Origin of the sequence: Krasilnikovia cinnamomea (assembly GCF_004217545.1) — a bacterium.
GTDB lineage: Bacteria > Actinomycetota > Actinomycetes > Mycobacteriales > Micromonosporaceae > Actinoplanes > Actinoplanes cinnamomeus.
The window spans coordinates 6,032,323-6,089,993 of sequence record NZ_SHKY01000001.1 but is presented as its reverse complement, the minus strand read 5'-3'; the positions used below and the strand labels follow the sequence as shown (position 1 = coordinate 6,089,993).

Here is a 57,671-nt window from a genome sequence, read left to right as displayed (position 1 = left end):
GATGTCGGCGCGCAGCTCGACCAGCCGCTGCGGGGTCACCGGGGTGAACCGCAGCACGTCGAACTGCCGCAGCAGCCACGGCGGATCGGTGCTGTCCGGGTCGTAGCGCCATACCGGTACGGTGCGGCCGACCAGCTGGTACCCGCCAGGTCCTTCCATGCCGTACACGCACAGGTACACGCCGCCGATGCCGACCGCGTTGGCCGGGGTCCAGGTACGCGGCGGGTTGTACTTGGTGGTGACCAGCCGGTGCCGCGGGTCCAGGGGCACCGCCACGGGGGCGCCGAGATAGACGTCGCCGAGCCCCACCACCAGGTACGCCGCCGAGCGCACGATGTCGAACACGTCCCCGCGCCGGTCCAGCCCGTTGATGCGCCGGATGAACTCGACGTTGTCGGGACACCACGGCGCGTCGGGCCGTACCCCGGACTGGTAGCGGGCCATCGCCTCGTGCACCGACGGGTCGTCGAACGCGATCGGCATGGTGACCTCGCGGGCGGTCAGCTCCACCGTACGTGGATCGGGCAGTCCGGCCCACGCGGCCGCGACCAGTTCAGCCAGTGCGGGCAACGGCAGCCGCCGCTCGTCGACCGCGAGCAGCAACGAACGGACCCCCTCCACGGCTTCGACGATGCGGTCGTCGCCGGCCAGCGCACCGGCCAGCAGGTGGATGCGCAGGCGCACGGCGAGGTCCAGGGCGGCCGGGCCGGCCTCCACCAGCGCGTGGTGGTCACCGGCTCGCCGTACGGTCAGCGTCGGTCGGTCCCCGTCGGCGGGTAGCTCGGCCAGCGGCGCGGGCCGTCGCCCGTCGCGGACGGTGACCGGGCGCGGCCGGGGCTGCTGTCCCGCGAGCCGGGCCCGGTGGTCCTCGTTGGCCGCGTCGGCGTCCTCGGGTGCCACCGGGACCAGCCGGATCCGGTCGCCGGGGCGGGCCTGGGCGAGTTTCCACCGGTCCGCCCGGATCACCACGGCGGCCACCACGAAACCGCCGAGGCTGGGCCCGTCCGGCCCGACGATCACCGGGGTGTCCCCCGAGATCATGATCCCGCCGACCGGGTACGCACTGTCGTGGATGTTGCTGGGGTGCAGCCCCGCGTCGCCGCCGTCGCTGCGGGCCCAGCGCGGGCTCGGCCCGGCCAGGCGCACCCCGGTACGGTCGGCGCGGTGGTCGACCCGCCACTGCGCGGCGAACAGCTCGGCGATCCCTTCCTCGGACAGGTGCTCGGGTGCGCCGTGCGGGCCTGGCACCACCCGCAGCTGCCAGTCGCCGGTCAGCTCGGGCAGCAGCACCTCGGACGGCTCCGCCGCGACCAAGGTTCCCGCATGCAGGATGTCGCCCTTGGCCAGCGCCCGCCCTTCGTGCCCGCCGAACCCGCCCAGCAGGAACGTGGCGGCACTTCCGAGGGCCGCGGGCACCGAGAGTCCGCCCCGGACGGCCAGGTAGCTGCGCAACCCCGGCCCCCTGGCGGGACCGAGATCCAGGACCTGCCCGGCCGCGACCGGTGTCGGGTGACCGGGCGTCACCGCGACGCCGTCCAGTGTGGCCGCGGTGGCGGCACCGGTCACACAGATCACCGCGTCGGTGAGGACGCGCAGCTTCGGCCCGCGCAGCACCGCCTCCAGGCCGGCAGCCCCGGCCGGGTTGCCGACCGCCCGGTTGGCGAGGCCGAAGGACAGGTCGTCCCAGGCACCCGACGGCGGCACCCCGACCCCCCACAGCCCGGTCCGGCCGGGCAGGTCCTGCACGGTGGTCTGGATGCCCGGCACGAGGATTTCGAACGCGCCCGTCATCGCGCCCACCCCAGCAGCCGTACCGGGGTCGGGTCGTAGCCGTTGCATGGATTGTTCAGCTGAGGGCAGTTGCTGATCAGCACGAGGATGTCCCGTTCCGCACGCAGTTCGACGTGCTTGCCAGGCGCGGAGACACCGTCCGCGAAGGTGAGTCCGCCGTCGGGGGTGACCGGCACGTTCATGAAGAAGTTGATGTTGTGGGTGAGGTCGCGCTTGTCCAGCCCGTAGGTGACCGCGTAGCGCAGGAAGGTCGCGCGGCAGGCGTGCTGGTGGCGGGTGTGTTCGCCGTAGCGGACCACGTTGCTCTCCTTGGCGCAGGCCCCGCCGAGGGTGTCGTGCCGCCCGCAGGTGTCGTCCACGATGGTCGCCAGCGGGTCGTGCCGGACGCTGCGCAGCACCGACCCGGTGGTCAGGTAGACCGCCCCCTGCGCACGGACCGTGTCCACCGCGCTGTACCGGTTGGCCGTGTCCCGGGCGTCGTAGATGAGCGTGTCGACGGCCTGGTTGCCGTGCAGGTCGACGATGCGCAGCCGGCCACCGGCCGGGATCTCCCCGATCCAGCCGTCCCCGGCGGCCACGGTCACGTCGAGCAGCCGCAACGTTTCGCGGGTACCGGTCAAAGCAGGCTCCTTTCGGCGGCGGCCAGCGCGCGGGCGGACTCGGCGCGAAACGTCATGCTGGGGTCGTCGGCCGGGATCGGGCCCGGTTCACCCGCGGCGACGTCGGCGCGGACCGGGGCCGGGTCCCAGTGCGGTGCCGGATCCAGGGGATGCGGCGCGGTGGCCAGCACCACCAGCAGGTCCAGCTCGGCGCGCAGGCGCACCCAGTCGCCGGTGCCCGCGTGCCCGGGCGCGTACGCCAGCGCCGCCCGTTCACCGGATGCGGGCGCCACCTTGGCGAAGAAGTTCACGCACGCATGCAGGTCCCGCTCGCCCAGGCCGTGCACGTACAGCTCGTCGAGCAGCAGGCTGCGGGCGCTGCGCCGCCAGCCGTTGCGGTCGCGGCCGTAGTCGGAAGGGCCGAAACGGTCCAGATCGGCGTCGATGCTGTGCCCCGTGATCGCGTCGTGCCAGTCCAGCGAGGAACCGGTGACGGACGCCAGGGCCCGGCCCAGGTCGGACATGAGCACCATGGGCGGGGTGATCCGGGCGGACATCTGCGCCTTCAGCGTGTCCGGGACGTTCAGCCGCTCCCCCGGGTTCGCGGCGGCGAACAGCAGCATGCTGGCAACCGCATCGGTGCCGAGGGCCTCGAGCCGCAGGGTCGAACCACGCCGGAGCGTCAGCGACCAGGCGGCCCCGCCGGGCACGTCGTGCCGATATCCCTCGGTCATGAGGCCGCACCACCCGGCATCGCCGCCGCGGCGTTCGGGCGCCGCTGACGGTGGCGCCCGACGTAGGCGACGAGGCCCAGCCCGACGATCACGGCCAGCGCGATCCCCGCGAAGTACCGCAGGTACGCGGGTCCGCCGGTCGGGTTGTACACCTCTTCCCGCGGCCACGCCATGTTGACGACCATGAACGCGCCGAACAGCACCGCCGCCAGATTCACCGGCAGACCCCAGCGCCCCAGTCCGAAATAGCCGTCCGGGGCGGACGACGCCCAGCCGCCACGCATCCGGCGCACCAGCACCGGAAGGGTGACCAGCAGGTACGCCAGATACACCACGACGACCGCGACGCTGGTCAGGGCCGTGAACAGGGCGCCCTGACCGACATTGACCAGCAGGATCGCGACGGCCAGCACCCCGATCACCACGGCTGGCAGCAGCGGGGTGCCGGTCCGGTCGTTCACCCTGGCCAGCCGCGCGGAGAACGGCAGCACCCCGTCGCGGGACATCGAGAACATCAGCCGGGTGGCGGCGGTCTGGATGGCCAGCGTGCACACGAACACCGCGATCGCCACGTCCACCAGCAGGGCCCGGCCCAGGCCGGTGCCGAGCTGGCTGGTTACCACGTACGGCAGGCCACCGGCCGCCAGCTCGCCGTCGGTGAGACTCGGCGCGGCCATCAGGCCGGCGATGAGCAGCAGGCCACCACCGATACCGGACACCACCAGCGCCCGGATGATGGCCCGCGGCGCGGTACGGCGCGGGGCACGGGTCTCCTCGGCGAGCTCACCGGCGCTGTCGAAGCCGTACATGACGTACGCGGCCATCAGCGCCGAAGCCAGAAACGCCATGGCGTACCCGCTGCCGCCCGCGTGCCCGGTGTCCATGACCACGGACGGGCCGCGCTCGGCGTGCTGGAACAGCAGTGCGACCAGCAGGATCACACCGGCGATCTCGCAGACCACGCCGACGTTGTTCACCAGCGACATCACCCGCACCCCGACCGCGTTGATGACCGTGGTCAGCGTGATCAGCACGGCGCCGAGCAGCACCGCGTTGGTGGCGCCGCTGGTCGAGGAGAGCGCCGGGTCCCCGGACACCACCTGGAAGCCCGGCCAGATCGACGGCAGCACCACCTGCAGTGCGATGGCGGCCGCGGCCACGCTGACGATCTGACCGATCAGCATGAACCACCCCGCGAACCAGCCGGTGATCCCGTTGGAGAGCCGCCGTGACCACTGGTAGATGCAGCCCGAGATCGGGTACCGCACGGCGAGCTCGGCGAAGACCAGGGCGACCATCAGCTGACCGAAGAAGACCAGCGGCCAGGTCCAGAAGAAGGCGGGACCGGCGAAGCCGAACCCGAAGGCGAACAGCTGGAAGACCGTGGTGAGGATGGAGACGAAGGAGAACCCGGACGCGAACGCCGCGAAGGGACCGAGCTTGCGGTGCAGTTGCTGCTGGTACCCGAACTCGGCGAGCACCGAGCTGTCAGTGTCCGTACGGTCCGCAGCGACCGTGGGGGTGACGGCGACCATCTGACGGCCTTTCTGTTGCGGGAAGGCGGTGCGCCCCGCCGCACGGCGGGGATTCAAGGCCGCCGTGAGGGGCGGCGGCCGCCCTTCACGGCGGCCCAGGGGTACGCGCCATCGCCGCGTGGGGCCCACGCGGTGACGGGTGTTCCGAGGGATCAGCGGTAAGGCATCGGCGGCACTCCACGGGACCGGGACCCGCGAGCTGCGGGTCGACCTGGCCTCCCGGGTTTTTGTCCCGCCGTGGAACGGGCCTTCGTCGGCCCGCCTGCCCCTCTCGGTCGCGGACCCGTCGCCGACGGCGGAACCCTAGGGGCGCCCCGCCGTGCGGCGGGTCGTGGTCCACTCCACCGGCCGCCGGTCACCTCGGCGGGTCACGGTTGTTACAGCCAGGTAAGAAAGGTCTCACCGCGCGGCCCCCAGAGCCGTCGATCCCGCCGACGCGCACGACTGGCACACTCGAGAGGTGGGCGACGGGAAGCTGCAGAGCCAGAGCCTCGTCGATCTCGCCCTCGACCGGCTCAGCCGCGAGATCCTCAGCGGTCGCGTCTATCCAGGCGAGCGCCTGGTCGAGGAGCAGCTGACGCGGCGGCTGGGCATCAGCCGCGGACCGCTGCGCGAGGCCCTGCGGCTGCTGGCCCAGCGAGGGCTCGTGGAACACGTCCCGCGGCGCGGCGCACGCGTGGCCACCCTGTCCGGCGACGACGTCCGCGAGCTCTACGAGATCCGTACCGTTCTCGAACGGCACGCGGCCGCGAGCATCCCGCCGGACGCCGACCTGTCCGCACTACAGGACGCGCTGGACGCGATGCGCAAGTCCACCGAGTCGGGCGACCGCCCGGCGGTCGCGGACGCGCACCGCAGATTCCACGTCGAGGTGGTCGCGCTCGGCGGCAATCGTCAGCTCTGCCGGCTGTACGAGTCGGTCCTGGTGCGGCTGCAGCTCTACATGGCGGCCAATCTGCACCGGGAGGCGGAGGTCGCCGCACCAGCGGACGGGGTGCAGCGGCACGAGCGCCTCCTGGCCGCCATCGCCAGCAAGGATGTGAACGCCATCATCTCGGCACTGACCGGGCACGGCTCCCGCACCTATCTGCCGTAGATCACGTCAGGACATCTCCGCGACACAGACTGTGAAGTCCGTCGAAACAGAACGGTCGACAATCGACAGAATGACGGACGTTACCATCGGCCCGGTCAAGGCCACCCCCTACCTCTGGCCGTACGACGGCACCGTGCCCGTCGAGCGCACCGCCCTGATCTGCATCGACTGGCAGACCGACTTCTGCGGCCCCGGCGGCTACGTCGACGCGATGGGCTACGACATCGCGCTCACCCGGGCGGGCCTGCCCGCCACCGCCAGGCTCCTCGCGCACGCCCGCCGCCTCGGCATGCTCGTCGTGCACACCCGCGAGGGCCACAGCCCCGACCTGTCCGATCTGCCGGCGAACAAGCGGTGGCGCTCGGCCCAGATCGGCGCCGAGATCGGCGGCCCCGGCCCGTGCGGTCGGATCCTCGTGCGCGGGGAACCCGGCTGGGAGATCGTCCCTGAGGTCGCCCCCGCGCCGGGTGAGGTGATCGTGGACAAGCCCGGCAAGGGCGCCTTCTACGCCACGAACCTGGACCTCGTGCTGCGTACCCGGGGCATCACCCACCTGCTGCTGACCGGAATCACCACCGACGTGTGCGTCCACACGACGATGCGCGAGGCCAACGACCGCGGCTACGAATGCCTGATCCTGTCGGACTGCACCGGTGCCACGGATCCCGCGAACCACGCCGCGGCCCTGCACATGGTGACCATGCAGGGTGGCGTCTTCGGGGCCGTCGCCACCAGCGACGACGTCATCGCCGGCACGGAGGCCTGAGATGCCCACCGTCGAGGCGCAGCCGTCGGCCTTCACCTTCGCGCCGGACAGTGCGGCGCTGCTCGTCATCGACATGCAGCGGGACTTCCTCGAACCGGGCGGCTTCGGCGAGAGCCTCGGCAACGACGTCACGCAACTGCGCCGGACGATCGCTCCGCTGGCAGCCTTCATGACCCGATGGCGCGCCGCCGGCCTGCCGGTCATCCACACCCGGGAAGGGCACCTGCCGGACCTGTCCGACTGCCCGCCCGCCAAACTCGCACGCGGCGCGCCCAGCAAACGCATCGGCGACCCCGGCGCGTTCGGCCGCATCCTCATCCGCGGCGAACACGGCCACGACATCATCGACGAACTGCGCCCCGCACCGGGCGAGGCCGTCGTCGACAAGCCCGGCAAGGGCGCGTTCTACGCCACCGGACTTCAGCAACTCCTCGATGAGCTCGGCATCCGCAGCCTGCTCGTAGCGGGCGTGACCACCGAGGTGTGCGTGCACACCACGGTCCGCGAGGCCAACGACCGCGGCTACGAATGCCTCGTGCTCGCCGACTGCGTCGGCTCCTACTTCCCCGAGTTCCAGCGCGTCGGCCTGGACATGATCGCCGCCCAGGGCGGCATCTTCGGCTGGGTCGCGGACTCCACGTCGGTCCATCTCTAGAAGCACCATCTCTAGGAGCACATGGTGAAACTTCCTTATTGGGTACGCGGCGACACCAACGCGTTCTTCGGCTTCGGCATCAACGTCCTGGTCAACGTGCTGACCCTGACCGCTCTGTGCATCGGCGTCGTGCAGATGCCGGCGGGTGACGTCTTCGGGGTGATCCTGCCGGCCCTCGGCATCGCGCTGGTGCTGGGCAACATGTACTACACCTACCTGGCGCGGCGGCTGGCCCGCCGGGAGAACCGCACCGACGTCACGGCCATGCCGTACGGGCCGAGCGTCCCGCACATGTTCATCGTCATCTTCGTCATCATGCTGCCCATCTACCTGCGCACGAAGGATCCGATCCAGGCGTGGACGGCCGGCATCGCCTGGGCGTTCATCATCGGCGTGATCGTGCTGATCGGTGCGTTCGTCGGCCCGTACATCCGCAAGTACGCGCCCCGGGCGGCGCTGCTGGGCACGCTGGCCGGCATCTCGATCACCTTCATCTCGATGAACCCCGCCGGCCGGATGTGGCAGGCCGCCTGGATCGCCCTGCCCGTGTTCGGCCTGCTGCTGATCGGCCTGCTCACCGACGTGCGGCTGCCGTTCAACCTGCCCATCGGCCTCGTGGCGCTGCTGGTCGGCACCGCGATCGGCTGGCTCGGCGGCGCCATGTCGGTGCCGGACGTCCAGGCCGCCGCCAAGGACATCGCATTCGCCTTCCCGCACCTGAAGGTCGACCTGCTCGTCGACGGCCTGCGCGACATGGCCCCGTTGCTGGCCACGGCGATTCCGCTGGGCGTCTACAACTTCACCGAGGCGATGACCAACGTGGAGAGCGCGGCGAGCGCGGGCGACCGGTACAACCTGCGCAGCGTGCTCCTCGCCGACGGCGGGGGCGCGGTCATCGGCTCGATGCTCGGCTCCCCGTTCCCGCCGGCCGTGTACGTCGGGCACCCGGGCTGGAAGGCGGCGGGTGGCCGTACCGGATACTCCATGGCGACCGGCGTCGTCATCGCGCTGCTGTGCTTCTTCGGGATGTTCGGCCTGCTCGGCACGATCTTCCCCACCGCGGCCATCGTGCCGATCCTGCTCTACATCGGCCTGCTCATCGGCGCACAGGCGTTCCAGGCCACACCCCGGGCACACGCGGCAGCGGTGGTCGCCGCGCTCATCCCCAACATCGCGGCCTGGGCCACCGGCCTGCTCGACAACGCCCTGGCGGCGGCCGGCACCAGCGCGGCCCAGGTCGGCATCAGCGCCCTCGCCGGCGCGGGCGTCGTCTACGACGGCCTCAGGACCCTGGGCGAAGGAGCGATCCTGGCCGGCCTGGTGCTCGGCGCGATCGTCGCCTTCATCATCGACAAACGGTTCTGGCAGGCGGCGATCTTCTCCGGCGCGGGCGCGGTGCTGACCTTCGTCGGGCTCATCCACGCCGAGAAGGTGCAATGGAACGCCGACGGCCCGGTGACGCTCGGCTATCTGTTCCTGGCGGTGGTGTGCGTGCTGTTCGCCCTGGGCAAGCCCGCTCCCCGGCAGCCGGACGCCGAGGAACTCGCGCTCGAACGCCTGCACACCGGCGGCAACCAGTTCACCGAAGCACCCGAGGGCGGCATACCGGAACCCCGCGAGAAGGCCGCCAGCACTCCCGTCTGAACACCACCCCAGACCGGTGGTCCGGGTCACCCGGACCACCGGCCCGCACATCGGAGGCGCCATGCAGGTCAACCAGCCCGCCATCGTGGCCGAGGTCGGCGCGGTCTTCGAGGCCTACGAGGAGGCCCTCGTCGCGGGCGAGGTCGACCGCATCGTCGGCTTCTTCGCCCCGGACGCCGTACGCATCGGCATCGCGGACCGGCAGGTCGGCCTCGCCGAACAGGCGGCCTGGCGGCGCGCGCAACCGCCGCTGCCACCCGGCCGCCGCCTCAAGGACACGATCATCACCACGTACGGCGCGGACGTCGCCGTGGTTACCACACTGTTCGGCTACCCGGACACCGACATCCTCGGCCGCCAGTCGCAAACCTGGGTACGCCTGCCGCACGGCTGGCGCATCATCACCGCCCACGTCAGCAACCCCGCGCACGCCTGAGACGACGGCCGGTCGCTGGCAAACTCGGAAGGCGTCACCGGCACAAGGGCAGGGGTCCGGGGCGGGCCATGAAGTAGCCCTGTCCGAGACGTACCCCGAGCTCGATGAGTGTGTCGTATTCCGCGGGGGTTTCGACGCCCTCGGCGATGAGCATGGCGCCGGCCTCGTCGGCGAACGCGACCAGCGCCCGGATGAGGGCCGCCCGGACCGGGTCGGCGTCGATACCGCGGGTGAACATGATGTCGAGTTTGATGATGTCGGGGTGTAGATGCAGGATGTGGCTGAGGCTCGCGAAGCCAGCGCCGGCGTCATCGACCGCGATCAGGATCCCGGCGGCGCGGAGTTCGCTGGTGGCCTCGCGCAGGACGGAGTAGTCCCGGACCTCGCTGTGTTCGGTGATCTCGACGATGACGTTGCGGTCGGCGTGCGCGATCAATGTCGTGCGCACCACGCGGTTCAGCAGCGCCTCGACGGACAGGTTCGTGGTCAGCCAGGCCCCGGGCGGGATGTCATCGATGCTGTTGAGCGCCTGCTGCAAGGCGAGCAATTCCAGCTCCACGCCGATGCCCGCCTCGGCGGCGGCCGCGAACGCCTGCACTGGGCTGTCGAAGTGCTCCCGGTCGAAGCGAGCCAGCGCCTCGTAGGCCAGCACCGACCCGTCCTGAAGCTGGACCACCGGTTGGAAGGCCATTCGGACCGCCCGGGCGTCCAGCACGTGCCGCACCGTGCAGCGAGCTGCGGGGTCGGCGGACAACGTCGGCGTCATGCCCCCACGTTCGACCGCGCAGGTCATCAGCGGGTCAAGGAGAGATCAGGATCCCGGCGGCTTCCAACCCGGGCGGCCGGACCACGTCCGCATCCACTAGAGGTGTAATGCCGCCGATCACTGCGCCGACGTCGTCAGGTCGTGCACCGCGGCGCACAACTGGGCGCGGGTGAACGGCTTGGGCAGATGCCGCCCGGCTGCGACACCGCTGCGCTCGAGGACCCCGGAGTCCCACACCGCCGTCGCGAACAGCGCGGGCAGCTCGGGGTCGCGGTCCCGGAGAAGCTGCAACAGCTCGATACCGTCGACGTCGGGCATGTTGACGTCGAGCACCGCAGCCTGGGGCATGCCGTACTCGTCAACCGCGGCCAACGCGGAGGCGGCGCTGTCGGCGACGATCACGTGGTGGCCGTCGGCGCGCAGCCAGCGGGCAATCAGATCCCGGATGTCGACCTCATCGTCGACGACCAACAGGTGCATTGGGCCTCCCGACAGTTGTCTTCCCCAACCCCATCGTCAGCCGAACTCGGCCTCTGAGATTCGTCCGATCTTTCGGCGACCGTAGGGCGGATAGGCGCGCCTTGGGACCGCTGGGCGCCGGTCGGGTTCAGGCCGCGCCCTCAGGCGTCCAGCCGGACCTATGAATGCGCGCGTGTCTGGTGGTGCTCGAGTTCCGGATGTTCCGGCGAGGCGGATCCTGTTCGTGGTTTTGATGTGGTTGATGTGGGTATGGCGGAGCGATGGAGCCTGTGCGGCGAACGCCCGGGCCGCGAGGTGGCGCGGGGGTGCAGGACGCGCTGGAGATGTGGTCCGGTGCGCTGTCGCACGCTGCCGCGGACCAACTGGCGGCGTTGATCGCGCGCGCTGCCCGCGTGCCGACTGCCATGATCCATCTGGCGGAGGGCCGGCAGTTGCGGGTGATCGGCGGCTCCGGGCTGCCGGCCGGATTCCAGCAGATGAGGCCGGCGCCGCTGGGCTCGACCCTGGCGGGCATGGTGCTCCGTTATGACTGCCCACTGATCATCGCCGACCTGAAGCACGACGACCGGGTGCCGGCGGACGCGCCGGCGCACGCGGTCGGCATCCGCGCCTACGCCGGCTTCCCGGTACGCGCTCCCGACGGCGAGCTGGTCGGTGTGTGCGCGGTGGCCGACTACGAGCCGCGCGAGTGGGACCCGGCGGATCTTGCCGGGGTCGACATCGGCGCACAGGCGTGTACGACCCTAGTGAACGAGCAACGCGGCCGGCAGATCACCGAACAGCAACGCGTCTTCCTCGACACGCTGCTGAACAGCCTGGACACCGGGGTGGCCGCCTGCGACGCACGGGGCCGGCTGGTAGTGGTCAACCGGTCCCTGCGCGCCGCTCTCGGCGTGCAGGCGGGCGAGGAGCCGCCCGAGCAGTGGGTGCCGCGGCTGCCGGTGACCGGCCTGGACAGGCGGCCGCTGTCCGTCGAGGAAGTGCCGCTGATCCGCGCCATGGCCGGCGTGCACGTGCGCGGCGTGGAGCAGTTCGTTGACGTGCCCGGCGACGGCCGACGGTTGTACCGGGTCAACGCCCACCCCATCCTGGCCGATGATGGTCACCTGCTGGGCGCGGTGTCGGCGTTTCACGACATCACCGTGCAGCGGCGCGCCGAACGCCTGCACGCCGCAGAACTGACCGTGGCCCGGGTGCTGGCCGACGCCACCAGCCTCGAACAGGCCGGACCGCCCGTGCTGGACGCGATCGCCAGCGCGCTCGGATGGCCGTACGCGGAATTGTGGCAGGTCGATGCGCGCAAGCAGGAGCTTCGCCCGGTGGCCATCCACCGCGCCCCCGGCTTCACCGAGGCGCTGCCGGTGCCGGACCGGCTGCACCGCAATCAGGGACTGGCCGGCGCCGCCTGGCAACGCGGCGAAACTGTCGTGATCCCCGACGTGCACGCCCCCGACAGCCCGGTCGCCACGCGCACGGCCGCAGCCGGCCGACTATGCAGCGCCCTCGCCGTGCCGGTCCCCAGCGGCGGCGAAGTCCTGGCGGTGATCAGCCTGTTCACCGACGTCGCCGAGGACCCCCAGCAGGACCTGCTGGCCCTGCTGACCGGCGTCGCCGCCCAGATAGGCCAGTTCCTGGAACGCCGCCGGGCCGAGCGACTCCAACAGGCACTGGCCACCAGCAAGGACGAGTACCTCAACCTCGTCGGCCACGAACTGCGCAGCCCACTGACCATCATCGCGACCTACCTCGACCTGGTCGCCGAGGACCCCGACGCCAGAGTCAGCGACATCCTGCCCATGATCGACGCGATGCGGCGGGGCAGCGACCGGCTCCGCCGCCTGGTCGACGCACTGCTCGACCTGTCCGCACTCGACTCCGGCCACGCCCAGATCCAACCCGTCGACGTCGACCTCGCCGCGCTGGTCGCCGGCGCCGTCCGCGACACCCAAGCCGCCGCCACCGCCAAGCACCTCACCCTCACCGCCGACCTCCCGGAAACGCTGCCCGCACATGCCGACCCCGCCCGGATCACCCAACTGGTCCGCATCCTGCTTGACAACGCCGTCGCCTACACCCCGGCCGGCGGGCGCATCGACGTCCGTGTCACCGCCACCGACACCGACGCCCACATCCAGGTCAGCGACTCCGGCGTCGGCATACCCGCCCATGAACGCCCCCGCGTCTTCGAACGCTTCCACCGCGGCGCCATCACCCTCGAACAAGCGATCCCCGGCGCCGGCCTCGGCCTGTCCCTCGCCCAGACCATCGCCGAACGCCACCACGGCCACATCACAGTCGCCCCCAACCACCACCGCCCCGGAACCACCTTCCACGTCCACCTCCCCCGACAACCCGCCCCCGAACCCCCATGATCAACCGCCTCCGACTCACCCACGCCGTGCCCCGGCTGGCCGCCGTCACCGTGCACACCAGCCCCGCCACCCATCACCACGCCGAGCCGTCCCACCATCGCCGGACTCACCACTGATCCGGCCGCGGCGACCGGTCGGCTAATCCTCGCTGTCTTCGTCGTCGAAGACCTCGTCGACGACTTCGCTGGCGGCGTATCCGGCGGCCAGCCCTCCGGCGGCGCCGAGCAGGACGCCTCCCACGCCGGATCCGTGACCGTGGTGACTGTCGTGGCCGTGAGTGGCGTAGTGGCCGTGGTGCCGGTATCCGTGGCCGGGTGCCCCCTGGCCGGGCAGGTGCTGCCGGCGTTCGACGGCCTGGCGGATCCAGGCGTCGACCTGCTGGGTCCAGTCGATCGTGTCGGCGTCGGTGTGCGCGACCGTGTGGCGCCCGTACGTGTCGTGGCCGCCGTCGAACATGCCACCGCGCTTGTCGAACTCGAGGACGATGTCGACGGTGTGCGGGTTGGTGACGAAGGTCAGCTCGACCTCGTTGAGGGCCGGTCCGTATTGCGTGGCGGCGAAGTATTCGATCTCCTGGTAGAAGGGCAGCGTCTGGTGCACGCCGGCGATCTGGCCGTACTCCAGGTCGGCGTTCTTGAACCGGAAGCCCAGCTGGGCGAACGCGTCGAGGATGCGCTGCTGGACCGGCAGCGGGTGCACCACGACAGGATCAAGGTCGCCCTTGTCGACCGCCCTGGCGACGGCGACCTCGGTTCGCGCACCCATGGTCATGCCGTGCAGCGGCTGGCCGTACACGGCGGTGATCGGGGCTTCCCACGGCATCGCCAGAGTGAACGGGACGGTGGTGTGCCGGCCCTGTGCCAGGCGCATCGGCCCGGTGACGGTGAGGCGGTGGAACTCGGCGCGGGCGCCGTGGTCGCCGTCGCCGCCCTCGACCTCCATGTAGGTGACCAGGCCGAGGGTGACGTGTTGGATGTCGACGTCATGGTTGCCGCCGGTCAGGTTCACCTGCCCGGCCAGTGTGCCGCCGGGGTGCGTGTTCGGGTCGGTGAGCACGGTGTCCACGGTGGGCCCCCCGACCCCGAACGCGCCCAGCATCTTCTTGAAGACCACGGTGTTCTCCAATGTCGAGCCCTCCGACCGTGCGGCGCAGCGGTGGTCCCCCCGCACCCGCCGAGGTCAGAACCGGCCATTCAGGCCGGTCGGGGCGCAACGTAGCAAGTCGGGCTGAGCGTTGGCTGGGAGTGGGCGCCTCTGCGGGTTCGGTCAGTCGACCAGGACGTACTCAGATGCCGGCCAGGCCGGCGAGTAGGCCGAGAGCGGCGCACACGCCGAGCACGCGGAGCACCGACCATTTCAGTTTGAAGGTCAGCACCGCGGCAACGACGGCGATCACCGCGGGGACCGGGCGGACGGTGGCCAGGTCGGGCAGTTGCAGGTGCAGCGGCCCCACGGTCACCTCCCGGACTTCGATGAACAGGGTGTGCACGGCGAAGTAGAGGCCGAGGTTGGCGATGACGCCGACGACCGCCGCGGTGATCCCGGTCAGCGCGGCGGACAGGGCGTGGTTGCCACGTAGCCGTTCCACGTAGGGGGCGCCGAGCAGGATGAACAGGAAGCACGGCACGAACGTCACCCAGGTGGTCAGCAGCGAGGCGACCACCCCGGCGGTCCACGGGTTGAGCGGGCCGGGGTGGTGGTAGGCGCCGAGGAACGCGACGAACTGCACCACCATGATCAGTGGCCCGGGGGTGGTCTCGGCCAGAGCCGACCATCTTGTCGGTGCTGCTTGACTCGGCAGAAATCCTCAGCCTGCTCACCGACCTGCTCCCCGCCGACCCGCCGTGATCGACGAGATCCGCACCGCTCGTGGTCAACCCGCCGCGGTGTTCGGCACCCGGAACCAACGCCCTATCGGAGCGTCGCGGCCGCCGCAACGTCACCACAACCCATCCACTCACGCCTACGGCGTCGCGGCAGCGGCTGTCAGCGCCCGCCGGGCGTAGGCACGAACGTCGGCGTCCGGGTCGGCCGCGGCGGACCGCAGGACAGCGGTCACATCAGCGCGGTGCACCCATGCGGCCAACGAGCGTACGGCTGCCCGCCGCACGTCAAGGTTCGGGTCTCGGGCACCTTCGGTCAGGGCCGGTACGGCGACGTCCGGAGCAGCACCGCCGAGGGCCGTCGCTGCGCCCTCCCGTACCTGCCACGAGGGATCGGTGATCGCGCCCAGCGCCACGATGGCCAGGTCGCCGTCGCACCCGACCTGCCCGGCGGCCCGCAAACTCGCGGCTCGGACAAGGGGATCGACGTCGGCGGCGAGCCGCTGGAGCACCGCCGCACCCTGCGGATCCGCGACCGTGCCGACGCCGTGCGCCACCGCGACGCGTACCTCGCGGGCGGGATCGGCCGCGGCCGCGGCCAGTCCGGCGACGTCGTCGCACCGCACCAGGCCTCGCACGGACTGCAGACGTACGCCGAGGGCCGAGTCGCCGAGGGCAGCGCGGAAGTCGTCGGCGTGGCCGACCCCGGTGATCCGCTGTAGTTCCACGACGACCTGGCGCACGAGCGGGTCCGGACTCGTGCGTGCGTCGCGCAGACGCTTCGCCAGCGCCGCCGATCCGGGCAGGACATCGGCCAGTTCCCGCAATCCGGCCGTCGCAGCCGAGCGGACCTCCGTGTGCCGGTCATGCAGCGCGGCGACGAGGGCGTCGGCGACGCCCTCGGGCGCCACCTCGGTCAGGGTCGCCACCGCGGTACGCCGCACCTCCGGGTCGGGATCGGCGAGGAAGGGACGGAACTCCGCCAGCGTCGCCGCGTGTTCGGTCAGGGCGAGCACCGCCACGATCCGATCGCCGGCCGGTTCGCCGGGCCGCGCGGCCGGTCGAGCATCGGCACGGCCGGGCGCTGCCACCGCGAACCGGTGGACCTCCGCGACGAGCGTCTCCGCCGGCCCGGCCGGGGGTTGTAGGTCGTCGACTGCGACGAGGTACTCGTGCACCGGCCGCTTCACGAACTCCATGTCGCCGTCCGCCCGGCGCCGCAGGTTGAGATGGTAGAACCAGTCGGCGTCCTCGCGTCCGGGATGGTCGGTGCGGTCGTGGTACAGGCCCCAGCGGCTCTCGGTGCGCACGAGTGACGCCCGTGCCGCCATCTCGGCGCAGTCGCGGATGAACGTCACCTCTGCACACCGCATCAGCTCGTGCGGGGTACGGGCGCCCATGCCGGCGATCTCCCCGGTCATGCGCTGGAACGTCTCGACCGCGATCTCCAGGTTGGCCGCGGCCTTGGGTGGGGCCACGTAGTCGTTGACGAACCGGCGCAGCTTGTACTCGACCTGTGGCTGCGGCCATCCACTACTGAGTGCGCACGCGTCGAGCCAAGGCGCGGCGGCGCGCACGGTTCAGCGGACGCCGGTACGCTGGCCGGACGGGTCAAGCGCCCATGACCATCGCCGGTCAACTGGTCGTGCAGACGTGGTCGTTGATCCGGAACTCGGCGGGCCGGGGTCCCCTGACACTGCCGGCGGCGTGGAAACCCACCTGCACGGAATTCTCCCGGCTCACCACGCTGTTGTATGGCCGGCTGTACCCGGTGATGTCCTGGCCGTTCACGTGGAAGTCCGCCTCCCAGCCGCTGCGGAACGTCTGCCCGACCGGCAGCGAGAACTTCAGTGTCCATCCGTACAGGGTGGACGGCCCGGTGTTGGTGATAGTGATCTTCCCGTCGAAGCTCCAGGAGTCGCCAGTCCGTTCATAAGCGACATGGCAGACCGCCGGCACCTCGGCCGTGGCCGGTTGGGTGGGCATGAGCAGGGCCGCGGTGAGACCGGCGGAGGCCCCGAGCAATTGATGCATGACAATGCAACTCCCGTGCTTGTGGTATCAGTTCGGGCCGCCCTATGGTTCCTTCAGCAGGGTGGATCGCCGTACTGGATCCTGACTGGACGGTGGCTGGATGGAGCTGCGTCTTTGTCCTGCCCGGGGGGAGAACGTGCGGATTCAGGTGCTGGGGCCCGTCCGCGCCTGGCTCGGCGAGGTGCCGGTGGAACTGACCTCGGCTGGCCGGCGCGCTGTGCTGGGCCTGCTCGCCATGGCCGGCGGACAGCCGTTGAGCCAGGCCGAACTCGTCGACGCGCTCTGGGGTGACCGTCCGCCGCCGACCGCGGCCAACATCATTCAGACCCACATCAAGCATCTGCGCCGGTTGCTGGAGCCGGGGCGGGTGTCCCGCTCGCACAGCGCCCGCCTGCCCCGCGTCGGCGACGGGTACGCGTTGCGGGTCTCCCCCGACAATCTGGATCTCCTGCGCTTCCGCAAGCTGCTCGCCGCGGCGGGCGCCGCCCAGCAGCGGGGGGACCCGCGGGGCGCGGCCGATCTGTTCGCCGAGGCACTGGCGCAGTGGCAGGGCGCGCCGCTGATGGACGTGCCGCTGCTGGCCGGGCACCCGAAGGTCATCGCCCTGGCCGAGGAGCGACATGCCGCCCTGGGCCGCTACGGCGAGCTCATGATCACGCTGGGCGCGGTGTCCGAGGCCCTGCCGGCCCTGGAGGAGGCCGCCGCGGCCCAGCCGCTGGATGAGGTCGGGCAGGCCCGGCTGATCCGCGCCTATGCGGTGGCCGGCCGCCGGGCGAAGGCGTTCGCCACGTTCCACGACACGCGCCGGCGCCTCGCCGACGAGCTGGGTGTCGATCCCGGTCACGCGCTGTCCGCCGCGCACGCGGCCGCGCTGGGCGATCCCGGCGTTCCCGCCGCCGTCCCGGCCGCGCTGCCGGGCCCGGCACCCACCCCTCCGGCGCCGGTGCGGCCGGTGCCCGCCCAGTTGCCGGCGGACGTACCGGGGTTCACCGGGCGCGAGGAGGAGCTCGCCGTCCTGGATCTGCTGGTCACGGATCACCACGAGCAGCTCACCGCCGTGGTCATCGCGGCGGTGTCCGGCATGGCGGGTGTCGGCAAGACGGCGCTTGTGGTGCGGTGGGCGCATCGCGCCCGCTCCAGGTTCCCCGACGGTCAGCTCTACGTGAACCTGCGCGGGTACGACGTCGAGCAGCCGACGGCGCCCGAGGACGCGCTCGCCGGGTTCCTGCGGGCGCTGGGGATGTCCGGTCTCGACATTCCGGCTTCCCGCGACGAGCGGGCCGCGACGTACCGGAGCCTGCTGGACGGCCGCCGGGTGCTGGTCGTGCTGGACAATGCCGCGTCGGTCGACCAGCTGCGGCCGTTGCTGCCCGGCACGCCGACCTGCGCCGTGGTGGTCACCAGCCGGGACACGCTGCCTGGCCTGGTCGCCCGGAACGGCGCGGGCCGCCTCCTCCTGCCGCTGCTGCCCAGGGACGAGGCGCTGATCCTGATCACCCGGCTGATCGGTGACCGGGTACGGGGCGATCCCGCGGCCGCCGACGACCTGATCGGCCGCTGCGCCGGGTTGCCGCTGGCGCTGCGGGTCGCCGCTGAACTGGCGATCGGGCGACCCGACGTGCCGTTACGCGACCTGGTGGCCGAGCTCGCCAACGAGGGCCGTCGGCTGGAGCTGCTCGACGCCGGTGGCGACCCGCAGACCGGGGTCCGCGCCGTGTTCTCCTGGTCCTACCGGCAGCTGTCGCCCGCAGCGGCGCGCGCCTTCCGGTTGCTCGGGCGGACCCCCGGCCCGGACGTGGCCGGCTACGCGGCCGCCGCGCTGCTGGACACCGGCGTCGCCGAGGCCGGTGAGCTGCTGGAGGTGCTGGCCCGCGCCCACCTGATCCAGCGCACCGCCGCCGACCGGTTCACGCTGCACGACCTGCTGCGGGCGTACGCGGTGAACCTGAGCGCGGAGATCGGTGACGGTGCCGCGGACGCCGCGCTCGACCGCCTGTTCGATGCGACGCTGTTCACCGCCACCGCGGCGATGGACACGCTCTACCCGGTGGAGCAGCACCGCCGGGCCCGGGTCAAGCGGCCGGAGTCGCCGATTCCACCGGTCGGCGGCGTCGTCAGCGCCCAGACCTGGCTGGACCGCGAACGCGCCAACCTGGTGGCTCTGGTGGCGCATGCGGCCACTCAGGGCCGGCCCATGTATGCCGTCCAGCTCACGCTGATCCTGCTGCGTTACCTGGAGAGCGGCGGCCACTACCCCGAGGCGGTCGCCATGCACGAGCACGCGGTGCGGGCCGCCCGGCTCTGCGATGACGCCGCCGCCGAGGCGCAGTTGCTGACCAACGTGGCGGTCATGGATGTGCAGCAGGGCAACTACGAGCAGGCGGACGGGTTGCTGCGGCGGGCGGTCGAGTTGGCCCGCAAGTGCGGCGACGACTCCGCGCGGGCGCGGGCGCTGGGCAACCTCGGCCATGTCGACCAGTGGCGGGGCCGGTACGACGAGGCAGCCGAGCGGCTGCGGGAGGCGCTGGCGCTGTGCCGGCGCACCGGCGATCAGGCGGCGGAGGCGCGGGCGCTCGGCAACCTTGGGCAGGTGTATCGGCGCCAGGGTCTCGACGAGCAGGCGGCGGCCTACCTGAGCGAGGCGGTCCGGATCTGCCGCCGCATCGGCGATCCGGTCGGCGAGGGGTACGCCCTGGTCAGCCTCGGCGATGTGGCCGCACGCCAGCGCGACAGCCAGCGGGCGGTGCGCTGCCACCGCGAGGCGCTGGCGGTCTTCCGGCGTACCAACGAACGCGCCGGCACCGCGCTGGCGCTGGACGGGCTGGGCACGGCGACCCACGACACCGTCTTCCTGCGCGAGGCGCTGGAGATCTTCCGGCAGCTCGGTGAGCGTTCCGGTGAGACCCGGGCCACCAACAGCCTCGGGGAGGTCCTCACGACGACCGGACGACCCCGGTACGGGCGCGAGGAGCACCGGGCGGCGCTCACCCTGGCGATCGAGACCGGGGACCGGTACGAGCAGGGCCGGGCGCACGCCGGTCTCGCCCGGGTGGCCGAGATGCTCGACGACCCGGACACGGCCGGGCGGCACTGGACGCAGGCCTGGACACGCTACGCCGAGATCGGTGCGCCGGAGGCCGAGGACATCCGCGCCATCATCGAACCTGCTTCACCGTGGCGCCGGCGGCAGCGCCAAGCCGAGGTCGACGGCCCGGACACCTCAGGTCCGGCGCCAGTTTGACCATCGCTCACCGGCCGGCAGCGGTTGTCCGGGTTGTTCCGGATGCCAGTGCGACTCCAGTCCGGATCCATTGCGCCTGCCTAGCTTTCGATCGAGGGCCTGAACCGGGCCAGTTCGACGGAATCGGGGAGGAACACTGATGAGGACACGGACGAAGTGGACGGCCTCGGCGGCCATTCTGATCACCGCGACGGCGTCGGTGGTGATGGGACTCGGCAGCAGCAGCTCGGCCGCCGCCACCCCGTCGCTGCAGGCGTACGGGATCGCGGGTTCCGGCACGCTGATGCTGTCCTTCAAGACCAATACGCCTGAGCAGAACGACTGGGTCCGGCGCATCACCGGACTGGTGGGCGACACCTATGTGGTCGGGATCGACTTTCGGGTGCAGGACGGCAAGCTGTACGCCGTCGGCAACCAGGGCGGCATCTACGTCATCGGGATCCCGAGCACCGTCGCGACCAAGGTGTCCCAGCTGGGCGTCGCGCTGTACGGCACCAAGTTCGGTGTCGATTTCAATCCCGCAGCCGACCGGCTGCGCCTCACCAGTGACAACGGCCAGAACCTGCGGCACAACCTCGCCGACCATTCCACGATCGAGGACACCACGCTCACCACCCCGCCGGGGACCGGTCCGGCCCGAGGTGTCACCGCCGCCGCGTACACGAACAACGACCTGAACCCCACGACCAACACCACGCTGGTCGATGTCAACACGGCCACCGACCAGGTCGTCATCCAGTCGCCGGCGAACAGCGGCTTCCTGGTCGCGACCGGCAGCCTGGGCGTGGACGCCGGGCTGGACGCGGGCCTCGACATCTACAGCGACCTGAGCAACGGCAAGACGGTGTCGGCGACCGCGTTCGCGACGCTCACCCCGGCAGGCGGCTCCCAGACGTTCTACACCGTCGACCTGCTGACCGGAACGGCGACCCACGTCGGGGTGTTCCCGTTGGACGTCTCCGACGTCGCGGTGGCGCTCGACACCATGTGAGAGCCCCCGGGAGTTGAGTTCCTGCTCCCGGGCATGAGGTCCTCCCAGACCTCGACGCCACGGAGTATCTAGGTTGCGGGGCGACCCGGAGCCCGGCGTGCCGATGCGAACGGGGACGTTCGACTCGCCGGGCTCCGGGTCCGTTCCAGCGCTGACCCTTGCGGGTAGGGGGTCGTTTCAGCGCTGGCCCGCGGGCCACGCCGCCTGGCCGGGGCGGCGTGGCGGTTCGGGGATCTCTATTCCTTGACCGGGATTGACTGCGACTTCAGCGTCGCGATCGTCGACTGCTGGGCAGATTCCAGCGCTTTGGTCAGGGTGCTGCTACCAGATACTGCCGCCTTGAACCCGTCGGACGCGTCGGCGTACGTCTTGGTCATCGTGGGTCCCCAGACGAAGTCCGCCTTGACGTGGCCGGATGCCTCGGCGAACACGTCGTAGATCTGCTGGCCGCCGTAGAACGCGACGCCCTTCTTGAGCGCGGGCAACTGCGCCCCGGCCGTGGTGGCCGGGTAGATGTTTGCCTTTTCATTGAGCAGGGTCAGCGCCTCGTCGGAGGTGTTGAGCCACAGCGCGAACTGCGCGGCCTCGTACGGGTGCTTGGATCCCTTGAACACGGCGGTACTCGATCCGCCCCAGTTCCCGGCGGCGGTCTCGCCGGCGGTCCACTGTGGCATCGGGGCGACAGCCCACTTGCCGGCGGTCTTGGGTGCACCGGTGGCGATGGAGTTCGCGCCCCAGACGGCGGAGACCCAGGTCCAGGCGTTGCCGGAGTTGTAGGCGTTGTTCCACTCCGGTGTCCACGGCGGCACGGCGGACACCAGCTTGCGGTCGAGCAGATCCTGCCAGTACGTGGCGACCTTGGTGGTGGCCGGGTCGGTCATGCTCACCGACCAGGTGGTGCCGTCGTTGGCGAACCAGTGTGCGCCTGCCTGCCAGGCCAGGCCCGCGAACTGGTTGATGTCGAGCTGCGAGAAGTTGGTGATGTAGCCGCCGGCCGCCTTGACCTTCACCGCGGCGTCCGCGTACTCCTGCCAGGTGGTCGGGACCTTGATGCCGTTCTTCTCGAAGAGATCCTTGCGGTAGAACATCGCCATCGGTCCGGCGTCTTGTGGAATTCCGTACGCGGCGCCCTGCTCGCCGAAGCTGACCTGGTTCCACGTCCAGTCGACGAACTGGCCCTTCGCCTTGGCGACGATGTCGCATCCACCGAGGTTCGTTAGGCCGTCCTGGAGGCGGAAGCTGGGCAGCGCGTCGTACTCCACCTGGCCGAGGTCGGGGGCGTTGCCAGCCTTGAGCTGGTTGAAGAAGTTCTGGTAGGTACCGGCGTTGCCCGCGGGTCCGGTCTGCAGCTTCACCTGGATGTTCGGGTTCTTGGCGTTCCAGGCGTCGACGACGGTCTGCATCTCCGGCACCCACGACGTGAAGGTCAGTTCGACCTTGCCCTGCGACGGGGCGCAGGCCGACTTGTCCGAGGCTGCGGACGACTCGCTGTCCGTGCCGGAACACGCCGCGAGGGTCAGTGCGGAGATGAGAAGGATGCCGGTGGCACGCAAGGGAGGACGCATGGTTGTCTTCTTCCTGAATTGAGCGGGGGCGATCGGTGTTATTTGAGTGAGCCGGCGTTGAGGCCGCCTCGCCAGAAGCGTTGGAGAAGGAGAAAGACGGCGATCATCGGCACGATCGACACGAGGGCGCCGATCAGAACCAGCCCGCGCAGCTCCGGATTCTGCGTGGCCTGCGAATTCCAGGTGTAGAGCCCCAGGGTCACCGGAAAGAGCTTTTCGTTCCCGAGCATGATCAAGGGGAGCAGGAAGTTGTTCCAGATAGCGACGAAGTGGAACAGGAAGATCGTCAGGAAAGCCGGTGCCATCAACCGTGCGGAGACGGTGAAGAATGTCCGCACTTCCCCAGCGCCGTCAATTCGGGCGGCTTCCATGAGATCGTCAGGCACGCTCGTCGCCGCGTATATCCGGGCCAGGTAGACCCCGAAGGGGTTGACAAGGCTGGGCAGGAAGACCGACCAGAAGGTGTTCGCGGCGTGGACGGTGCTGAACATCAGGAACAGCGGCAGCGCGAGCGCCGTCGCCGGCACGAGAACGCCGCCGAGGATCACGTTGAACAGCACCTCGCGTCCGGGGAAGCGGTACTTCGCCAGGGCGTAGCCGCACATCCCGGCGAGAAGCGTGCCGAGCAGCGCCGCGCCACCGGTGTAGGCCAGGCTGTTGAGCATCCACCGCAGGAAGATGCCGTCCCGGTAGGCGAACAGCTGGTCCAGGTTGCTGAGCAGACGCAGGTCACTGAACCACAGGGGGTTACCGTCGGCCAGCTGCCCCTGGTCCTTCGACGCACCGACCAGCAGCCACCACAGCGGCAGGAGTACATAGACGGCGGCGATCGTCATGATGCCCATGGGGACGACGCGCGAGAGCAGGCTGGTCTGCACGGCGCCGCCATGGTTGTTCGAAGGTGTCCGGACCGGGGCGGGAACGGTGACGGTCATCGGATCCCCCTGCGCTGGGTGAACCTGAGGAAGGTGAACGAGAGAAGGAAGATCGACAGGGCCAGTACCACCGAGAAGGCCGCCGCCAGGTTGAAGTTCGGGACCGAGGAGGTGGAATAGACCGTCAGGTTCGGGGTGTACGTGCTGGAGACCGCCGAGCTGAAGCTGCGGAACACCTGGGGTTCGGCAAGCAGTTGCAGCGTGCCGATGATCGAGAACACCGTGGTCAGCACGAGGGCAGGCAGGATGAGGGGGATCTTGATCGAGATGGCGGTGCGGACCGGTCCGGCACCGTCCAGCTTGGCTGCCTCGTAGATCTCCGGCGGGATGGCGAGCAGCGCCGAATAGATGATCAGCATGTTGTAGCCGACATAGACCCAAGTCACGACGTTGGCCATCGACCAGAGCACGAGGTCGGCGGAGAGCAGGTCGACGTTGCTGGTCACGGCGGTGAAGGGCGACAGCTGCGGCGAGTACAGGTAGCCCCACATGATGGCGGCGATCACGCCGGGTACCGCGTACGGAAGGAAGAAGGCGAGCCGGAAGAACCATCTGCCCCGGACGAGTCCGGAATCCAGCAGCAGCGCGAACAGCAGGGCGAGTCCGAGCATGACCGGCACCTGTACCGCGCCGAACATCAGCACGCGGCCCACCGAGGTCCAGAACGGTACGTCGGAGAAGACCCGGCCGTACTGGGTGAGTCCGCCGAAGACCTCTCGGGCGCGTCCGAAGGTGCCGGTGCGCTGCACGATGAAGAGCGACTGCACCACGGCGTACGCGATCGGGATGACGGCGAACAGCCCGAACAGTGTGCTGAACGGTAGGACGAAGAACAACACGGCGCGGGTGTACCGCCGGCGGACCTGAACCGGTGGGCTGGGGTTGATACTCCCCCGGCCGGGTGACGTCGCCGCGTGCGGGCTGCTCGCGGTGCCACCGCGCACGGGTGCAGGCGTGGTGCGGCTCGTGCTCATCGGGGCCGGTCCTCTCTGACGACGCGGACCTGCCCGGCACCGACCCGCAGCGTTCCGGTGATCGGTTGGTCGTCGACCAGCTCGTGTCCGGTCGCCGGAAGTTCGACGGTCGTGGTGCCGTGGTTGATGGCGAACAGGTAGCGGCGTTCGCCGTCGGCGCGGCGCACGACCTCGACGCTGCCGTCGCCCTCCGGGCCCGTCGCCGGGACACAGGCGGTCTCGACGGCCTGCTTCAGCACGTGGCGCAGCGTCGTCGTGTCGAGTGCGGTGGCGATGTACCAGCTGGTCCCGTCGCCGTAGGTGTTGCGGGTAACCGCCGGTACGCCGGGCAGCGGACCGTCGGTGTAGCGGCTCAGCGCCCTGGCCGTGGTCAGTCGCAGGTTCTCCGCCCAGAGGCTGGCGTGGCCGCCGGTGCTCAGCCCCATCGCGCGGCCGGGTTCGCTCGGGAAGAACTCCTCTACCGAGATCCCGAGCATGTCGCGGAACGCGCCGGGGTATCCACCCAGCCGGATGTGGTCGTTCTCGTCCGCGATGCCGCTGAAGAACGTCACCACGGCGTGACCTCCGCCCGCGACGTACTCGTTGATTCGGGTGGCGGCCGCGTCCGATACGGCGTACAGGCAGGGGATGGCGACCAGGCGATAGGTGCTCAGGTCGGTGGTGGGCGCGACGATGTCGACCGTCACGCCAAGGCTTCGCAGCTCGTTGTACACGGCGTGCACCTGGTCCAGGTAGCGCACCGCCTCGGAGGGGCGGCCTTCGCCGTCGGCAGCCCACCACGACGGCCAGCTGAAGATGAGGGCGGTGTCGGCCAGCACTCGGGTGCCGGCGACCTCGCGGAGGCGTTTGAGTACCGCCGACAGGCGCAGGACTTCTTGCCAGGCCGCCGTGTCGGTGCCCGCGTGGGGCACGAGGGCCGAATGGAACTTCTCCGCCCCGTACGGTGCGGCCCGCCATTGGAAGAAGCAGATGGAGTCGGCGCCGCGGGCGACGTGGGTCAGCGAGTTGCGCAGCATCTGCCCCGGCGTCTTGGCCAGGTTGTACGGCTGCCAGTTCACCGCGCCCGCAGCCTGTTCCATGAGCATCCAGGGTGCGCCGCCGGACAGTCCCCGGGTCAGGTCCGCGGCGAAGGAGAGTTCGGCGGTGGGATCGTCGAGCCGGTGGTCCAGGTAGTGGTCGTTCGCGACGATGTCGACGTGTGGCGCCCAGCTCCAGTAGTCCAGGTTGCGGATGTGGGCGGTGACCATGAAGTTGGTGGTGACGGGTACGTCGGAGTGGCGGCGGAGCACCTCGGCCTCGGCCTGGTGACAGTCGAGCAGGGCGTCGGAGCTGAACCGGTGGAAGTCCAGGATCTGGGTCGGGTTGCCGGCGGACAGCGTGGCGCGGGGTGGCTGGATCTCGGCCCAGTCGTGATAGCGCTGGCTCCAGAATGCGGTGCCCCAGGCCGAGTTCAGCGCCGCGATGCTGCCGTAGCGCTGACGTAGCCAATCCCGGAACGCTTCGGCGCTGACGTCGCAGTAGCACAGCGCGTTGTGGCAGCCGAGTTCGTTGGAGACGTGCCAGAGGAGTATGCCGGGGTGGCGGCCGTACCGTTTGGCGACCTGCTCGACCAGGGCGAGCGCGTGCCGGCGGTAGACCGGGGAGCTGGGGCACCAGGCCTGGCGCCCGCCGGGAAACCGGCGGGTGCCGTCGGCGGTGACCGGCAGAATCTCGGGGTGCTGCGCGGTCAGCCAGGGTGGCGGCGACGCGGTCGCGGTCCCCAGGTTGATCCCGATGCCGTTGGCATGCAGCAGCTCGATCACCGCGTCGAGGCGGTCGAAGTCGTACCGGCCGGGCTGGGTTTCGAGGTCGGACCACCCGAAGATGTTGATCGCGACCAGGTCGATGCCGGCCTCGGTCATCAGCGCGACGTCCTCGAGCCATACGCTCGGTGACCACTGCTCGGGGTTGTAGTCGCATCCGAGCGTGATGCCGGCCAACGCCGGGCGGCCGCGACCCTGGTGATCAGCCATGGTCATCACCTCCTTCATCCCGTCCCGGTCCAGCCGATGTGTGCACGTGCACACATCGGCCTGACCTCGGATTGTGTGATCCGGTGTGTGAACGTGCACACAGTAGGTTCGGACGCTCGTCCCGGTCAAGAGCAGCGGCTAAGGTAACGCCGTGCCACCGTCTGGATCCTCATCACGGCGCGCGACCGTGCATGACGTCGCGGCCGCCGCCGGCGTCTCGCGCGGGACGGTGAGCCGGGTCATCAACGGCGGATACGTCTCGCCACGGGCCCGGGCCGCGATCGAAGCGGCCATCGCCGAAGTCGGATACGTGCCCAACACCGCCGCCCGCAACCTCGTCACCCAGCGCTCACAGGCCGTGGGGTTCGTCGTCCTGGAGCCGCATGTCCTCTTCCTCGAGGACCCCAACATCGGGGCGATCATGCTCGGCGCCAACGCGACGCTGTCCGATGCCGACTATCAGATGGTCAACCTCGTGGTGGATTCCGAACGCGACACCCAACGGGTCAGCCGCTACCTCAGCGGCGGCTTCGTCGACGGCGTGATCATCGTCTCCGCCCGCACCCACGACCCGATCATCCGCGTGCTCGCCCAGGTCGGCATACCGGCCGCGTTCGTCGGGCATCCACGCGACCTGGACCGAGGTATCCCGTTCGTCGGCATCGACAACACCGGGTCCGCACGGCTGATCACCGAACGGCTCATGGCCACCGGCCGTCGCCGGATCGGCATGATCGCCGCCGCGGTCGACCGCGACTCCGGAGCCGACCGCGTCGACGGTTTCCGCGCGGCCCTCGGGCCGCGCTTCGACCCGGACCTGGTCGCGGAGGTCCCGCTCTACGACTACTCGTGGGGCGCCAAGGGCATGCGGTCACTGCTCGAACGTGAACCGGCGATCGACGGTGTCTTCGCCGGCTCCGACGCGCTGGCGGCCGGGGCGCTGGAGGTGTTGCGCGAGGCCGGGCTGTCCGTGCCCCGCGACGTCGGCGTGGTCGGCTTCGACGACAGCGCCTGGGCCGTTCGCACCCAGCCGCAGCTGTCCACCATCCACCAACCCGCGGCGAAGCTGGGCGCACAGGCCGCCGACCTGGTGCTGCGGCAGCTGCGCGGCGAGCCCTACGCGAGCGAGGGCATTCTGCTACCCACCCCCATCGTCTGGCGCGGCTCCGCCTGACCCCCGACCACCGGGAGTACCCGTGACCGCAGTCGAACTCTCCGGCGACGGCACCACCGTGGCGATCCACACCCTCGCCACGACCTACGCGCTGCGCCTCGACCCCGAGGCGGGCAGCGTCCGCCCCATGCACTGGGGAGCGCGCATCGGCGTCGACGCGCTCGCTGCGGTGCCCGCGCGCCCGTCCCCGCACCCGGACACCTTTGAGGCCCCCTGGGATGCCGCCGAGGACTATCCGGTCCAGGGTGGACGGGCGTTCGGACCGGCGGCGCTCGGCTGCTGGTTCCCCGACGGGAGCACCGGACTCGAACTGCGGATCGTCTCCCACCACGCCACCGCCGACCAGTTCACGGTCAGCCTGGCGGACCGGCACCAGCCGCTCGCCGTCGACCTGCACTACCGTCCGGCTCCCGGCACCGACGTGATCGAGCGCTGGGCCGTGGTCCGGCACACCGGCGACGCCGGGAACGCCGCCGGGACCGGGGCGGTCGTGCTGCACCGGCATGACTCCGGAGCCTGGTGCGTACCACCACGCGACGACTACCGCATGAGTCACGTCACGGGCGCCTGGTCGGCCGAAGGCCGCCTGCACCGGACGCAGCTGCCCACGGCCGAGACCCACCTCACCAGCCGGCGCGGAGTGACCGGACACCACGCCAACCCCTGGATCATGATCGACGACGGTACGGCCGAGGAGCAGCGCGGCGAGGTCTGGTCGATGGCGCTGGCCACCAGCGGATCCTGGCGCCTGGTCGCCTCCCGAACCCACGCCGGCCGCTGCGCAGTCGCCGGCGGGGCCGGACACGACGGCGTACGGCACGAGTTGCGGCCCGGTGAATCGTTGACCACTCCCCTGTTCGCCGGGCTCTACACCAGCGGCGGATTCGGCGCGGCCAGCCGAGCATGGCACACCTACCAGCGCCGGGAGGTGCTGCCGCACCCAGGCGAGTTGCGACCGGTCCTCTACAACTCCTGGGAAGCCACCACCTTCGACGTCACGGCCGAAGGCCAGCTCGCGCTCGCCAGACTCGCCGCAGACCTCGGCGTCGAAATGTTCGTCGTCGACGACGGCTGGTTCGGCGGCCGAACCAGCGACCGCGCCGGACTGGGCGACTGGTTCGCGAATCCCCACCGGTTCCCGAACGGTCTACGTCCCCTCGCCGACGAGATCCGCGGCCTCGGCATGGATTTCGGGCTCTGGGTCGAGCCGGAGATGACCAACCCCGACAGCGACCTGTACCGCAGCCATCCGGAATGGGTGCACCACACCCCCGGCCACCGGCGCACCGAGCTGCGCCACCAGCTGGTCCTCGACTTCGGCCGCCCCGACGTCCGCGAATGGGCCGCACGCTGGCTCGACCAGCTCGTCCGCGACACCGCTGCCGGCTTCCTCAAGTGGGATTTCAACCGGCCGCTCACCGAGGCCGCCGACCCCGCCTGGACGCAGCACGCCGCGGGCCTGTATGAGGTCATCGACCGGCTCCGCGCCGCCCACCCGGACCTGCGCATCGAATCCTGCGCAGGTGGCGGCGGCCGGATCGACCTCGGCATCCTGCGGCGCACGGACCAATGCTGGACCAGCGACAACACCGATGCCGTGGACCGGCTGGAGATCCAGCACGGGCATGCCCAGGTCTACGCCCCCGCCACGATGGTCGCCTGGGTCACCGACAGCCCCAACCCGCTGACCGGGCGTGAGGTGCCGCTGCGCTTCCGCTTCCACGTGGCGATGACCGGAGTGCTCGGCATCGGCGGCGATCTGACCCGGTGGAGCCCAGGCGAGCTGGCGGAGGCGCGCGAGATGGTCGCGGTGTACCGCGACATCCGGGAGGTGGTGCAGCACGGCGACCTGTACCGGCTGCGCCCGCCGCACTCCGCGACGTCCGCCCTGCAGTACGTCCGCGAGAACCGCATCGCCGTCTTCACGTTCCGGGTCGACGCGGACTTTGCGCCCGGCCTACAGTCGCTGCCGCTGACGGCACTGGATCCCCAGGCGGTGTACCGCGACGAGGACACCGGGGCCACGTATCCGGCATCGCTGCTGTCGGGGCCGGGCCTGCCGGTGACCCTTCCGGACGGTGCGCACGCCAGCTCACTGATCCGCCTGCACCGCGTCGTGGATTGAGGTTCAGGCCGCGATCTGATCGGGGCCGGCGAGGCCCCTGATCCGTCGTTACAACCTTGTGAATGTCAGTCATCGATGTAACAGTTAGTTCATTCGGGATCCGCCCTTGACATCGAAGCGGAGCATCACATGCGCATGGCCGGAGCCAGCTGGTGCGCCCTGACCGTGACCGCCCTAGTCGGGTCCGTGCTCGCGGCGCCCGCCTCCGCCGCGGTCACGCGCGCCCGGCAGGGCAGCCCCGCAGACGTCAGTCGCACCTCGTGGGCCGGCCCGGCGTTTGTCATGAACGGCGGCGGCGCCGTGGTGCCCGCGTCGATGACCAGGGCGATCGACGAGATCCGTGGCGGCAGCGGATCGCTGGACGTGGCGGTCATCGCGGCATCCGGCACCGGAACCCCCGAATGCGATGTCATCATCACGCTGGCCGGCACCAACTCCTGCACCACCCTGACGCTCACCCGGGCGGCCGACGGCAACGACACCCGGGCGAACACCGACATCCGCAACGCCGAATTCGTCTACTTCGCGGGCGGCGACCAGTGCCGGTACGCGGCCTGGCGCGGCACCGCCCTGGAATCCGCGGTGGAGTCCGTTGTCGCCAAAGGTGGCGGCGCCGGGGGTGGCAGCGCGGGAATGCACATCAACAGCGACATCGTGTACGACGCATGCGGCGGCAGCGTCACTTCGGCCACGGCGCTAGCCGACCCGTACGGCCCGAACATGACGTTCACGTACGGGATGTTCGCCTGGCCGGATTACCGCAACACCATCAACGACTCGCACTTCGTCACCCGCGACCGGATGGGGCGCACCATGGCGTTCGTCGCCCGCGCCGTGCGGGATGGCCGGACCACCGGCGGCGCGGCGTGGGGGGTCGGCGCCGAGGAAGGCGGCTCGCTCTACCTCGACCGTGACGGGCTGGCCGCGGTGGTGGCGCGGAATGCGTACGTGGTGCTGGCCGACCATCCGCCCGAGCGGATCCAGCCCGGGCGCCCGCTGAGCTACCGGGGTTTCAAGATCTGGAAACTGGCGCCGGGTTCGACCTTCGACTTCCGGCATCGGCCCACCTGTGGCTATTACCTGCGCGACGTCGTCGATGGAGTGCCCGGCGGCGACTTGTACGACGGCGCCCCGGCGGCCGCCTGCGGCGGCACCACGGCATTCAGTGAGAGCGAGCCGAACGACCCACGCCTGAACCCCGGCGGCCCCGGTCCGGTCCGCGCCGAGCTGGGAGGCTACCGCGGTTCGGGCCCGGACCTACACCCGCACCGTGACGACGCGTTAGATCGCGTGCCGTCTACGCTGGCCGCATGACGGAGCGGGTGGGGGTGGCGGCGGTCATTCGCGCCCGGCTGGGCGAGTGCAGCCCGGGTGAGCGCAAGGTGGGCCGGGCGTTGCTCGCGACGTACCCGGCGGCCGGGCTGGAGACGGTCGCGGCGCTGGCAGACCGGGCCGGGGTGAGCGCGCCGACCGTGCTGCGCTTCCTGTCCCGGCTGGGTTTCGGCGGCTTCCCCGAGTTTCAGCGGGTGCTGCGCGAGGAGCTCGCCGAGCGGGAGATCTCGCCGCTGGCGGCGTACGCGGCGGCGCCGGGCACGACGTCCAGCCCACTCTCACGTGCCGCCGAGGTGCTACCCGGGGCGGTCGCGGGAACCCTCACCGACCTGCCCGAGGCGGAGCTGCACCGCGCCGTGCGGCTGCTGTCCAACCGGCAGCTACGGGTGACCGCGGCAGGCGGCCGGTTCTCCGCCCTGCTCGCGCAGTACCTGGTCTTTCATCTCATGCAGCTGCGTGGCACCAGCCGCCTGCTGCCCGCCGGTCCGGTGGAGCGGGTCGACGCCCTGGTTGACGTGGGGCGCCGCGACCTGTTCGTGCTGTTCGACTTCCGGCGCTACGAGGCGTCGACGCTGGAGCTGGCGCGCACGGTCACGCACCGCGGCGCACGGGTGATCCTGTGTACCGACCGGTGGCTGTCCCCGATCGCCGGCCTCGCCGAGGTGGTGTTGCCGAGCCGGGTCGACTCACCGTCGCTGTACGACAGCTTCGTGCCCGCCCTGGCGCTGCTCGAGGCCCTCGTCGCCGGGGTGATCGACGAGCTGGGAGCCGTGGCGCAGAGCCGCCTGGCCGCCATCGAGGCGGCCAGCCAGCCCTACCTCTGACGTTACATGAATCCGTAACTTCACAGATTCCGTAACGTGCGTTACAGTCACCGGACACCACGAGGTGACCCGGGGAGGTCCCGCTCATGCGCCTCAAATCCGTAGCGCCGTCCGTGACGGCGATAACCGTTCTCCTTGCCGCCGGATGCGGCTCCACCACCGACGGCGGCGCGGCCGCCACCCCGGCCAAAACCGTGACCGTGACCGTCGAGGGCGCGGGCACGGTCACCACGGACACGCGACTCGCGTCCAACGTGCCCGACGACGTCCGCGCCAAAGGCACCGTCACCATCGCCACCAACGCGCCCTACCAGCCCTTCATCGATTTCGCCGCCGAGGGCCGCACGGACGCGTTCAAGGGCCTGGACCACGACCTGCTCACGGCCGCGTCCGCCAAGCTCGGCCTCGCCACGACCTTCTCCCAGCAGCCGTTCGACGGGCTGATCCCTGGCCTGCAGGCCGCCAAGTACGACGCCATCGCGGGCGGCATCACGGACAAGAAGGAACGGCACCAGGTCGCGACGTTCGTCGACTACTCCGCCTCCGGCACCGGCTTCCTCGTCCTCGCGGGCAACCCGCAGGGCATCAGGACGGTCACCGACCTGTGCGGCCGGAAGGTCGCGGCGCAGAAGGCCAGCAACCAGGCCAAGCACCTGGCCGAGTACAGCGCCCAGAGCTGCGCCGCCCGCCCCATCGCCGTACAGGAATACCCGGAGAACCCGCAGGCGGTGCAGGCCCTGTTGGCCGGCAACGCCGACGCGGTCGCCGCGACCCAGGTCAACCTCACCGACATCGCCGCCGGGCTGAGCGGCAAGGCGGAACTCGTCCAGGATCCCACCCAACCCAACGGCTGGCGGGCCAGCCCGAACGGGTTCGGCTTCCTCAAGTCGCGCAAGGACCTGGCCGAGGCGTACCGAGCCGCGTTGCAGGCCCTGATCGACGACGGCACCTACGCCAAGATCCTGGCGCACTACAAGCAGCAGCCGATCGCCCTGACCAGCATCACCGTGGACCAGGCGATCGACTGACCATCCGCACACCGACCGCGGCCGCCGGGCGCGGCGCCACGATTTCCGATTGAGGGCGGACCGTGGCCGTGCCCGGCGGTTGCTCTTCGCGAAGGATAGCCATGGAGATCACGAGTGTGCGGGCCGTGCCGGTGCGCCACTATGGCCGCTGGGTGACCGCGGCGGTGCTGTTCGCGGTGGCGGCCCTGTTCCTCGTCACGCTGCTGCGCAGCCCCAATCTGGAACCGGCGACCATCGGCAGTTACCTGTTCAAGGACTACGTGCTGCGCGGCGTCGGCGTCACCTTGGCGCTCACCGGTGTCGCGATGGTCCTCGGCACCGCCGGGGCGATCGTGCTGGCCGTGCTGCGCCTGTCGGCCAACCCGGTACTGCGCGGCTTCGCGTGGAGTTTCATCTGGTTCTTCCGCGGTACGCCCCTGCTCGTACAGATCATCTTCTGGGGTTTCCTCGGCGCGCTGTTCCCCCGCATCACCGTGGCGCTGCCCGGGCTGGGCGCGGTGTTCGACCAGCCCACCAGCGTCGTCATCTCCGGAACCACGGCGGCGGTCCTGGCGCTGTCGCTCAACGAGATGGCCTACGCGGCCGAGATCGTCCGGGGCGGGTTGCTCGCCGTCGACCGGGGACAGACCGAAGCGGCACACGCCCTGGGCATGCCACCCGGGCTGACCCTGCGGCGCATCGTGCTGCCGCAGGCGATGCGGGTCATCATCCCGCCGATGGGCAACGAGACCATCACCATGCTGAAGTCGACCGCGCTGGTGTCGGTCATCGCCGGACGGGACCTCATGACCGTCGTGCAGGGCGTCTACGGCGGCAACTACAAGGTCATCCCGCTGCTGGTCGTCGCAGCGCTGTGGTACCTCGCCCTGGTCAGCGTGCTGTCGGTCGGGCAGTACTTCGTCGAACGCCGCTTCGGGCGAGGCGTGACCAACCCACGGGAGGGCCTGCGATGACCACCGCGATGGTGCATGCCGACGGCGTGCGCAAACGCTTCGGCGCTCACGAGGTCCTGCGCGGCATCGACCTCAACGTCGCCCCCGGCCAGGTCTGCTGCCTGCTCGGACCCTCCGGCTCCGGCAAGTCGACGTTCCTGCGCTGCATCAACCACCTGGAGACCCTCGACGGCGGCACGCTGACGGTGGACGGAACCCCGGTCGGCTACCGACAGCACGGCGGACGACTGTACGCGCTGCGCCCGCGCGAGGTGGCGACCCGGCGGCGCGAGATCGGCATGGTCTTCCAGCGGTTCAACCTCTTCGGGCACCTGACCGTGCTGCAGAACATCACCGAGGCTCCCGTACACGTGTTGCGCGAACCGGTCGCACAGGCCCGCGAACAGGCGGCCGTCCTGCTGGAACGCGTCGGCCTGGCCGACAAGGCCGGGGCCTACCCGGCCCAGCTCTCCGGCGGGCAGCAGCAGCGGGTGGCCATCGCGCGCGCCCTGGCGATGCGGCCCAAGCTGATGCTGTTCGACGAGCCGACCTCCGCGCTGGACCCGGAACTGGTCGGCGAGGTCCTCGACGTCATGCGAGACCTGGCCGCCGACGGGATGACCATGATCGTGGTAACGCACGAGATGGGCTTCGCCAGCCAGGTGGCCGACCAGGTGGTGTTCCTCGACGGCGGCGCGGTCGTCGAGACCGGGACACCAGCCGAGGTCCTCGGCAACCCCCGCAGCGAACGCACCCGTGCGTTCCTGTCGAAGGTCCTGTGAACCTGCGCGACGCGGCGTGGCAGCGCCATCCCGCGTACCTGCAACGGCTGGGCCGGCTCGTGAACATCGACTCGGGCAGCCGCGACGTGACGGGCCTGCACCGGGTCGCCGGCCTGCTGGCGGCCTGGACCGAGAAGGCCGGGCTGCAGACCCGTCGCATCCCCCTGCGCGACGCCACGGGCGCCCCGCTCGGCGACGCCGTCCTCGCCCGCATCCGCGGTACCGGCACGCGGCGAGTCCTGCTCGCCGCGCACCTCGACACGGTGTTCCCACCCGGCACCGCAGCCAGCCGTCCGTTCCGGGTGGACGGGGGCCGTGCATACGGTCCCGGGGTGTGCGACGACAAGGGCGGCGTGCTGGCCGGGCTGGCCGCGATCGAGAGTCTGCTGCTGTGCGGCCGTACCTCCTTCGGCGAACTCGTCCTGCTCGCCACGCCGGATGAGGAGATCGGCTCGGTGGGCAGCCGTGCGCTGCTCGACCGCCTCGCCCGCGAGACGGACGTCGCCCTGTGCCTCGAGTGCGCCCGCGAGAACGGCGATCTGGTGTCGGGCCGCAAGGGCGTCGCCGACATCAAGGTGACGCTGCGCGGGCGTGCCGCGCATGCGGGCATCGAGCCCGAACGTGGCGCCCACGCCGCACTGGCGGCCGCCCGCCTGACGATCGCCCTGCAGGAGCTCAACGGCCGCTGGCCGTCGGTCACCGTCAATGTCGGGGTGCTACAGGCCGGGGAGCGCGCCAACGTGGTGCCCGAACAGGCCACGCTCGTGGTCGACGTGCGTTCCGACCGGACCGACGCGTTCGAGCACGCGCTCGCGGCGATCACCGCAGCCGCCCATGAACCCCGCGTACCCGGCGTCTCGGCGGTCGTGTCGGTGATCGCCCCGACCCCGCCGTGGGAAGGCTCAGCCGGCACCGACGAGCTGATCAAGCTCGCCAAGCAGGTGGGGACCGAACTGGACGTTCCCGTGCAGGCCGCCCAGACCGGCGGGTGCGCCGACGCCAACCTGCTGGCCGCCGCCGGTGTCCCCGTGCTCGACGGACTCGGACCGGTCGGCGGCGACGACCACAGCGCCGCCGAGTGGCTGGACCTGGCTTCGGTGGCACCCCGGGTCGCCCTGCTCGCCGGGCTGGTGGACACCGTCGCCTCGTGATCGGGGCGGGTTCCCGGGCACTCGCCCGGGAACCCGCCCCAGGCTTTCATGCCCCGCGGATGCTCACGCGCAGCCCGCTGTACGTCGCCGCGCTGCCCACCCCGTAGGCGGTGAACCGCTGGCCGCGACGCAGATCCACCACGAACGCGGGGTGCTGCTCGCTGGTGCGGCCCGCTGCGGTACGGCACTCGCGTCGCCCGGCCAGATCCGCGGCGAGGGTCGACAACACCTCCCGGCCGAACACGTCAGCCGCCGCAGCCGGGCAGCCCGGCGCGGTGCCCCGGTATCCGGGCTTGTTGGTCCTCAGGCGCCACGCTCGCGCGTCATAGCCGTCGCCGTCGCTCAACCGGGTCCATCGCACGCCGCGGATCCTCCAGCCGTCCACGCCTGTGCGCGCCCTGGCGTGGCGCAGATCGAGCACATGGACACCGGAAGCGCCGAGAACGCGCATCGACTCGTGCCGCCCGCCGACCCCGGTGACCTCCAGCGCGGTGTCCTGGTCGAGTCCGAAGACGCGGTCGTGGCCGGTGTCTGCCGCGAGACGCGCCGAGCGGCCCCACCGTCCCCGGTGCGAAAAGTGGGTGTCCAGCAATCCGGCCCGGAAGAACCCGAACCCGCCGGCTGGCAGGTAGCCGAGCTTGGAGGCGTCGTCGAAGTAGCCCGGCGTGCTCCCGTCGCGCAGTCCCTCGTAGGACTCGCCGCCGGTGACCATGTCCCGTCCCGCCTGGATCTGGGCTCCGGCGCTGGTCCCGGCGACCACCGCCCCCGCGTGCAGGCGGGCACGGATCGCCGCCAGGGCGGGCGAGTCCGCACCGCCCGCCCGTTGCATCGTGGTCACGTACCGGTACTGATCGCCGCCGCCGAAGAAGAAGCCGCTGAGCCGGTTGACTTGCGCGACCACGGCCGGGTCGTCGGCGGCGGCGATGTGGTCAAGGTCGATCGGGATCCATTCCGCGTGTGCGCCGTAGCGCTGGAACAGGGCCGCGTAGTAGTCACCGTTGCAGACACTGTTGTTGCAGTCGGGGGTGCCTGCGTCGGGATCCTCGGCGGGCACCGGCGCGGCCGCGGTGATGATGCCGATCCGGGCCCGGCCGGCGCCGCCGGCCAGCCGGACGATGTCGCCGTAGACGGCCGCGTTGTCGTCGGACAGGCCACCGCCGACGAGGACCAGGCTGCCGCCGGACTGGCGTGCGGCGTGGGCTTGGCCCGGCATTGCCACCGGTCCGATTGCGACAGTCGCGGCGCACAGCAGCGCCGGAACCACGCGCAGGAATGAAGGTCGTGCGGACACGTTGCTCCTCACCATTCGTGAGGGCGAACCGTGCACCGCCAGAATATCCCGTGCCGAGCGGACGTCAATACTTCGACCCGAATTCCGATCCCTGGCCTGAACAGGGCGATGGTCAATGCGAATTGACGCTGCGCGAGAAATGAGATGAAGGGGAGAACTCTCTCAGATCCCACCCGGGATGACACCTTGTCCAACCGACCCGCGACGGCCTCGTCACCGTCCGCAATTATCGTGTGTTCACGTGAACATACCTGTTCACAGACCGTAGCGAGGGGCGCCATTGACCCCTCGTCGAGGCGGCACCATTGATGACGGCAATTGCTACGCCGGTGTTTCCCGTACAGGATGTCTGGCGGCAGCCGGCCGCAAGGGTGACTCAGTTCGCGGCTGACGGCTTCCGCCCTCACGCTGAGACAGGGAGACATTCATGCCCACAGCCCCCGCGGCGCGACGTCGCCGGCTCGTACTGTTAGTCGCATTGTCAGTAGTGTTTCTTGCGGCGTCCATTGGGCCGCTGACGAAACTCGCGAACGCGTCCGCGCTCGGCTGCGGCGCAGCGAAGGGCGCCTACGTGTTCGTCCGGCCCAGCGGAGCGAACGGCCTGGGCCACGTGGGCTGGGGCTACCGGACCACGTGCGGCGACAGCTACTCGTTCGGCTCGGTGGAGAATCCCCACGGCAAGCCGCACATCAAGGCCGGGGCCGACAACGGCTCCTGGCGGCAGAACGGCACAGAATCACAGATGCTCAGCGCGATGAGGTCCCGCGGCTACCTCTCCTACAAGTCGACCACCGCCTCGAGCTCACGGTTCGACCCTGGCCCGGCCAACTCGGCGGCGGCCGCCGCAGCCGGGCGAGGCTACGCCGTCATCGGCAACAACTGCGCCGATGCCGTGTGGGATGTGTTGCATGCCTACGGTGTTCCGGATCTGCCCTACCTCCAGCTCCATCCGGCACCCAACAACTGGTACGGCAACCTCGGCCACACCACGCACGTCGATTGGTCGGCATCGACCGGCCTGTAGCTCCGGGCTTTCACGGGGCCCATCGGGGCGGGTGCGCTATGCGGCGAGGCGGTCTCTGCCCGCGCGCTTGGCCGCGTAGAGCTGCTTGTCGGCGGCGGCGAACAGATCCTCGCCGGTCATGCCGGGCTGTAGCGGTGCGAGACCCATGCTGACTGTGACGTGCAGGCCCAGCGCGACCATGTGCCAGTCACGGTCGCGGATGACGGTACGCATGCGGGCGGCGATTCGTGTGGCGCCGGCCAGGTCCGTGGCGAGGAAAACACCGAACTCGTCCCCGCCGAAGCGGGCGGGCAGGTCGGAGACGCGGCTCTCGGAGCGCAGTGCGTAGCCGATCTCCCGCAGCACCGTGTCGCCGACCGCGTGCGAGAAGCCGTCGTTGATCTGCTTGAAGTTGTCCAGGTCGACCAGGAGCAGGCACACCTCCTCGGTGGGGGAATCCTGGGTGCCGAGCTCTGCCATGCGCCGGTCGAAGGCGCGCCGGTTCGCCAGTTGGGTCAGCGGGTCCGTCTGTGCGGCGGCGTCCGCGGTCGCATGGGCAGCCTCCAACTGCACCCGGCGGCTAGCCTGCCGCAGCATCGCCACCCGGTCCAACCGCAGCCGCCACAGTTGCTCCGCGTGTGCGCGCAGCGCGGAGACCAGTTGCGTGGTCGCCGGGCCGGGCGCGGCCTCCGCAGCGAGCAGGCCGAGCTCGAACTGGAATATCAGCCGGTGTCGCGGGGCGCCCGCCAGGGCGCAGAGTTGCTCGGCCGCGGTCAGCTCGCGGGCGGCGTCTTGGAATTCACCGGCACTGCGCAACGCCAGTCCGTACGCCAGATGCGCCAGGCGGGCGTCGAAGAGGCGGTCATCGGCGCGCAGCGTGGAGATCGCGCTGGCGGCCATCTCCCGGGCCTGCGTGGCCTCGCCCACTTTCACCAGTGCGCACGCGAGCACCGCCGACACCAGGGCACGGTCGGACTCGAGGTCGGGCTCGGCGCTCAGGTCGGCCCACGGCCTGGTCAACGCGATGACGTCCCGGTACCGGGCGCCGGCCTCGTCGAGGCAGCCCACGTGCTCCAGCCGCAGCGCCCATTCCAGCAGCGATTCCGCGCGCTGGCCGTCCATGATGACGCGCCGGTTCGGGTCGACCTCCAGCCACTGTGGGTCGGCCCGGGAAGCCAGGTCGGACAGCTCGTACAGCTCTGCCCAGCGGGCCGGTTCGACGACCGACGACATTGCCGAGAAGTACCGCCAGTTCCGGGGGCACGTTTCGAGGATGTTCATGGCTGTCGCGAGCAGGTGCAGGCCATCCTCCAAGCGGCCCATCCGGACGAGGACGTCGGCGAGGTCAGCGCTGGCCTTTGCCTTGCCGGCCCGGGAGGTGGCGCGGCGCAGCAGTTCCCGTCCGAGGGTCTCGGCCTCGGTGTAGCGGCCCAGCTCGGTCAGCACGTATGCCCGGATCTGCAGGACGCCACGTGCCGTGTCCCGGTCGCCAAAGGCGTCTGCGATCCACTCGTTCTCATCGACGAGGTCGAGCACCTCGCCGAACCGGCCATGAGCGTAGAGCCGATGCGGATGTACTGCTAAATGCCCGAGTGGTCCCAAATGCGCCAGGGGCACGAGCATGGCAGAGGTCAACCCCATGCCTACCCCTTCCGCCCCGCCGCCACCCCAGAACTAGATCGGTTACACCCTGCCACTTCTTAGGGCTGCGAACTCGTGACATTCAGGGGCTGGGCACTGCCGCATAGCCCTCGGCGGACGGCGCTCGAGGATTCTGGTGAGCCGGAGGGCTCGCCAGCGCGCCGAGGAGCCCTCCGGCTAAGGGTGATCAGCGGGCACCCTCGAAGCGGATCTGGGGATCGTTCTGCGCCTGAATGCCCCAGACAGCGTCGTAGCGGCTGGTATCGCCGGACAGCGTGTACAGGAACCAGTCGGTCAGTAGCCGTCGGGTCAGCTTGAGCTGCACGGCGCGGTCGATCGATCCGCTGTCGCAGAACAGGGTGCCACTGTCCATGAAACCGCAATGGCAGCCGCCGAGAATGGTGCGCAGCTGCTTCGGTGCCGGTTTGGCCTGGTAGATCGGGATCTGGTTGTCGGCCGGCGGTGCGATTGTGTCGTGATCACCAGCCACCAGCATGGCAGCCATCGGAAGGTTGGCTGCGGCGGTCTTGGCGGACGGGTTCGTCTCGGCGGCGGCGAGATTGGCAACGGTGCGGACGTTTCGGTTTCGGACCGCCGCCAGCACGCTGGCGCCACCGCCCATCGAATGGCCGGACAGAGCAAGTGCGGCGGGGTCGACGTGGTTCGCGAACCGTGATCCCGGCGTCGTGCCCTGGTCGACGAACCAGGTCAGGGTGGCGTTGAGGTCGTCGGCAAAGGCCGAATGGTCGGGCGCCAGGCCACCTTGGGACGTGGGGGCTGCGACGACAAAGCCCCAGGAGGCAAGGTGGGACAGGGTTGAGGCGTACCTGCCGACGCTCTGCAGGAAACCATGGCCGAAGGCGACGACGCCGAACGCGCCGTCGGCGACCGGCCGATTCGCACCGGCCGACGCGGCTGGATACCAGACCTTCGCGCCGAAAGATCGTCTGGCGACGGTGACAGTGACGTCGGTGGTGCCGACGGCGAAAGCGCCCGGTGCCGAGGTGTCGTCGGGAGCGGTCTCGTCCAGGGTGGCCGCACGCCGGGCCAGGTCCGTGGCATCGGCAGCGGTGAGGGCGGTGGCCGGGGTGGGCGCGGCGAGCAGCGTCGCGGTCAGCGCGAGGCAGGCCAGTGCGGTCCGGAACATCGTGCCTCCAGGTGTGAAGGGGGTACGTCGATGGAACGCCCGCACACCCGGCTTTCATATAGATGGTTTTCTATATGGAGAACTCACACACCCTTGTCAATGAAGTCAGTCAGGCCCATTTGCGTCGGGGGCGGATGGATTCCGGCGACATGCCGACGATCCGGGCGCACGAGCCTGCCCGGACAGCGTCGGGGAGACGATCGCGCGGGCCGACTTCGACTGCTACTCGGGCGTGCGGTCCGGCCCTCCAGCCCCTACCGCCATGCGGGGTGGGGTGGAAAGGTTGATGATGTCTGCCTCGGACAGACATGGATCGCCGTGCCGAGATGTCGTGCCCAGCCTGGGGGTGGTGATGCCGGAGCAGGACCCTATCGCCTGCCGGCGGGTCAGCGATGGGAGCACGGTCGGCACCGGGCCGCCGTCGCACATCATCACGCGCTGGGACGGTGAGGAGGTGCGGGTGGCCGAGGGGTGGACCGGGCTGGACGGCTGGCGGGTCCACTTCACCGCGCTACAGCGGATCTCGGCGGCGGCGCAGCGGCTATTTCCTGCCGTCCTCACGTTCGCGCGGCGCGGCATCTACAGCCGTGAGAGGCTGGTTGCCGCCGAGCCGGGCGACGGGGTCACCGTGGCCGCTGCCGCCGCCTGGTGGGGCTTCGCCCGCCCCCACCGCTTCGCCGCCGCCTACCAGCAGCCCTACGGCCAGGCTCCGAGCCGGACGCTGCGCTCATGACCACCCATCGCGAGGGGGGTGGCGTGCCTGCCGGGTGCGTCTTCCGCGACCCGGACCGGCACCGGATCGAGTTCGCCACCACCGACCCGGACCGCGCCCGGACCTATCTCACCGCCGCGTACGACACGATGCTGACCATCCAGCGCGACCCCGCCACCTACCGTCTCCGCCACGTGCGGCTGGATCCCGGACCGTTTCATCTCGACACAATGGAACACCAGGCGACAACCGAGTTCCGCGGTCGCCACTTCATGCCGATCAGCGTGGTGCGGGTCCATCGCGGCTTACGCACCGACCTTGTCCATGACGATCGGTTCGGCCCCGGCGACCTCGTCCTGCAAGCCGACGCGGACAGGCCATGTCACCTGCGGCAGGAATCCTTCCTGGGCTCGCTGGTCGGCATCGCGCCACAGGCGATCGCCGAGGCCGCCGGCAACCGCCCCGAGGAGCCCCTGCCCCCGCTGCGCTTCACCGCCCGGCGCCCCGCCCACCCCGCGGATGCCCGCCGCTGGCTGTACGTCGTCGATTACGTCACCGACAGCCTGAACACCGCCGCCGAGTTCATCACCCACCCCCTGATGATCGGGCCGATGACCCGGCTGCTGGCGGCGGCCGTGCTGACCACGTTTCCCAACACCTACATCCCCGAGGCGTGCTACCAGGATCGCACCGACGCCACCCCGGCGGCCGTGACCCGCGCGACCGCGTTCATCGAGGCCAACGCCGACATCGACATCAGCGTCATCGACATGGCCCGCGCTGCCCGGGTCAGCGTCCGCGCCGTCCGGCGCGCCTTCCGCCGCCACCTGGACACCACCCCCATGGCATACCTGCGCCGGGTACGGCTCGACCGCGCCCACCAGCAACTCGGCGACCGAGTGCCCGGCGACGGCACCACCGTCGCCGACATCGCCGCACGCTGGGGCTACGCCGACCTCAGCCGGTTTACGGCCGACTATCACCGCGCTTACGGGCGACCGCTCGGCCGGGCACTGGATCGCTGATTGGGGTACACGCCGGCCGCGTAACCGGGCGTACGGCGCATCCATGCCGAGCAAGGCGTGAACGCCGACCAAGACGGCACCCCTGACGTGTACGCGGCCCGCCTCGACCGCTGAAGCCTCGACCGACCAGCCCGGGCAAGCAGCGGTAGCCCTCTTCAGAGTGACCACTCGGCTCGGTCGGCGGAGTCCGGTGATCACCGACCCGGTCCAGCAGCCGAGAACGATCAGCCCTAGGGCATGCCGTCGGCTGTTCGGCAGCCCGCGGTCGCCTGTCTCGGTGACGTGGCCGGCTGAAGGGATGAGCTGCACCTTTGTGACAACCGCGCCGCATCGGGACCACACCCATGGTCTCCGAATCTTGAGTGTGGGCCTGACGAGGCGGGCCGGAACGGGGACTTCACGTGGAGCGCACCAGCGCACCCAGCACGGCAGCCACACCTTCGGACGGCGCCCGTGTGGCGCGCTCGGACACGACGTCGTACGGGGCCGGGGGTGGGCTGGTACGCCTGCGGGTGTCGCTGGCACGTACCGCGGGGTTCGCGGCTGTGTACGCGGTCGCGCTGGTGGTCGGGCGGATGACCGTCATCGAGGGCAGCGGCCTGGCGCTGGTGTGGCCCGCCGCAGGTGTCGCGGTGGTGTGGTTCAGCGTTCAGCGCCGTTCCCGCACGCGGTGGGTGGACGTGTGCGCGCTCACCGTGATCGCCCTGGTGGGCAACGCGGCGACCGGGATCGCCCTGATGCCGAGCGCGGTGCTGGCGGGGGCCAACCTGGTGCAGGCGATGGTGTTCGTGTGGCTGCTGGGACGCTGGCGGCCGTTCCTGTGGGGCGCTGGTGGCAGCGCCCGGTTGTCCGCGCCGCGCGACCTGGCCTACGTGCTCGGCGCGACCCTCGCCGCCGCCGCCGCGAGCGGGGCGGTGGGCCTGACCGGTCTGTGGGTCGCCGGCGGGCCGGCCTCGTGGCTGATGGTGGCGGACTGGATGGCCCGGCAGGTCGCCGGAATCTTCGTCCTGGGCACCGCCGGACTGTGGTTCGGTCCCGCCGTCACAGGTTTCCGGGCCCGGCATGGATCGCTGGCTGGATGGTGGCGGGCCACGGACCGGGCGCTGCGGGACATGCCCACCGGGCGCGTCGTCGAGTACCTCGCCGTCACGATCTGCTCCGTGACCGCCTATCTGCTCGGGTTCGTCTTCGACGGCAATCTGCCGCTGGCGTTCCCGCTGATCGCGTTGACCGTATGGGCCGCCGTCCGGCTGCGCACCGGGTTCGTGGTCGCCCACCACCTGATCTTCGGGGCTGCGGTCGTCGGGTTCACCGTGCACGGTGTGGGCCCGATGGCCGCCGTCACCGACCCGCAGACCCGTGCCCTGCTCGCCCAGCTGTACGTCGTACTGATCGCCGCCGTCGGCCTGGCCCTCGCCCTCGGCCGTGACGAACGCGCCGCGCTGGTGGCCGAACTGACCACCAAGGAGAAAGAACAGGCCCGACACGCCGCGCTGCTGAGCGCCATCATCGACTCCATGGCCGACGGCCTGTCCCTGGTCGATGCCGACGGCACAGTCCTGCTGCGCAACCCCGCCGGTGTCCGCCTGCTCGGGCCTGCCGGCACCATACGCGACATGCAGACCCGGGTACATCACCTCGACGGCAGCCCGATCACCGCTCAGGCGCTACCACCGGCTCGAGCCCTGGCCGGCCAGCAGGTCGACCCCGTCGACCTGCTGTTCACCGACCCGCAGGGCCGCGACGTCCGCGTCCTGCGGGTATCCGCGACCCCGCTACCCGGCTGCGACGGCACCCGCAACGCGGTGGTGCTCTACCACGACGTCACCGCCGAACGCCGCCACCGCGACCAGCTCACCCAATTCGCCGGAGTCGTCGCGCACGACCTGCAGAGCCCGTTGACCACGGTCGAGGGCTGGACCGAGACGGCCACCGACGCGCTGGACGCCGATCAGCCCGCCATCGGCCTCGCGCGCGACGGCCTCGCCCGCGTGGCACGCGCCGCCGCGCGCATGCGCGGGCTCATCAACGACCTGCTCGCCTACACCGCGGCCGGCGACGCCGACCTGGCGCCCGCCACGGTCGACCTGACCGGCATGGTCACCGATGTCGCCGCCGGCCGCGCCGACGCCGCGACGGCGGCCGGCCAGCCGGTGCCGCAGGTCGCTCTGGGCCGGCTCCACCCGGTACACGCCGATGCCGGCGCCGTCCGGCAGCTGCTGGAGAACCTGATCGGCAACGCCATCAAGTACACCGCGCCCGGTGTCACCCCGCACGTACGAGTGACCAGCACCCCACTCGACGGCAGAGTGCAGGTCACGATCGCGGACAACGGCATCGGCATCCCGGCCGGGCAGCACGACGCCATCTTCGACAGCTTCCACCGCGCCCACCCGGGCGCCACCTACACGGGCACCGGACTGGGCCTGGCCATCTGCCAGCGCATCGTCACCCGCCACGGCGGCACCATCACGGCCGAGGACAACCCGGGCGGCGGCTCCCGCTTCACCTTCACCCTGCCCGCCACCGCCACCCTGACCAGCCTGCCGGATTCGCACGCGGCGCCACGTGCCCTGCCCACCACGCCCGCACCGGTCGCAACTGCCCGCCTGCTCCACCACCGAGCTCCCGCCGCCGCGACGCCATGCGGTACGGCGCCGCGAACAGCCTGACCAGTCTGCGACCGCGTCGCGAGACAGGTACCCCGTGGGGTATATTGCTAGGTCAAACACACGGAGGAGACGAGCGTGGAGATCGACGCTGACGCGGTGGGCGATGTCATCAAGCGGCTGCGCCGCGCCGAGGGCCAGATCCGCGGCGTGATCGCCATGCTGGAATCCGGCCGCGACTGCGCCGATGTGGTGACCCAGCTCGCCGCGGTGTCCCGGGCGCTCGACCGCGCCGGCTTCAAGATCATCGCCGCCGGGCTGCGGCAGTGCGTCACCGCCCAGGAGTCCGGTGAAGAGCAGGCAATCGACGTGGCCCAGTTGGAGAAGTTGTTCCTCTCGCTGGCCTGACCCGTGAGCTCGGTGTGGGCAGTGCTCGTCGTCGTGTGTCCGGTGAGCGCCGGCTCTGGTGGTCTTCTTAGATCGTTCGGATGATGACGAACGCGGCGACGGCGAGGACCAGGTAGGCGAAGAGGCGTTGCAGGCGCCGGGTGGGTATCCGGGAGGCGATCCGGGCGGCCGCGAGTGACCCGGCGATGGCGGTCAGGGTGAAGGCGGCGGCGATGCGGTAGTCGATGGCCGCGTCGCCGGCGTGCGCGGCGAACCCCGCAGCCGAGTTGATCACGATGATGACCAGTGACGTGGCGACGGCGGCGGGCATGTCCAGGCCGAGGAGCAGGACGAGGGCGGGGATGATGAGGAAGCCGCCGCCGACGCCGAACAGGCCGGTGAGGAAGCCGACGGCGATGCCGGTGCCGATGGATTTGGGCAGGCAGCCGCGCCAGTTGATGCCGCCGCCGGGCAGGGCGCAGTCACCCCCGCTGTCACCGGTCTCGCGCAGCATGCGTAAGCCGGCGGCGACCATCAGGGCGGCGAATCCGACGAGCACGATGCGCGGGTCGAGCAGGTGGTTGACCGCGGCGCCGGCGAAGGCGGCGGCAGCGCCGGTGGCGCCGACGATGCCGGCGATGCGCCACTGCACCAGGCCCGCACGCAGCCGCGGAAGAAGAGCGGTGGCTGACGAGATCCCGACGACCAGCAGCGAGGTCGGCACGGCCGCCGCGAGGGGTTGGCCGGCGCCGTAAACGAGGGCGGGGACGGCGAGGATGGATCCGCCGCCGCCGAGCAGGCCGAGCAGGACCCCGATGAGCGCGCCGAACCCGATCGCCGCGCTCATGACGGGTCCCCGGGATGCGGGTCGCCGACCGGTGGCCGGCCCGGGCGGGCCGACCACGCTGCGGTGTTGTCGTTGCACACCGGCGCCTACCGCGGGTCTTCGCTCAGGACGGCGACCACCTGGTCGAGGTCGGTCCGGGGACCGCGGTTGTAGGGCAGTCTGGCCAGGAGCATGCCCATGGCACAGGTGTTAGTGAGCGCGGCGACGGCGAGCCCGCCGCCGATCAGCGCGGCGATCCACTTGGCCGATTCGAACGCGACACTAGCCAGTACGGCCGAAAGAACGATGCCGCCGGCGACGAGGCGGACCTGTCGTTCCAGGTCCCAGCGGGGAGTACCGGTGGTGACCGGCGCGCCGGCCGCCTGCCAGGCGGTGATGCCGCCTTGCAGGACCCGCAGGTTCGGCAGTCCGGCGATGCTGAGCCCTTGTTCGGCCTGGGTGGCGCGTTGTCCGGAGCGGCAGACCAGCACGACCTGCTCGTCGAGGTGGTGCCGGAGTTCGTCGCGGTGTTCCCGCAGCAGGTCCAGCGGCACGTTGTAGGAGCCGGGGATGTGCGCGGTCTCGAACTCCGCGGGGGTGCGCACGTCGATCAGCCGGGGCGCGTCATCGGCCGCGACGAGTTCTTTCAGGGTGGCGACGTCGAGCGTGGTGGGGCTGCCGGTGTTGCTCATGGGGGCGGAACTCTCCTGAGTCGGGGAAGCGTGTGGGTGCCCTGAGGATGGCGGGGTGGGGTCAGGCCGGCGTGGCGGCGGTGCGCTCGGCGAGGGCGGCCCGGACCTCGGTCATGTCGAGGTCGCGGACGCCGCGGATCACTTGTTCGAGAGCGGCCGCCGGGAGTGCCCCGGGCTGGGAGAAGACCAGCACGCCGTCGCGGAACACCATCAGAGTCGGGATCGAGGTGATCCGCGCGGCCACGGCCAGCGCCTGCTCGGCCTCGGTGTCGACCTTGCCGAACACGATGTCCGGGTGCTGCTCGCTGGCACGTTCGAAGACCGGCGCGAAGCTGCGGCACGGCCCGCACCAGCCAGCCCAGAAGTCCACCAGCACGATCGGGTTGTCGGTGACCGTCTGCTCGAAAGAGTCCCTGGTCAAGGTCAGGCTTGCCATCATCGCCTCCACAGGCTGGTCGGGTTGTCGACGAAGCCACGATACCCCGGGGGGTATGGTTTCGGGAACGTCATGTGAGCCAAGCGATACCCCCGGGGGTTCCGCTGACAATGGCAGCGGCGGCAGCTATCGTTGACTCATATACCCCTGGGGGTATCCGATACTGAGGTTGGCGGTCACGAACCAGCTCCGCCGGCCGAGCAGCCGAAACGCCGAACTCTGAAGGGATAGGGCATGTTGTTCACGCAGTACTACCTCGACTGCCTGTCGCAGGCGTCGTACCTGATCGCCGACGAGAGCACCGGACGGGCCGTACTGGTCGACCCGCGCCGCGACATCGCCGAGTACCTCGCCGACGCCCAGGCGCACGGGCTGCACATCGAAGGGGTGATCAACACCCACTTCCACGCCGACTTCGTCGCCGGGCACCTGGAGGTCGCCGCCGCCACCGGCGCCTGGATCGGCTACGGACGACGCGCCGACACCGAATACGACATCCGCAAACTCGCCGACGGCGACCGCATCAGCCTCGGCGAGATCACCCTGGAGATCATGGAAACGCCGGGGCACACGCCGGAGTCGATCAGCGTGCTCGTCTACGAACACCCCCACGACACCGTGCCCTACGGCGTGCTCACCGGCGACGCCCTGTTCATCGGCGACGTCGGCCGCCCCGACCTACTCGCCTCCGCCGGTGTCACCGCCGACGAACTGGGCCGCATGCTCTACGACAGCGTGCAACGCAAGCTGATGGGCCTGCCCGACGCGGTGCGGGTGTTCCCCGCCCACGGCGCCGGGTCCGCCTGCGGCAAGAATCTGTCCACCGAGCGGCAGTCCACCATCGGTGAACAGCGCCGCACCAACTACGCCTGCGTTCCGATGGACGTCGAGCAGTTCCTGACCCTGGTCACCGGCGGCCAACCCGCCGCGCCCGGCTACTTCGCCTACGACGCCGCCCTCAACCGCCAGTCTCACGCGCTGCTCGACCCCGCCACGGCACCCCGTGCCCTGAGCACCGCAGAGTTCACCGCAGCCCGCGCCGCGGGCGCACTCGTCGTCGACGCCCGCGACCCGCAGGAATTCGCGGCCGGACACATACGCGGCTCGGTCAACGTCCCGGCCGACGGGCGCTTCGCCGAAACCGCCGGCACGGTCATCGCACCCGGGCGGCAACTCCTGGTCGTCGCCGCACCCGAGCAGGCCGCCGAGACCGTCCTGCGGCTGGCCCGCGTCGGCTTCGACACCGTCACCGGCTACCTCACCGACCCCGAAACCAGCCTCACCGAACTGGCCGACCAGGTGGTACCGGCCAGCCGGCTCACCGTGCCCGACCTACACGCGGCATTGCGGCAGCCCAGCCCGCCGGTGGTGCTCGACGTACGTAACGCCGCCGAACGCGACGGCGGATCGATCGCCGGATCCTTGCACATCCCGCTCGCCGAACTACCCCACCGCCTCAAGGACATCCCCGCCGACCGGCCCGTCGTCGTGCACTGCGCCGGCGGCTACCGCTCCTCGGTCGCCGCCAGCCTGCTGCGCGCCCACGACCACCCCGACGTCTCCGACCTCATCGGCGGCTACAACGCCTGGCACACCATGCTCCACCCCACCACAGCCTGACCCCACGCATCCCTCAGGAGCCACGATGAACCCACGACCACGCGTCGCCGCCACCCTCGCCATGAGCGCGAGCCTGCTCGCCGCCACGGCCGGCTGCTCCGACACCACCCCGGCGATCGTCGACCAGGCCGCGGCACGAACGCTGATCGACGTACGCACCCCGGCCGAGTTCGCCGGGGGCCACCTGCGGAACGCCCTCAACCTCGACGTGCAGTCGCCGGCCTTCGCGTCGGAGGTCGGCCGGTTCGACCGGTCCGGAAAGTACCTCGTCTACTGCCGCTCCGGCCACCGTGCCGAAGCCGCCATCACCAGCATGCGGGACCTGGGCTTCACCGACCTCGTCAACGGCGGCGGATACGACCAGCTCAAGTCCGCCGGCGTCCCCACCGCCTGACCACCGCAACCCACCAAGGAGACTGCCATGTGCCGATCAGTAACCTGCCGCACCTGCGGGAAGACCACCTGGGCCGGCTGCGGCCAGCATGTTGACCAGATCATGCGAACCGTGCCCAGCGGCCAACGTTGTCCCGGACATAACAGCGACGAACCGGCGCCCCGCCGCAGTCTCATCCACCGGCTCTTCGGCCGCTGAAGAGCCAGGGCGTTCGGAAATCACGGAATCGTTGCGCCGAGCCGGCCAAGGTGCCGGAGTTGACGGGACTTCCTGCCCCTACGTCCACCCGGCCACCTGGATACCCTCAGGGGTATAGGCGACGACCGGGGCGACCAGGGTCGATCCGGTCGGCCGCCACGGTGCTGGACCTCGGAAGGTGTGCGATGCGCAAGAAGGTTCTCGTCCTCGGCTCGAACTTCGGCGGGCTCACCGCAGCGCTCGCCGTCAAGCACGAGCTGCACGGCGACGTCGACGTCACGGTCGTGTCCACCAGTGACCGGTTCCTGTTCAACCCCAGCCTGATCTGGCTGCCCTTCGGCAAGCGCCGCCCGGAGGACATCAGTTTCCCGGTGGCGCCGACCTTCGAGGGGCACGGAATCGAGTTCATTCACGCCGGGGCCACCGCGATCGACCCGGACCGCCGGACCGTGACCGTCGCCGCCGGCGGCCCGGCAGGCACGACCCACCGCTACGACTACCTGGTGATCGCCACCGGGTACCGCAACCGCCTCGACGTCGTTCCCGGCCTTGCCGACAACGCCGTCACCATCACCACCCTGCCGGACGCGATCAAGGCAGGCGAGGCGTGGCAGCGGTTCCTGCACGATCCCGGACCCGTGGTCGTCGCGGCCACCCAGGGCGCCGGCTGCTTCGGCGCCGCGTACGAATTCCTGTTCAACATCAGTCACCAGCTGCGCAAGGCAGGCATCAAGAAGCGGGTGAAGCTCACCTACGTCTCCGCCGAGCCGTTCCTCGGTCACTTCGGGATCGGCGGCCTGCCGCATGGCGAGTCGTTGTTGAAGATGTTCCTACGCAAGGAGAACATCGACGCCCACCTCGGTGGCCCGATCGACCACGTGGCGTCCGACGCCGTCGTGCTGGGTGACGGCACCGAGATCCCGTTCTCGTACGCCATGATCGTGCCGCCGTTCGCCGGGCAGGAGGTCGTGGCCCGGACCGGGACACTCTCCGACGACAAGGGGTACGTTCCGGTGCGCGACACGTATCAGAGTCGGAAGTACGACGACGTCTACGCCGTCGGGGTGGCTGCTGCGGTCGACGTTCCATGGCAGACCCCCACCCCGGTGGGGATCCCGAAGACCGGCTTCCCCACCGAGGTCATGGCGCACACTGCGGCCGCCAACATCGTCGCGCAGATCCGCGGCGCCGAGCCTGCGCATACCAAGGCGTTCGGCGACATCAAGGCCGTCTGTGTCATGGACGCTGGCAACAACGGCGTCATCATTCTCGCGGACAAGATGCTGCCGCCCCGCAAGCACGGCGTGCTCATCCCTGGCCCGCAGGCACATCTGATGAAGCTCGGCTTCGAGAAGTACTTCCTCTGGAAGGCACGCCACGGCTATGTAACTCTGCCCTGAGCTGCCCCGCGCCCGCCGGGCATCGAGGGTCTCGACCCTCCCGACGGAGCGGGGGCGGAACGCGCCCCCGCCTCCGTCACCGGCAACACACGCCGGTTCTGCCCCGCGCTCACCCAGAGGGCGTGTAAGCCGTCCGAATGGCGCCGGCCACAGAACCGGTCCCCTTCTGCGACGGGTTGCGGTAGCGCCCGAAGGGAGTGGCGGATGTATGCCGCACTCAGTCAGTCGCGGCCCAGCAGGTGACGTACCTCTTCCAGGTCGACAATCTGAGCGATGGGTAGCCGTGGGGGATGTGCCGCGCCGGGGTGGTCCGGGTCCGCGATGCCGATCCGGAGCACGAGAAATGGCCAGCCCAGGTCGTCGATGGCGCGGCGCAGAGCCGTGCGGGTCACCGGTACCTCGATCACCGCGCTGAGTGGAAGCACCGAGGCGCCGAGCCGGGTCGCCGTCAGCCAGGCCGCGGACAGCGCCTCTCCCGCCCGCAGCCAGCACGACGGCTCGTCCGAGGCGCCGAACAGCACCGCATACCGCGCCGCCCGGTCATGCCCAGGACCGGACGGCAGCGCCCCGGGCTGCCCGAAGTCGCGCACCGGCACCGTCGTTGCCGGCTGTTCACCGGTCAGCGTGCCCGGGGGAATGCCCAGCCTGTCGTGGCGTCCGATCCAGTACGTAAGCTCGTCCTGAATCTCAGGGTCTGCCTTCTCCACAGCGTCGGCCCGCGAAGCGGCTGCGGCCAGGTCGAAGACGTGCTCGCCGGTGAGCAGGCCACACGCGATGCCCTCCGCCTCGGCCGCCGCCACGACCTGCGTCAGCGTGGCTTCCGGGAGTTGGGTGTCGCTGACCGGGCGCCGATCGGTGTGCCGCAGCTCCACGGTCTGCACCAGCCGCGCCGCGGCGGCGTCGGGCTCCCGGTGCACGGTCGGCGTGAGCACCGCCAGAAGATCGGGCTGATCCGGGACCGGGAGCCGGTCGACGGTGTAGTCCCAGCCGGCTGCGGTCAGCGCCGTCCGGGCGTGGTGCAGCGCGGCTCCGCAGCTGATCATCAGCAGCCGGCCGTCCGGATCGATCGCCGGAAGCTGCCGGCTCCGCACGGCGGTCAGCTCCATCCGGTCCGGCCGGATCGTCCACCGCCAGGGCTGCGTGTTGTGCACCGACGGTGCGTAGCCCGCCATCGCCGCGGCCCGTGCGAGCACCGCAGCCGTCGAGCTGGTGCGGATCGTCATGGTGGTAGCACACCTACTTCCAGTGCCGGCGCCTTACCCTCACTGTGAATCATCAGCCATTCCTCAGGCACGAGGCGAAAGGCCCCGCCGGAGCGGGACCAATGATTCGCTCCGAGAGCGTCGGAGTGCCCGGTGGCACCGTCGGACTGCCGTCCCGGCCTTGCGGGCCTGCGTCAGGCCCGCTGCCAGGTTCCAGGTCACCTCCGGGGCCGAAGGGCCCGCTGAATTGAGGAAGGCGCCGGTCGCGCAGGGTGCGCTGTTCGATGCGGGTCAGCTGATACCGAAGCCCAGGCCGGGTCCGGCCATCGTCCGATCGTCGAACTCGTAGGTCAGTTGGCTGACGACGTCCACGACACCGGGAATCCGCCGGATGTGCCGTTCCACGATGTCGCGCGTGGACCACCGCTCGACGGCGCCCGTGACGGTGACGACGCCGCCACTCACCGTCACGCCCACACCGGTCGACTCCTCCGCGAGGAAGACCCCGAGAACGTCGTTCTCGACGTCGACGCGGATGTCGTCGTCCGGGCGCAGATGAACCTTGAGGAGGTCACCGCGCGACACGATGCCGACCAGCCTGCCCAGGTCGTCGACGACCGGCAGGCGCTTGACATCGTGCTCGTTCATTCGGCGAGCCGCGGCCGCGATGGTGGTGACGCCGCTGATCGCCTCGATGGCCGGCGCGGTCATGAGATCGCGCGCCGTGGCAGCTTGACTCTTGCCCCGTTGGCGCCGGCGCTTGCGGCTCTCGAACAGGCGCGGCTCGTCACCGGCGTATTCGATCTTGTTGAGCAGGTCTGCTTCCGAAACCACACCGAGAACGCGGAGGAAGTCGTCCACGACGGGCACGGCGCTGACCCGGTGTGCGATGAGGGTGTCGACCACGGTGCGATACGGAGCATCCGGTGGCACAGAGATGACCTTCGTCGTCATCACGTCGTCCACGGTCAGGTTCTTCAGCATGCGACCCTCCTCAGCCGTCGGCCGTCACGCTACGGTCCACCGCACGCGGGCCGGCAGAGTCGAGCGTCCTTGCCGGGCGGGCCTACCGTCCCGGCAGGGATTCCACCTCGACCGCAGACCCCCGGGGGTGAAGGGCGCCTGAGCCGAAGGTCCCTCGGAGTCGTGACATCGGTCCATGTCCGCACGTTCACCGGGCGATGATCCTTAGGCGTGGCCACTGATCCTGACCTCCGCACACTGGTGCCAGTCATTGCCGCGTGGACACAGGTCATCCGTTGTGGATGCCCCACGGGCCGACGGGCCGCAATCCCGTGGGAGTCGGCAGGCCACGGAATGTCACCCGACCCGCCAATCTCGGTAGGAATGGAACCAGGGACACCGCCGTACCGGCATAGGCTGGGCCGGACCCCGCACGGCCTCGAGATGTCAAGGGGTGTGACATGCAGCCAGGAAGCGACGCCCGGCACGAGCCGCCAACGGTTATCGATGCGCTCGCGCTGCAGGACCTGTTCGACGCGCTGCACGGCCGCGGCTATACGGTGGTCGGCCCGACGGTCCGTGACGGCGCGATCGTGCTCGACGAGCTCACGTCCGCCGCGGATCTGCCACACGGCTGGGGCGTCGACAGCGAGGCGGGCCGTTACCGGCTGCGCCCCCGCGACGACAATGCCGCCTTCGCCCACTCGGCCGGTCCACAATCGTGGAAGAAGGTGCTGCACCCGGCCCGGGCCCGGATGTGGTCGGCCGACCGGTCCACCGGGACAGTGGTCACCGAACCGGAAGAGCCGCAACGGTACGCGCTGCTCGGCGTCCGCCCCTGCGACCTGGCCGCCATCGGCGTGCTGGACCGGGTACTGACCGGTGGCCGGCACGTCGATCCGATCTACGCCGGTCGCCGCGACGGCAACCTGATCATCGCCGTGGAGTGTACGGAGCCGGGCGCCACCTGCTTCTGCACCTCCATGGGCACGGGCCCGCATGCCGAATCCGGTTTCGATCTCGCCCTCACCGAGCTCGTTGATGACGCGGGGCACCGGTTCCTGGTGCGGGCCGCTACCCCAGTCGGGGCGGAGGTACTGGGCGCCGTACCCGGTCACGTCGCCGACGACGCGACCGTCCGAAAGGCCGAGGGCGCCGTCGCCGCGGCCGCCACCCGGATGGGCCGCGAGCTACGCACGGAGGGCCTGCCGGAGATGCTGGCCGCGAGCCGGGAGTCGCCGCACTGGGACGACGTCGCCTCGCGCTGCCTGACCTGCGGCAACTGCACCATGGTCTGCCCGACGTGCTTCTGCACCACTACGGAGGACGTCACCGATCTGACCGGCGAGCACGCGGAGCGGTGGCGTCGCTGGGACTCCTGCTACGACCTCGACTTCACCTACCTGCACGGCGGCAGCGTGCGCACCAGCGGCCAGTCCCGCTACCGGCAGTGGATCAGCCACAAACTGGGCACCTGGCATGAGCAGTTCGGCTCCTCCGGGTGCGTCGGCTGCGGCCGCTGCATCGCGTGGTGCCCGACCGGCATCGACATCACCCAGGAGGCGGCCGCCCTGTTCTCCCTGCAGGAAGCCTTCCCCTCGCCGGAGACCCCCGACCGAGAGGACCGGACATGAGCGACCCGATTGCTGCCCACACCGTCTTTGCCGAGCTCAGCGACGCCCAGCGCGCGCAGCTGGCCGCCTACGGCACGCCGGAGTCGTACCGAGCTGGTGAACGGCTCTTCGCCGAGGGCGGGGACGCCGACCGGTTCTGGCTCATCGGCTCCGGTAGCGTCGCTCTCGACATGCGGGTGCCCGGCCGGGGCGAACAGGTCATCGAGACACTGTCCGCAGACACCGTCCTGGGCTGGTCCTGGCTGCACCCGCCCTACCGGTGGCACTTCGGCGCGGTGGCCCGCGAGGACACGACGACGGTCGTGTTCGACGCCGCCGCTGTCCGGGATCGTTGCGCGGACGACCCCGCGTTCGGGTACGCGATCCTGCGCTGCTTCACGCCGGTCATCATCGAGCGGCTGATGGCGACCCGGCTGCGGGTGCTGGACCTGTACGCGACCCCAGCGCAGGCCGGCCGGCCCTCGACCGAGGTGCCGTCGTGACCGCGCCAGCCGCCACGTCCGTCGCGACCACGGCCGCGCTGCCGCTGCCGTACCGGGTGGTGTCGCGGCGGGTGGACACCTACGACACCGTGACGGTGGAGCTGGCACGCGACTCCGGCCCGCTCCCACCGTTCGCGGCCGGACAGTTCGCGATGCTGACCGCGTACGGGATCGGTGAAGTGCCCATCTCACTGAGCGGCGGCGGAGCGAGCGGCGACCGCCTGGTGCACACCATCCGCGCGGTCGGCGCGGTCACCCGGGCGCTGACCGGCACGGCGCCGGGCGGCACGGTGGGGGTCCGCGGGCCATACGGCACCGGGTGGAACCTGCGGGACGCCACCGGCGCGGACGTGGTGATCGTCGCCGGGGGCATCGGCCTCGCCCCGCTGCGGCCGGTCGTGCTGGCCGCGCTCGCCGACCGGGCCCGGTACGGGCGGGTGAGCGTGCTCGTCGGCGTCCGCACCCCGGCCGACCTGCTCTACGGAGCGGAGCTGCGCTCGTGGGCCGACGCGGGCATCGACGTCGAGGTCACCGTCGACCGGCCGGACGGCGACTGGAGCGGGCACGTCGGTGTGGTGACGTCGTTGCTGGCCCGCGCGGCGTTCGACCCGGCGCGGACGGTCGCGTTCATCTGCGGCCCGGAGGTGATGATGCGGTTCACCGCACAGGGGCTTCTCACCCGCGGCGTCCCGGCCGACCGGATCAGGGTGTCGCTCGAACGCACCATGCGGTGCGGCGCCGGCTGGTGCGGGCACTGCCAGCTCGGGCCGTTGCTGCTGTGCCGCGACGGGCCGGTCGTCGACTGGGCCGGGGCGGAACCGCTGCTGAGCGTACGGGAGCTGTGATGGACGACGACGGACTGCCGACCCTGGCGGTGTGGAAGTTCGCCTCGTGCGACGGCTGCCAGCTGACCCTGCTCGACTGCGAGGACGAGCTGCTGGCCGTGGCGGGGCGGGTGCGCATCGCGCATTTCCTGGAGGCGAGCCGCGCGGTGCTGCCCGGCCCCTACGACGTGTCCCTGGTCGAGGGATCGATCACCACGCCGGAGGACGCGGAACGCATCCAGCGGGTCCGGCAGATGTCCCGGACGCTGGTGACCATCGGCGCGTGCGCCACCGCCGGCGGGGTGCAGGCGTTGCGCAACTTCGCCGACGTCGACGAGTTCACCTCGGTGGTCTACGCCCAGCCGCGGTACGTGTCCACGCTGGCCACCTCCACCCCGATCGCCGCACACGTCGACGTCGACTACGAGCTGCACGGCTGCCCCATCGACCGCCGCCAGCTGCTGGAGGTCATCACCGCGCTGCTGGTAGGCCGCAAGCCAAACATCCCTGCGCACAGCGTGTGCTTCGAATGCAAGCAGCGCCATGCCGTGTGTGTGGTGGTGGCGCACGGGACGCCGTGTCTCGGCCCGGTCACCCATGCGGGTTGCGGGGCGTTGTGTCCGGCCCACCAGCGTGGCTGCTACGGCTGTTTCGGACCGATGGAGTCCCCCAACGCCGCCGCCGAGGCCGGGCTGCTGCGGGCGACCGGCATGTCGGAGGCCGACATCGTCCGGGCCTACCGCACCTTCAACGCGGCCGCCCCAGCATTTGTCGAGTTGTCCCGGGTCACCGTCGGCCCTCCCCCGGCGGCGGGTCCCGGAGAGGTGGAAACGGAGCGTCGATGACTCACCGGTCGGATCGGACCCTCGACGTACGGGCGCTGGCCCGGGTCGAGGGTGAGGGCGCCATGCACGTACGGGTCCGCGGGGGCGCCGTCGAGGACGTCCGGTTGGAGATCTACGAGCCGCCGCGGTTCTTCGAGGCGTTCCTGCGGGGGCGCCGGTACACCGAGCCGCCGGACATCACCGCCCGGATCTGCGGGATCTGCCCGGTGGCGTACCAGATGAGCGCGTGCGCGGCGATCGAGGACGCGTGCGGGGTGCGGGTGGACGGGCCGATCGCGGACCTGCGGCGGTTGCTCTACTGCGGGGAGTGGATCGAGAGCCATACCCTGCACATCTACCTGCTGCACGCGCCGGATTTCCTGGGCTACCCGAGCGCGCTGGAGCTGGCGAAGGACCGCCGGGACCTGGTCGAGCGCGGTCTGGCGTTGAAGAAGGCCGGCAACGCGATCGTCGAGCTGCTGGGCGGCCGGGCCATCCACCCGATCAACGTACGGGTCGGCGGCTTCTACCGCGCCCCCGCCCCCAGCGAGCTGGCCGCGCTGG

General features: G+C 70.6%; 51 protein-coding genes and 1 riboswitch (2 of these 52 only partly in view). Of the genes, 29 read left to right on the top strand and 22 right to left on the bottom strand.

Going from position 1 to position 57,671, the window contains the following annotated elements:
* The 4 genes in view from EV385_RS27455 to EV385_RS27440 are tightly spaced (each overlapping or abutting the next) and all read right to left on the bottom strand, a layout consistent with a single transcriptional unit that may run on beyond the window.
* Positions 1–1,791 carry the 5' portion of a 5-oxoprolinase/urea amidolyase family protein gene (locus EV385_RS27455; RefSeq protein ID WP_130512067.1) on the bottom strand. 216 nt of this gene lie to the left of the window's left edge, so 1,791 of the gene's 2,007 nt are visible here — the first part of the coding sequence; its start codon is at positions 1,789–1,791; the stop codon falls past the left edge of the window.
* Complete coding sequence (locus EV385_RS27450; protein WP_130512066.1) at positions 1,788–2,411, bottom strand: urea amidolyase associated protein UAAP2; 624 nt, start codon at positions 2,409–2,411, stop codon at positions 1,788–1,790. The genes EV385_RS27455 and EV385_RS27450 overlap by 4 nt, the downstream gene beginning before the upstream one ends.
* Positions 2,408–3,124: an urea amidolyase associated protein UAAP1 gene (locus tag EV385_RS27445; RefSeq protein WP_130512065.1), complete on the bottom strand. Its 717-nt coding sequence runs from the start codon at positions 3,122–3,124 to the stop codon at positions 2,408–2,410. Before EV385_RS27445 ends, EV385_RS27450 begins: the two co-directional genes overlap by 4 nt.
* Positions 3,121–4,659: an amino acid permease gene (locus EV385_RS27440; RefSeq protein ID WP_130512064.1), complete on the bottom strand. Its 1,539-nt coding sequence runs from the start codon at positions 4,657–4,659 to the stop codon at positions 3,121–3,123. The genes EV385_RS27445 and EV385_RS27440 overlap by 4 nt, the downstream gene beginning before the upstream one ends.
* Positions 4,660–4,873: 214 nt before the next feature.
* A riboswitch (guanidine-I (ykkC/yxkD leader) is annotated at positions 4,874–4,977 on the bottom strand.
* 142 nt (positions 4,978–5,119) lie between these two features.
* Between EV385_RS27440 and EV385_RS27435 the strand changes: the two genes are divergently transcribed.
* The 5 genes from EV385_RS27435 (at position 5,120) to EV385_RS27415 (ending at position 9,256) form a co-directional block, all read left to right on the top strand.
* On the top strand, positions 5,120–5,755 hold the full coding sequence (locus tag EV385_RS27435; protein WP_130512063.1) for a GntR family transcriptional regulator: 636 nt from the start codon (positions 5,120–5,122) through the stop codon (positions 5,753–5,755).
* A 70-nt stretch (positions 5,756–5,825) separates the two neighbouring features.
* On the top strand, positions 5,826–6,521 hold the full coding sequence (gene biuH, locus EV385_RS27430; RefSeq protein WP_130512062.1) for a biuret amidohydrolase: 696 nt from the start codon (positions 5,826–5,828) through the stop codon (positions 6,519–6,521).
* A gap of 1 nt (position 6,522) precedes the next feature.
* Entirely contained in the window at positions 6,523–7,176 is a 654-nt protein-coding gene (locus EV385_RS27425) for a cysteine hydrolase family protein (RefSeq protein ID WP_130512061.1), read from the top strand.
* A gap of 24 nt (positions 7,177–7,200) precedes the next feature.
* The gene (locus EV385_RS27420; RefSeq protein WP_242625104.1) at positions 7,201–8,820 is read left to right on the top strand and encodes a SulP family inorganic anion transporter; all 1,620 of its coding nucleotides are present in this window, start codon (positions 7,201–7,203) and stop codon (positions 8,818–8,820) included.
* Positions 8,821–8,881: 61 nt separating this feature from the next.
* Positions 8,882–9,256: an AtzH-like domain-containing protein gene (locus tag EV385_RS27415; RefSeq protein WP_130512059.1), complete on the top strand. Its 375-nt coding sequence runs from the start codon at positions 8,882–8,884 to the stop codon at positions 9,254–9,256.
* A gap of 34 nt (positions 9,257–9,290) precedes the next feature.
* On the opposite strand, the gene EV385_RS27410 is transcribed toward EV385_RS27415, so the two are convergent.
* Together EV385_RS27410 and EV385_RS27405 are read right to left on the bottom strand one after the other, a co-directional pair.
* Positions 9,291–10,022 (bottom strand): EAL domain-containing protein, encoded by a 732-nt coding sequence (locus EV385_RS27410; protein ID WP_130512058.1) that lies wholly within the window; start codon positions 10,020–10,022, stop codon positions 9,291–9,293.
* 117 nt (positions 10,023–10,139) lie between these two features.
* Positions 10,140–10,502, bottom strand: a complete 363-nt coding sequence (locus tag EV385_RS27405) for a response regulator transcription factor (RefSeq protein WP_130512057.1) — start codon at positions 10,500–10,502, stop codon at positions 10,140–10,142.
* A gap of 305 nt (positions 10,503–10,807) precedes the next feature.
* Here EV385_RS27405 and EV385_RS27400 point away from each other — a divergent pair, with 305 nt between their 5' ends.
* Positions 10,808–12,874, top strand: a complete 2,067-nt coding sequence (locus EV385_RS27400; protein ID WP_165449629.1) for a sensor histidine kinase — start codon at positions 10,808–10,810, stop codon at positions 12,872–12,874.
* Positions 12,875–13,012: 138 nt separating this feature from the next.
* Here EV385_RS27400 and EV385_RS27395 read toward each other — a convergent pair whose 3' ends face one another.
* The 4 genes from EV385_RS27395 to EV385_RS27380 form a co-directional block, all read right to left on the bottom strand.
* Positions 13,013–13,987 carry a sporulation protein gene (locus EV385_RS27395; protein ID WP_130512055.1) on the bottom strand — a complete coding sequence of 325 codons (975 nt, stop codon included), beginning with the start codon at positions 13,985–13,987 and terminating at the stop codon, positions 13,013–13,015.
* 172 nt (positions 13,988–14,159) lie between these two features.
* The gene (locus EV385_RS27390) at positions 14,160–14,639 is read right to left on the bottom strand and encodes a chromate transporter (RefSeq protein ID WP_278045035.1); all 480 of its coding nucleotides are present in this window, start codon (positions 14,637–14,639) and stop codon (positions 14,160–14,162) included.
* Between the two features lie 198 nt (positions 14,640–14,837).
* Entirely contained in the window at positions 14,838–16,274 is a 1,437-nt protein-coding gene (locus EV385_RS27385) for a HEAT repeat domain-containing protein (protein ID WP_130512054.1), read from the bottom strand.
* A 58-nt stretch (positions 16,275–16,332) separates the two neighbouring features.
* Positions 16,333–16,731, bottom strand: a complete 399-nt coding sequence (locus EV385_RS27380) for a cellulose binding domain-containing protein (RefSeq protein ID WP_130512053.1) — start codon at positions 16,729–16,731, stop codon at positions 16,333–16,335.
* Between the two features lie 100 nt (positions 16,732–16,831).
* Here EV385_RS27380 and EV385_RS27375 point away from each other — a divergent pair, with 100 nt between their 5' ends.
* The gene (locus EV385_RS27375; RefSeq protein ID WP_207229977.1) at positions 16,832–19,972 is read left to right on the top strand and encodes an AfsR/SARP family transcriptional regulator; all 3,141 of its coding nucleotides are present in this window, start codon (positions 16,832–16,834) and stop codon (positions 19,970–19,972) included.
* 139 nt (positions 19,973–20,111) lie between these two features.
* Positions 20,112–20,963 carry a DUF4394 domain-containing protein gene (locus tag EV385_RS27370; protein WP_130512052.1) on the top strand — a complete coding sequence of 284 codons (852 nt, stop codon included), beginning with the start codon at positions 20,112–20,114 and terminating at the stop codon, positions 20,961–20,963.
* A gap of 236 nt (positions 20,964–21,199) precedes the next feature.
* Here EV385_RS27370 and EV385_RS27365 read toward each other — a convergent pair whose 3' ends face one another.
* The 4 genes from EV385_RS27365 to EV385_RS27350 all read right to left on the bottom strand — a co-directional run bounded on the left by EV385_RS27365 (position 21,200) and on the right by EV385_RS27350 (position 26,449).
* Entirely contained in the window at positions 21,200–22,528 is a 1,329-nt protein-coding gene (locus EV385_RS27365; RefSeq protein WP_130512051.1) for an ABC transporter substrate-binding protein, read from the bottom strand.
* A gap of 38 nt (positions 22,529–22,566) precedes the next feature.
* Positions 22,567–23,463: a carbohydrate ABC transporter permease gene (locus EV385_RS27360; RefSeq protein WP_242625102.1), complete on the bottom strand. Its 897-nt coding sequence runs from the start codon at positions 23,461–23,463 to the stop codon at positions 22,567–22,569.
* Positions 23,460–24,302, bottom strand: a complete 843-nt coding sequence (locus tag EV385_RS27355) for a carbohydrate ABC transporter permease (protein ID WP_242625101.1) — start codon at positions 24,300–24,302, stop codon at positions 23,460–23,462. Before EV385_RS27355 ends, EV385_RS27360 begins: the two co-directional genes overlap by 4 nt.
* Positions 24,303–24,433: 131 nt before the next feature.
* A complete protein-coding gene (locus tag EV385_RS27350; protein WP_130512049.1) occupies positions 24,434–26,449 on the bottom strand; it encodes a beta-galactosidase in 2,016 nt (671 codons plus the stop codon).
* 187 nt (positions 26,450–26,636) lie between these two features.
* On the opposite strand from EV385_RS27350, the gene EV385_RS27345 reads away from it, so the two are divergent.
* From EV385_RS27345 to EV385_RS27310, 8 genes are all read left to right on the top strand, one after another.
* Entirely contained in the window at positions 26,637–27,623 is a 987-nt protein-coding gene (locus EV385_RS27345; RefSeq protein WP_242625100.1) for a LacI family DNA-binding transcriptional regulator, read from the top strand.
* Positions 27,624–27,645: 22 nt separating this feature from the next.
* Positions 27,646–29,748 (top strand): alpha-galactosidase, encoded by a 2,103-nt coding sequence (locus EV385_RS27340; protein ID WP_242625099.1) that lies wholly within the window; start codon positions 27,646–27,648, stop codon positions 29,746–29,748.
* Between the two features lie 129 nt (positions 29,749–29,877).
* On the top strand, positions 29,878–31,062 hold the full coding sequence (locus EV385_RS27335; RefSeq protein WP_130512047.1) for a hypothetical protein: 1,185 nt from the start codon (positions 29,878–29,880) through the stop codon (positions 31,060–31,062).
* Positions 31,059–31,904 carry a MurR/RpiR family transcriptional regulator gene (locus EV385_RS27330; protein WP_130512046.1) on the top strand — a complete coding sequence of 282 codons (846 nt, stop codon included), beginning with the start codon at positions 31,059–31,061 and terminating at the stop codon, positions 31,902–31,904. The genes EV385_RS27335 and EV385_RS27330 overlap by 4 nt, the downstream gene beginning before the upstream one ends.
* Before the next feature lie 86 nt (positions 31,905–31,990).
* Positions 31,991–32,932, top strand: a complete 942-nt coding sequence (locus EV385_RS27325) for a transporter substrate-binding domain-containing protein (RefSeq protein WP_130512045.1) — start codon at positions 31,991–31,993, stop codon at positions 32,930–32,932.
* A 101-nt stretch (positions 32,933–33,033) separates the two neighbouring features.
* The gene (locus EV385_RS27320) at positions 33,034–33,885 is read left to right on the top strand and encodes an amino acid ABC transporter permease (RefSeq protein WP_130512044.1); all 852 of its coding nucleotides are present in this window, start codon (positions 33,034–33,036) and stop codon (positions 33,883–33,885) included.
* Positions 33,882–34,646: an amino acid ABC transporter ATP-binding protein gene (locus EV385_RS27315; RefSeq protein WP_130512043.1), complete on the top strand. Its 765-nt coding sequence runs from the start codon at positions 33,882–33,884 to the stop codon at positions 34,644–34,646. The genes EV385_RS27320 and EV385_RS27315 overlap by 4 nt, the downstream gene beginning before the upstream one ends.
* A complete protein-coding gene (locus EV385_RS27310; protein WP_130512042.1) occupies positions 34,643–35,797 on the top strand; it encodes a M20 family metallopeptidase in 1,155 nt (384 codons plus the stop codon). The genes EV385_RS27315 and EV385_RS27310 overlap by 4 nt, the downstream gene beginning before the upstream one ends.
* 46 nt (positions 35,798–35,843) lie before the next feature.
* On the opposite strand, the gene EV385_RS27305 is transcribed toward EV385_RS27310, so the two are convergent.
* Positions 35,844–37,088, bottom strand: coding sequence for a cyanophycinase (locus EV385_RS27305; protein WP_130512041.1), 1,245 nt, complete (start codon positions 37,086–37,088; stop codon positions 35,844–35,846).
* 427 nt (positions 37,089–37,515) lie between these two features.
* Here EV385_RS27305 and EV385_RS27300 point away from each other — a divergent pair, with 427 nt between their 5' ends.
* Entirely contained in the window at positions 37,516–38,112 is a 597-nt protein-coding gene (locus EV385_RS27300; protein WP_130512040.1) for a hypothetical protein, read from the top strand.
* Between the two features lie 36 nt (positions 38,113–38,148).
* On the opposite strand, the gene EV385_RS27295 is transcribed toward EV385_RS27300, so the two are convergent.
* Both EV385_RS27295 and EV385_RS27290 read right to left on the bottom strand, forming a co-directional pair.
* Entirely contained in the window at positions 38,149–39,627 is a 1,479-nt protein-coding gene (locus EV385_RS27295) for a GGDEF domain-containing protein (protein ID WP_165449627.1), read from the bottom strand.
* Positions 39,628–39,919: 292 nt separating this feature from the next.
* On the bottom strand, positions 39,920–40,879 hold the full coding sequence (locus EV385_RS27290; protein ID WP_130512038.1) for an alpha/beta hydrolase family protein: 960 nt from the start codon (positions 40,877–40,879) through the stop codon (positions 39,920–39,922).
* Positions 40,880–41,210: 331 nt separating this feature from the next.
* Here EV385_RS27290 and EV385_RS27285 point away from each other — a divergent pair, with 331 nt between their 5' ends.
* The 4 genes from EV385_RS27285 (at position 41,211) to EV385_RS27270 (ending at position 45,633) form a co-directional block, all read left to right on the top strand.
* On the top strand, positions 41,211–41,612 hold the full coding sequence (locus EV385_RS27285; protein ID WP_207229975.1) for a hypothetical protein: 402 nt from the start codon (positions 41,211–41,213) through the stop codon (positions 41,610–41,612).
* Positions 41,609–42,616 carry a helix-turn-helix transcriptional regulator gene (locus tag EV385_RS27280; RefSeq protein ID WP_130512036.1) on the top strand — a complete coding sequence of 336 codons (1,008 nt, stop codon included), beginning with the start codon at positions 41,609–41,611 and terminating at the stop codon, positions 42,614–42,616. The genes EV385_RS27285 and EV385_RS27280 overlap by 4 nt, the downstream gene beginning before the upstream one ends.
* 455 nt (positions 42,617–43,071) lie before the next feature.
* Entirely contained in the window at positions 43,072–45,288 is a 2,217-nt protein-coding gene (locus EV385_RS27275) for an ATP-binding protein (protein WP_242625098.1), read from the top strand.
* A 75-nt stretch (positions 45,289–45,363) separates the two neighbouring features.
* A complete protein-coding gene (locus EV385_RS27270; RefSeq protein WP_130512035.1) occupies positions 45,364–45,633 on the top strand; it encodes a metal-sensitive transcriptional regulator in 270 nt (89 codons plus the stop codon).
* Positions 45,634–45,700: 67 nt separating this feature from the next.
* On the opposite strand, the gene EV385_RS27265 is transcribed toward EV385_RS27270, so the two are convergent.
* The 3 genes from EV385_RS27265 to trxA form a co-directional block, all read right to left on the bottom strand.
* The gene (locus EV385_RS27265; protein WP_130512034.1) at positions 45,701–46,459 is read right to left on the bottom strand and encodes a sulfite exporter TauE/SafE family protein; all 759 of its coding nucleotides are present in this window, start codon (positions 46,457–46,459) and stop codon (positions 45,701–45,703) included.
* Positions 46,460–46,545: 86 nt separating this feature from the next.
* Entirely contained in the window at positions 46,546–47,130 is a 585-nt protein-coding gene (locus EV385_RS27260; protein WP_130512033.1) for a rhodanese-like domain-containing protein, read from the bottom strand.
* 61 nt (positions 47,131–47,191) lie between these two features.
* Positions 47,192–47,566: a thioredoxin gene (gene trxA / locus EV385_RS27255; RefSeq protein ID WP_130512032.1), complete on the bottom strand. Its 375-nt coding sequence runs from the start codon at positions 47,564–47,566 to the stop codon at positions 47,192–47,194.
* A gap of 234 nt (positions 47,567–47,800) precedes the next feature.
* Between trxA and EV385_RS27250 the strand changes: the two genes are divergently transcribed.
* The 3 genes from EV385_RS27250 to EV385_RS27240 all read left to right on the top strand — a co-directional run bounded on the left by EV385_RS27250 (position 47,801) and on the right by EV385_RS27240 (position 51,178).
* A complete protein-coding gene (locus EV385_RS27250; RefSeq protein ID WP_130512031.1) occupies positions 47,801–49,186 on the top strand; it encodes an MBL fold metallo-hydrolase in 1,386 nt (461 codons plus the stop codon).
* A gap of 25 nt (positions 49,187–49,211) precedes the next feature.
* Complete coding sequence (locus tag EV385_RS27245; protein ID WP_130512030.1) at positions 49,212–49,580, top strand: rhodanese-like domain-containing protein; 369 nt, start codon at positions 49,212–49,214, stop codon at positions 49,578–49,580.
* A 383-nt stretch (positions 49,581–49,963) separates the two neighbouring features.
* The gene (locus EV385_RS27240) at positions 49,964–51,178 is read left to right on the top strand and encodes an NAD(P)/FAD-dependent oxidoreductase (protein WP_130512029.1); all 1,215 of its coding nucleotides are present in this window, start codon (positions 49,964–49,966) and stop codon (positions 51,176–51,178) included.
* A gap of 221 nt (positions 51,179–51,399) precedes the next feature.
* Here the strand turns inward: EV385_RS27240 and EV385_RS27235 are convergent, their stop codons facing one another.
* A complete protein-coding gene (locus EV385_RS27235) occupies positions 51,400–52,401 on the bottom strand; it encodes an Acg family FMN-binding oxidoreductase (RefSeq protein ID WP_165449626.1) in 1,002 nt (333 codons plus the stop codon).
* 270 nt (positions 52,402–52,671) lie between these two features.
* Positions 52,672–53,364, bottom strand: coding sequence for a CBS domain-containing protein (locus EV385_RS27230; RefSeq protein WP_242625097.1), 693 nt, complete (start codon positions 53,362–53,364; stop codon positions 52,672–52,674).
* Positions 53,365–53,804: 440 nt separating this feature from the next.
* On the opposite strand from EV385_RS27230, the gene EV385_RS27225 reads away from it, so the two are divergent.
* The 5 genes in view from EV385_RS27225 to EV385_RS27205 are tightly spaced (each overlapping or abutting the next) and all read left to right on the top strand, a layout consistent with a single transcriptional unit that may run on beyond the window.
* The gene (locus tag EV385_RS27225) at positions 53,805–54,977 is read left to right on the top strand and encodes a 4Fe-4S dicluster domain-containing protein (RefSeq protein WP_130512028.1); all 1,173 of its coding nucleotides are present in this window, start codon (positions 53,805–53,807) and stop codon (positions 54,975–54,977) included.
* On the top strand, positions 54,974–55,459 hold the full coding sequence (locus tag EV385_RS27220) for a cyclic nucleotide-binding domain-containing protein (RefSeq protein WP_130512027.1): 486 nt from the start codon (positions 54,974–54,976) through the stop codon (positions 55,457–55,459). The genes EV385_RS27225 and EV385_RS27220 overlap by 4 nt, the downstream gene beginning before the upstream one ends.
* Positions 55,456–56,304, top strand: coding sequence for an FAD/NAD(P)-binding protein (locus tag EV385_RS27215; RefSeq protein WP_130512026.1), 849 nt, complete (start codon positions 55,456–55,458; stop codon positions 56,302–56,304). The genes EV385_RS27220 and EV385_RS27215 overlap by 4 nt, the downstream gene beginning before the upstream one ends.
* Positions 56,304–57,128, top strand: a complete 825-nt coding sequence (locus EV385_RS27210; protein ID WP_130512025.1) for an NADH-quinone oxidoreductase subunit B family protein — start codon at positions 56,304–56,306, stop codon at positions 57,126–57,128. Before EV385_RS27215 ends, EV385_RS27210 begins: the two co-directional genes overlap by 1 nt.
* Positions 57,125–57,671 carry the 5' portion of a Ni/Fe hydrogenase subunit alpha gene (locus tag EV385_RS27205; RefSeq protein WP_130512024.1) on the top strand. The gene runs 752 nt beyond the window's last position, so 547 of the gene's 1,299 nt are visible here — the first part of the coding sequence; the start codon lies at positions 57,125–57,127; its stop codon lies beyond the right edge, outside the window. Before EV385_RS27210 ends, EV385_RS27205 begins: the two co-directional genes overlap by 4 nt.

What these genes read in the sequence shown, in the direction of transcription:
- EV385_RS27445 (WP_130512065.1), bottom strand. Translation starts at nt 3,124, where the DNA reads ATGACCGAGGGATATCGGCACGACGTGCCCGGCGGGGCCGCCTGGTCG.
- EV385_RS27440 (WP_130512064.1), bottom strand. Translation starts at nt 4,659, where the DNA reads ATGGTCGCCGTCACCCCCACGGTCGCTGCGGACCGTACGGACACTGAC.
- biuH (WP_130512062.1), top strand. Translation starts at nt 5,826, where the DNA reads ATGACGGACGTTACCATCGGCCCGGTCAAGGCCACCCCCTACCTCTGG.
- EV385_RS27425 (WP_130512061.1), top strand. Translation starts at nt 6,523, where the DNA reads ATGCCCACCGTCGAGGCGCAGCCGTCGGCCTTCACCTTCGCGCCGGAC.
- EV385_RS27415 (WP_130512059.1), top strand. Translation starts at nt 8,882, where the DNA reads ATGCAGGTCAACCAGCCCGCCATCGTGGCCGAGGTCGGCGCGGTCTTC.
- EV385_RS27410 (WP_130512058.1), bottom strand. Translation starts at nt 10,022, where the DNA reads ATGACGCCGACGTTGTCCGCCGACCCCGCAGCTCGCTGCACGGTGCGG.
- EV385_RS27405 (WP_130512057.1), bottom strand. Translation starts at nt 10,502, where the DNA reads ATGCACCTGTTGGTCGTCGACGATGAGGTCGACATCCGGGATCTGATT.
- EV385_RS27380 (WP_130512053.1), bottom strand. Translation starts at nt 16,731, where the DNA reads ATGCATCAATTGCTCGGGGCCTCCGCCGGTCTCACCGCGGCCCTGCTC.
- EV385_RS27375 (WP_207229977.1), top strand. Translation starts at nt 16,832, where the DNA reads ATGGAGCTGCGTCTTTGTCCTGCCCGGGGGGAGAACGTGCGGATTCAG.
- EV385_RS27370 (WP_130512052.1), top strand. Translation starts at nt 20,112, where the DNA reads ATGAGGACACGGACGAAGTGGACGGCCTCGGCGGCCATTCTGATCACC.
- EV385_RS27365 (WP_130512051.1), bottom strand. Translation starts at nt 22,528, where the DNA reads ATGCGTCCTCCCTTGCGTGCCACCGGCATCCTTCTCATCTCCGCACTG.
- EV385_RS27360 (WP_242625102.1), bottom strand. Translation starts at nt 23,463, where the DNA reads ATGACCGTCACCGTTCCCGCCCCGGTCCGGACACCTTCGAACAACCAT.
- EV385_RS27350 (WP_130512049.1), bottom strand. Translation starts at nt 26,449, where the DNA reads ATGGCTGATCACCAGGGTCGCGGCCGCCCGGCGTTGGCCGGCATCACG.
- EV385_RS27335 (WP_130512047.1), top strand. Translation starts at nt 29,878, where the DNA reads ATGCGCATGGCCGGAGCCAGCTGGTGCGCCCTGACCGTGACCGCCCTA.
- EV385_RS27330 (WP_130512046.1), top strand. Translation starts at nt 31,059, where the DNA reads ATGACGGAGCGGGTGGGGGTGGCGGCGGTCATTCGCGCCCGGCTGGGC.
- EV385_RS27325 (WP_130512045.1), top strand. Translation starts at nt 31,991, where the DNA reads ATGCGCCTCAAATCCGTAGCGCCGTCCGTGACGGCGATAACCGTTCTC.
- EV385_RS27320 (WP_130512044.1), top strand. Translation starts at nt 33,034, where the DNA reads ATGGAGATCACGAGTGTGCGGGCCGTGCCGGTGCGCCACTATGGCCGC.
- EV385_RS27315 (WP_130512043.1), top strand. Translation starts at nt 33,882, where the DNA reads ATGACCACCGCGATGGTGCATGCCGACGGCGTGCGCAAACGCTTCGGC.
- EV385_RS27300 (WP_130512040.1), top strand. Translation starts at nt 37,516, where the DNA reads ATGCCCACAGCCCCCGCGGCGCGACGTCGCCGGCTCGTACTGTTAGTC.
- EV385_RS27290 (WP_130512038.1), bottom strand. Translation starts at nt 40,879, where the DNA reads ATGTTCCGGACCGCACTGGCCTGCCTCGCGCTGACCGCGACGCTGCTC.
- EV385_RS27280 (WP_130512036.1), top strand. Translation starts at nt 41,609, where the DNA reads ATGACCACCCATCGCGAGGGGGGTGGCGTGCCTGCCGGGTGCGTCTTC.
- EV385_RS27265 (WP_130512034.1), bottom strand. Translation starts at nt 46,459, where the DNA reads ATGAGCGCGGCGATCGGGTTCGGCGCGCTCATCGGGGTCCTGCTCGGC.
- EV385_RS27260 (WP_130512033.1), bottom strand. Translation starts at nt 47,130, where the DNA reads ATGAGCAACACCGGCAGCCCCACCACGCTCGACGTCGCCACCCTGAAA.
- trxA (WP_130512032.1), bottom strand. Translation starts at nt 47,566, where the DNA reads ATGGCAAGCCTGACCTTGACCAGGGACTCTTTCGAGCAGACGGTCACC.
- EV385_RS27250 (WP_130512031.1), top strand. Translation starts at nt 47,801, where the DNA reads ATGTTGTTCACGCAGTACTACCTCGACTGCCTGTCGCAGGCGTCGTAC.
- EV385_RS27245 (WP_130512030.1), top strand. Translation starts at nt 49,212, where the DNA reads ATGAACCCACGACCACGCGTCGCCGCCACCCTCGCCATGAGCGCGAGC.
- EV385_RS27240 (WP_130512029.1), top strand. Translation starts at nt 49,964, where the DNA reads ATGCGCAAGAAGGTTCTCGTCCTCGGCTCGAACTTCGGCGGGCTCACC.
- EV385_RS27235 (WP_165449626.1), bottom strand. Translation starts at nt 52,401, where the DNA reads ATGACGATCCGCACCAGCTCGACGGCTGCGGTGCTCGCACGGGCCGCG.
- EV385_RS27230 (WP_242625097.1), bottom strand. Translation starts at nt 53,364, where the DNA reads ATGCTGAAGAACCTGACCGTGGACGACGTGATGACGACGAAGGTCATC.
- EV385_RS27225 (WP_130512028.1), top strand. Translation starts at nt 53,805, where the DNA reads ATGCAGCCAGGAAGCGACGCCCGGCACGAGCCGCCAACGGTTATCGAT.
- EV385_RS27220 (WP_130512027.1), top strand. Translation starts at nt 54,974, where the DNA reads ATGAGCGACCCGATTGCTGCCCACACCGTCTTTGCCGAGCTCAGCGAC.
- EV385_RS27210 (WP_130512025.1), top strand. Translation starts at nt 56,304, where the DNA reads ATGGACGACGACGGACTGCCGACCCTGGCGGTGTGGAAGTTCGCCTCG.